Here is a 46,335-nt window from a genome sequence, read left to right as displayed (position 1 = left end):
CAACCCCCTCGGTCGTCGAGACCACCTCGTACCAGGCCCCCACCACCACCGCACCGGTGATCGTCGAGCCCACCAAGGACGTCTGCCCCAACGGTGACTGGACCGGTGACCGTTACGACCGGCGGTGCGGCACACCGCCGCAGACCACTACACCAAAGCCGACGACCGTCGTCACGACGCAAACGCCCACCACCACGGCTCCTTCGCCGCCGACCTCGCCGCCTACACCGGACTACTGCCCCGGCGAGGGTGGTGACAAGTCAGGTGATCCCTATGACGGCACCTGCCATCGACGCGTCCCGGGTCTGCCCACCACACCTCCCGTGTCGCTGAGTCCCACGAGCACCGCCGGCTGAGTCCTTCGCTGGGTTGGCCGTGAGCCCTCGTGCGCGTCAGACGAGCAGCGTTTGCGCCACCGCGATCACAGCGCCGAGCACCAGACTGGGCCCGAACGGCACCTCTGCCCCGCGACCGGACCGTCGCAGGGCCAGCAGCAGCCCGATCAGCAGCCCGTTCAGGACGAAGGCCGCCAGCAGGCCCACCGCCAGGGTGCCCCAGCCCAGCCATCCCAGCACCAGACCCAGCGGCGCCACGAAGGCGACATCGCCCAGACCCAGCCCTGCAGGGTTGATGAAAGCCAGCACGAACAGCACTGCGGTCGCGACCAACGCCCCCAGCAGCGCCCGCCCCCAGGTTCCCAGCCCGGCACCGAGCAGCGCCTCCACGCCCAACAGCACCACGGCGGCGACGAGGGTCGGCAGGACGATCCGGTGGGGCAACGTGTGCGTCGCGATGTCGATAGCGACCAACATCGCGCTGGCCCCCGCGACGACCGCAAAGGCCAGCGAGCCGACGAGGCCGAGGCCGGCGGCCACACCGGCCGCGATGCCCAGCGCCGCTCCCCCGATGGCCAGCAACCAGTGCCACCACCGCAGCACCGATCCCGTCGGTTTGCCGGTGTCGGTCACCACGAGGTCGGTCATCAGCCGAATGTCCCCATCACGTTGATGATCGCCGGGCCCAGCAGGACGATGAACAGCACCGGCAGGATGCACAGCATCAGCGGGAAGATCACCTTCACCGGAATCTGCATCGCCTTCTCCTCGGCACGCATCTTGCGCTTCTGGCGTTGCTCGTCGGCCTGGGCCCGCAGCACGTCGGCGACCGAGATGCCGTGCTTCTCACCTTGGGTAATGGAACGCACGAAGCGCCCAACGTCGGGAACATTGGTGCGGGTGGCCAGGCCCTCGTAGGCGTAGGCGCGGGGTGCGCCGACCTGCAGGTCCTGCAGGGTGCGGCGCAACTCCTCGGCGAAGGGACCCTTGCCGTTCTGGGCAGTCCGCGCCATGGCCGCCTCGAAACCCAGCCCTGCCTCGACCGCGATGACCATCTGGTCCAGCGTGTCCGGCAACTCCAGGGTGATCTTCTCTGCCCGCTCGATGCCGCGGCTGTAGAGCAGCAGTTCGGGCAGGAACCAGCCCACGACGGTGACCGCGATGGCCAGCAGGATCATGGTGAGCACGGGCTTGTTGAACACGATCAACAAGCCGACCGCCGCACCGAGTGCAGCAGCAACGAACTTGGCCGCTACCGCGCGGTCCACCGGCCACGCCGCCGGTCGTCCGATCCGGTTGAGCTGGCGTTCCAGCAGCCTGACCGACCCGACCGGGGTCAGGGCGTAGGCCACCCGTACCAGCGGCCCGCGGGTGTGGGCGGCTGCCTGGGAGTCGTCCGGGTCGTACAGGGAGCGCTGCAAGTTGCTGAGCACCTGGGCTCGGTGGCGTCCGCCGCTGGTCAGCGCGTACGCGATCAGCAGCACCGACACCATGCAGGCGCCGACGGCGATGAGCACGACGATCGAGGCCATTGAGTCACTCACTGTCCATCACCATCAGAACTTGATCCGGGTGACGGCCCGCATCCAGAAGCCGCCGATCACGAACAGGATGACCGAGGCCACGATGAAGACCCAACCGAGAAAGGTGGTCACGAGCACCGCCAGGTAGCTGGGGTTGATCACCGACAGCAGCACGATCACCACGACGGGCAGACCCATCAGGATGAGCGCCGACATCTTGCCCTCGGAGCTGAGCGCCTGCACCTGGCGGCGCAGGCCGTCGCGCTGGCGGATGGTCTTGCTGACGGCGTCCAGCACCTCGGCCAGGTTGCCGCCGACCTCCCTGTTGATGGCGATGGCCTGGACGACCCAGCCGAAGTCCTCGTTGTCCATCCGCACGTGGGTCTCGGACAGCGCTGCGGTGAGGTCGCGACCCATCCGGGACTGGTTGATCACCCTGCCCAGCTCGGCCGCCATCGGTTCGGGTGCCTCCGCGGCCACGAACGCCAGGCCGGCCGCCATGCTGTGCCCTGCGCGCATGCTGCCGGCGAGCATTTGCAGCGTGTCGTCGAGTTGTTCACCGAACTGCTTGCGCCGGGCGTCGCGCCGTGACAGCAGCCACACCCAGACGAACAGCGGTGTCACCAGGGCAAGCAGCAACCCGAGCCATGGTGCGACCAGGACGAAACCGAGGGCGAAAACGATGAAGGCCGCCATGATGCTGCGCACCACCAGATCTTGAGGGCTCAGCTTTACCGCGGCCAGTTCCAGGAGCGGGAACTTGGTGCCGCGGCGATTCAATACCTTGGCCACGGCATCGCCCGCGCCGGTGAACAGCCCCTGCTCCAACGGTTGGTCGGGTCGCCGTCGATGGGTGGCCAGACGCGGCTTGCCGGGCATCAGGATGGCCAGCGCGGCGCACCCGATCGCGGTGGCGAACAGCAGCCCGGCCAGGATCGGTACCGGGATCATCGGTCCAGCCCCGGCACCGGAACTCCGAAGAGGGCGGGGGGCAGCATGATGCCCTGGTCGGCGAGGCGCTCGATGAAGCGCGGACGGATGCCGGTCGGGCGGGGGCGGCCCAGGAATCGTCCGGTGTGGTCGACGCCGGCGGAGTAGTCAAAGGCGAACACGTCCTGCAGGGTGACCGTCTGCCCCTCGAGCCCGTGGACCTCGGTGACGGCGGTGATGCGTCGCGACCCGTCCCGAAGGCGGGTGATCTGGACGACCAGGTCGACGGCCGCGACGATCTGCTCGCGGATCGCGCGCAGGGGCAGGTCGACGCCGGCCATCAGCACCAGGGTCTCCAGTCGGGCGATGGCGTCGCGAGGGGTGTTGGCGTGCACGGTGGACAGCGAGCCGTCGTGACCGGTGTTCATCGCCTGCAGCATGTCCAGGCTCTCGCCGCCGCGGACCTCGCCGACGACGATGCGGTCAGGTCGCATGCGCAGCGAGTTGCGGACCAGGTCGCGGATGGTCACCTCGCCGCGTCCCTCGACGTTCGCGGGTCGACTCTCCAGGCGCACCACGTGGTCCTGCTGGAGTTGCAGTTCGACGGCGTCCTCGATGGTGATGATGCGCTCCCCGTGCGGGATGAACGACGAGAGCACGTTGAGCAGGGTGGTCTTGCCGGTGCCAGTGCCGCCGGACACGATGATGTTCAGCCGTCCCTGAACGCAGCCGCTCAGCAGGTGCGCCATCTCGGGGGTGAGTGTGCCGAACTTGATCAGGTCGGCGACCCCGAACGGATCCTTGCTGAACTTGCGGATGGTCAGGGTGGGACCGCTGAACGCGAGCGGCGGGATGACCGCGTTCACGCGCGAGCCGTCAGGCAGTCGGGCGTCGACCAGCGGCGAGGACTCGTCGATGCGGCGGCCGACCCGGGTGACGATCCGTTCGATCACCCGACGCAGTTGCGCCTCGGAGGTGAATCGGGTGGGTGCCCGGTTCAGTCGGCCGTGCTGCTCGATGAAGATCATCTCCGGGCCGTTGACCATGATCTCGGTGACCGACGGATCGTCGAGGTAGCGCTGCAACGGTCCGTGGCCGAGCACGTCGTCGGAGATTTCCTTGATGAGGCGCTGGCGCTGCTCAGGGGTCAGCGGCACCCGCTCGGCGTCGATGACATTGCTCAACTCTGCGCGTGCCAGCGCCTGCATCTTGTCCTCACCCATGCTGGCATCAGCAATCCGGGATCCGATGCGGGTGAACAACTCCTGGGCGGCACGCTCCTTCAGCCGGTCCAGAGCGCCATTGCCCTCGGGGGACGCGGGCCGCGGGGCGACAGGTTGCGGCGCGGGGTTCGTGAAGCCGTCCATGGGCGGAACGGCGCCCGGGGTGCCGTCGGGTTCATTCGGTGGGACGATCGGGGCGGCCATCGCCTCCCGCGACCACGGGTTGGGGGCCGCGGCTGGTGGGCCCCCCGTGGTCGGCACCGATGGGCGCGGTGGCGCGCCGGAGGGAGGCGGGGCGCTCGGGACACCGGGAGCCGCGGGCGGCGGGCCGGACTGGCCCTGCCGCTGGGCCAGACGTTCGCTGAGGTTCATGCCGCCCCACCCTCGAGCCGGCGCTGCTTGGTCGGGCGCGACCCCATCGCGCGACGCGGTGCCGAGACGGCCTCAGGCGCGGAGTCGCGAGACCCCAGCCGAACGCGTGGCCGCTTCACGACGGGCAGGTCGGGGGCGACGCGTCGGACGAGTTGTTCCATCCGCGAGGCGAACGGGCTGGAGGTTCCGGACTCCAGCAGTGGCACTCCCCTGTTCACCGAGGGCAGCACCGACTTGCAGCGGGGCAAGGTCACATCGATCGGTGAACTGATGGTGGCCGCGGCGTCGACGACGGTGAGCCCACCGTGCTTGTCGACCATGTTCAGCACCACCGAGCGGGGCACCTCGATGCCGAGGGCGCTGAGGATGTCGATGTAGCGGCGTAACCCCCGCACCCCGGGCACGTCCAGGGCCGTCAGCAGCACCATGTCGGTGCTGACGTCCAGCGCCGCCAGACTGTGGTCGGTGAGCCCGGGGGCCGTGTCGACGACGACGTAGGCGAACTCGGCGGCCAGTCGGCGCAGCAGGTCGGCCGCATCAGCGGGCGTGACCTGGTCGGCGGCCTCGGGGCTGGCGGGTGCGGCCACCACGAACAGGCCCGAGCGGTGCTGGGTCAGGTAGGTCTTCAGCACCATGGCGTCCTCGCGGGCCGAGCCGCGGACCCCATCGAGGATGGAGTACTCGGGGTCCAGGTCCAGGGCCGAGGCCACGTCCCCAAACTGGAGGTCGAGGTCCACCAGGACGACCTGCTGCGGCAGCGCCTGGGCCAGCCCCACCGCCAGGTTGGTGGCCACCGTGGTCTTGCCAACTCCCCCCTTCGGGGACAGCACCGTCAACACCCGACCCGGTTCCTGTCCAGCCGTCGGCTCACGGGAGTACGCGGCGGATGCTGCCCGATCGGCGGCGTTCCAGTACTGCTCGGCGGTCGCGTCCGCACCCAGAACATCCCGGACGCCGGCGCGCAGCGCCGGCAGGGCCACCTCAGCGGGTTGTTGGGCGCGCATGAGCACCGGCACGAGTGCGGTGATCACCTCGGCGAGCAGGAGCGACTGTTGCGCGTCCTGCGGGACGTCCAACAGCACCACCGAGGGCACGTGACCCATGATGTGGGCCACCGCGTTCGCGTCGTTGAGCACCGCGGTGCGCGGCAGCACCACCACGTCACCGCGGTGTTCTGCGGCCAGTGCCTGGGCCAATTCCGGGGAGTCGGTCACCACGCAGAGCCTGGTCATGGTTTGACCTCGGCCTGGGTCACGATGCGTCGACCTTCGTGCTTGGTGTCCTCGGTCTGCAGGGTGAGCCAAACCTCGCCGTGCTCCAAGCCGTAGACCAACTTCTCGACATCAGGGGCGTTGAGGGCGAGGGTGACGAGGTAGCCCGCGATCGTGACCACCTCGCCATCAGCGGTCGGCGCCGGGGTCTGCTGGATGACCCCCTCCTTGTCCAAGGCTTCCATCTTGGTCACCAGGACATTGGTGAGCGCCATGGTCGAGATCTTAGGTTGGTCCGATTCAGGCGCACCGAGGGAGATGACCACGCCGATCTTGGAGCCAGCCTTGACCCGACCACCCACGGCCCGCTCGATTTGGACGGTCAGCGAGACCTCCTGCAATCCGGGGGGCACCGAGACGGTATTCACCTGCTCGAGCGCCGTGAAGCGGTTCGCGATGACCTGCTCACCGGCCACCAGGTCGGTGGCCGTCACCTGGTCACCAAAGGCCAGCACATTCTCGATCGTGGACATGGCGCCGGGCGCGACGCCCACGGCCGGAATGATGATCACCTCCAGCAGGTCCTTAAGGTCCTTGGCGGCGGTGCCGGCCGGGATGTCCGCGGTGGTGACGACGACGTAGGTCGGTTCCTGTCCGCGCATGGCCCGCACATCGGCCGTGCCGGCGTAGCTGAGGACCAGGAAGCCCGAGATCAGGGCCAGGATGACCGCAACAATGGCGGCGACGGTCCGCTTGCTCATAACTGCTCAATTCGTGGTGGGGGGCCCGGAGATGCACGCGGGGTTTGAACTACCGTCATCACATGGTCAGTCGCACGACATGTGCTCCATAATCATTCCCCGTTGTGCCCAACTCCCAATCCCTGCCGGCCACGAAACCGAGGAAGTAACCTTGGATGCACGAATCGCTGGGGTTGCACTCAATCTTCCCACCCCACTGGGATCCGTTGAACCAATACCCCGTCATGCTAAAGGCCGCGAAACCGGAGATGAGATATGCCTTCACAGGGCTACCTTGGTACTCCTTAAAGATGGGTATCAGCACCGGTTGGTTCAGATATTTAGAGAACTTCTCAGGGCAGCTTGAAGGCTTGCCGCCTCGGGAAGGAATCCAAACACCGATCTCGGTGGCGACGCTGCAGTCACCTTCCTCCGGCAACCAACCGAAGCCGCCAGGCATGTAGCCCGACCCAGAGGCGGTCTCTGTTGGGCAGCGGTTATCCTTTTGTGCAGGCACATGAACAGTGATCTTGGTTATGTCCGTTTTCGAAATCGTTCCGCCATGCGTGGCCACATTCCATTCGCACTCGCCGATGGCAAGTGGCAGGATGGCGCGGCCAGCAACCGGAAGCCCCCACTCGGCGCTGGCCTTGGTCGTCACGAGTTTGGAGTTGAAACCGAGCGCCGGCGCAAACCAGTGTTCGGTGGTCGCACTTGCCTCTACCTCAACCCGGTTCGAAAAGAGTTGAATCACACGCCCAGAAGATGACGGATCGCTGTTCGCGCGCGCGTAATGGTCCGCGGTCGCCCGCCGGCTCGCGTCGGTACCACAATCACCTGCCGCGCAATCCTTTGCGATGGCAAGGGCGGCCGCGTCAGCACCGACCTGCAACTTTTGTCGCGCAGAGTATAGGGCGGCAACGTCGATGGAGATCGCACAGAAGCCGAGCAACAGCACCATCACCAGGGCAACCATCACCGCCGTGGCACCGCGCTCGTCCTGCGCGGCTCGCCCGCGGTTCAACCTCCACATCGCATTACTCCGGTTCCCGTGATCGTGATTGAATTACCGAAAAGTCCCGTGAGCATCGGTGTGGTACGCGTAATGGTGACTACGACGTCGGTATCGCCCGTTGGTGGACAACTCGTCGGGGAAATCTTGATTTCAGCGTTGGTGAGGGTCAAGCGGGGCGCAGCATCCTTCGCCGCAGTTTGGGCCTTATCCGGTACATTAAATAGCGCCATGGACCGCGCAGCCGCCCTAGCTGCCTCAGTGATCATCATCTGTTTGCTGTACAACGAGCCGAACTCCATGATGCCAAGCAAGAGCAATAGGAGAACCGGCAGCACCAGAGCGAACTCCACAGCTTGGGCGCCGCGTTCGTCGCGAGAGGAGCGTGCTCTGTCATCTAACCGCGCGCCTCCGAGGGCAGTGGTGTCATGCATGCCGCGCTCCTGGGATTTACTAGTCAGTCACCGCCCATGCCCCGGGACACAACTCGTCCCGGGGCATGTTACAGGTAGACGCTCAGATTCCGTCGACGACGGACTGGAAAACACCCCGCAACTCCGTACCGAGGGTGGTAACCACGGTGATGATAACAACGGCGATGAGGGCAGCAAGCAAGCCGTACTCAACGGCGGTCGCACCGCGTTCCTTCTGGCCGGCGAAACGGTTGGCGAAGAACAGGTAGACGGAAACCAAGGGATTCATGATGAATTCTCCTGAGAAGTGGAGTGAAAAAAGTAGGAGTGCCGTCAGCGTCACTCCACTTTCGACGGCGAGCCAGACGTTATCAGTCCCCTACGAGTTTAAGAACACCGGTACGTCCCGTTGTAATAAACATCACGTTATTAAACCTTCAACGTCACGACGATGAACCGTTGAGTACGCTAACGACCCCCGGAAACCAAGCGGGGCTGGGCCTCCCGGCCCAGCCCCGCTACATCTGCTGATTCTCAGCTTACTCGTCCGTCGACGCTGTCGAAGCACCTTCCGGCCGGGTGGCCCGGCGGCTGGCACGGCGACGCCGAGGCTGCGACTGCTCGTCGTTGCTTGAACCTGTGCTCGCTCCCGCGCTGGCACTCGCGCTGGCATCGCTGCTCGACACGTCCTTCGAAGCCGCCTTGCTGGTGGAGCCGCTGCCGCCGGAGTTGCTGTTGCCTCCCCCACCGGACGAGTGGCCCGAGGAGTGTCCGGAGTTGCGACCGCGACGGTCACCGCCGTCGGCCTGGGACTGGGACTCCACCGGGTCGACCGAGCGGTGGTAACCGCGGCCACCACAGTGGGTGCACTCCTCGGTGAAGGCCTCGGCCAGACCGGTGCCGATCTTCTTGCGGGTCATCTGCACCAGGCCCAGGCTGCTGACCTCGGCCACCTGGTGGCGGGTGCGGTCACGGGCCAGGCACTCGGTCAGTCGGCGGATCAGCAGCTCGCGGTTGGCCGGCAGCACCATGTCGATGAAGTCGATCACGATGATGCCGCCAATGTCGCGCAGCCGCAGCTGCCGGACGACCTCTTCGGCTGCCTCCAGGTTGTTGCTGGTGACGGTGGCCTCGAGGTTGCCGGCGGTGCCGGTGAAGCGTCCGGTGTTGACGTCGATGACCGTCATGGCCTCGGTGCGGTCGATCACCAGCGACCCGCCCGAGGGCAGGAAGACCTTGCGCTCCAGCGCCTTGGAGATCTGCTCGTCGACGCGGTACTTGGTGAACACGTCACCGCTCTCGGCGTCCCAACGCTGCACCCGGTCGGCCAGGTGCGGGGCGACGTGCTCGACGTAGTCGACGATGGCGTCGCCGACGTCTTCGGTGCCGCCGCGGCCCTGGATGACCAGTTCGGCGAAGTCCTCGGTGAACAGGTCACGCACGATGCGCACGGTCTGGGCGGGCTCGCTGTACAGCAGCTGCGGCGCCGAGCCCTGCTTGACCTTCTTCTCGATGGACTCCCACTGGGCCTTGAGCCGGGTGACGTCGCGGATCAGTTCGTCCTCGGAGGCACCCTCGGCGGCGGTCCGCACGATCACCGAGGCGTCCTCGTCAATCAGGCTGCCAAGAATCTCCTTGAGGCGGTGACGCTCGGCGTCGGCCAGCTTGCGGCTGATGCCCGACAGCTGCCCACCCGGGGAGTAGACGACGTAGCGTCCGGGAATGGAGATGTGGCTGGTCAACCGGGCACCCTTGGCACCGACCGGGTCCTTGGAGACCTGGACGAGCACCGTCTGGCCCGACTTGAAGACCTGCTCGATCTTGCGCTGGCTGCCCTGGGCGCCGAAACCGTCCCAGTCGACCTCGCCGGCGTAGAGGACGGCGTTGCGTCCGCGGCCGATGTCGATGAAGGCGGCCTCCATGCTGGGCAGCACGTTCTGGATGCGGCCCAGGTAGACGTTGCCGATCAGCGAGGTGGCCGAGGCGCGGTCGACGTAGTGCTCGACCAGGATGTCGTCCTCGAGCACCGCGATCTGGTTGTAGTCGTCGCGCTGGCGCACCAGCATGGTGCGCTTGACCGACTCGCGGCGGGCCAGGAACTCGGCCTCGCTCAGGATCGGGGCGCGACGGCGGCCGGCGGCGCGACCGTCACGGCGACGCTGGCGCTTGGCCTCGAGGCGGGTCGAACCCTCGATGCCGGTGATCTCGTCATTGCTGGAGCGGGGGGCCCGGGGTTCGCGGACGCGCACCACGACATCGGTGGGGTCGTCATCGGCGCTGCCGGTGTCCTCACCGCGGCGACGACGACGGCGACGGCGGCGACGTCCCGAGGAGTCGCCGGAGTCATCATCGGACCCGTCGCTGGAGTCGCTGGCCCCGGTGCTCGCGGCGGAGGCGCCATCGGAGTCGTCGGTGCTGGACTCCTCGCTGGACTCGGCGTCATCGGATTCGGCGCTCTCACCGGCGTCCTCGTCGCTGTCAGCGTCACTGGAGTCGGTGCCACGACGGCGACGGCGGCCACCGCGGCGACGGCGGCGACGCCGCGGGCTGTCGTCGTCCGAGTCGTCGGAGTCGTCCTCGGAGTCGTCGCTGTCGGACTCGTCGGCGGCGGTGTCGTCCGTGGTCTCATCGGCGGTCGAGTCGTCGGTCGCGACCTGGTCGACGGCATCCGCAACCTCGACGTCGGTCTCCGAGGTCTCGGTGTCCTGCTCGGTGGTCACCTCGGCGGCAGGAGCCTCGTCCTCGACGACGGCGTCCTGCGCCACGACCTCGTCCTCGTCGGGCTTCTGCTGGACGGGGGCGGAGTGGGTGGTGCCGGCGATGGACGCAGCCAACGACTGCAGCACGGCCTGGGGGTCGTCGTTCTCGGCGGCGGCACCGAACGGGTTGGCGACCACGCCGCTGACGCGTCGTCCGCGCCTGGGTGCCTGCTGGACCCGTCCGGCGGCGGCTTCGGCGGCGGCACGAAGGCGTGCGCCCAGCTCGTCGACCTCGGCGGGAGCGGTGGAGGCAGCGGGTGCGGCCGGCGCGGTGGTCGGGGTTTCGACCGGGACGTCGTCCTCCTCCGCGGGGATGGTGTTGCTGCGACGGCGGGTGTGGGGGGCACCGGCCTCGCGCACGACGCGCTTGCGGGCGGTGGTCTTGCGCACGCGCTTGACGGGGGCAGGCACCTCCTCGACGGTGGTGTCCTGCTCGGCGGCGGCCTCGGGCACATCCTCGATGACAGGCTGCTCGGCAACCTCAGTCGCCTCAGGCGTCACGGGGGCGGCCGCGGCGGGCTCCTCCACCGGCTCGGTCGGGGTTTCGACGGTCGCGGCGGGTGCTTCGGGGGTGGGTGCGTCGGCCACGGTCTCCGGCTCGGCCACGAGTTCCGGCTGCGCCTCGATCTCGGGCTGCGCCTCGACCTCGGGTTCGGCAGGCGTCTCGTCCACCGCGGGTGCCACGGCGACCGGCTCGGGGGCGGCTACCGGTGCCGGCGGTCCGGACGGGCGGGAGGCTGCGCGGCGGCGCCGGCGAGGGGCGGGTGCTGCGACCTCGGTGCTGGCCTCGGGGGCCACGTCGTCGCTGGTGATGTTGTCTTGTTCATCGAGCATGTAAGGCTCCTGGCACCACGAGGGTGCGATCGTGACCACGGGCGAGCCGTGACCAAAGCAGGCGGGATGACAGGCTGCCGAATGCCCCCGCGGTCGACGTGTCGTCGCGGTATGACTACCGGTACTGCTGTCGGTGCGAGCACATTGGATGCCCGGTCCCTAGGGGCAAGTATGGCACAACACGCCGAATCACCCGGGAGTGTCACGCCGATTCAGCCGATGACGACGGGCTCACCGGTGAACGGGTCGAGCAGTGTTCCGGGCGTCGGCTGCTCGGGAAGACGCCCCTGGCCGAGGCGGGTCAACAGTGCCGGACGGCCCTGGGCCAGGGTCGGCTCGAGCTGCCTGAGGGCGGTGACCACGTCGTCGGGACGCACCAGTGGTGCCTCGTGGCGGCCGATGAAGAACAGGGTGCCGACGCCCTGGATGCGCAGCTCGACCATGGCCTGGCGCACGTCGAACTCCCGCATGCCGGTCTTGGTCATCCGCCGCACCAGCACCGAGTCCGACCCGATCAGTTGGTTGACGGCACTGGCCAGGGTGACGGGGTCGACCTCGCCCAGGTCGATCAGCCATGCCGAGGCCGCCAGCAGGTCCTGCAGGGACTCCTTGGTGGCTTCCGCGACCGCGATCACGTCCAGACCGGGGCCGAGCACCTCGTTGAGCGCCACGGCCACCTTGTCGGGGTCGCAGACCTGGCTGAGGCCCAACTCCAGGTACTCGGCCTCGGTGGCTGCCGAGGTCGGCGAGGCATTGGCGTAACTGATCCGCGGGTGCGGGTTGAATCCCGAGGAGTAGGCCATCGGGATCTCGGCGCGGCGAAGCGCCCGCTCCAGCGCCCGTCCGACGTCGCGGTGGCTGGTGAACCGGGCGGGGCCGCGCTTGGCGTAGCGCACGCGTAGCTTCTGCACCGGCGGCGCCTGCTGCTCGGGTGGCTGACGGCTCTTCTTCTTCGCGGCAGCGTTGCCCGTGGGGCTGAGGGAATCTGGGCTGGTGTCGCTCGCGGAACTCACCCGGTCATCGTAGCGAGCCGTAGGCTGTGGCCACCGGAGACATTCGAGCGGGAAGGACCACCATGGCAGACCTGCGAGCGCTGGCCGAGTCCCAATTGGCCAATGCGCGGGCCAGCGACAACGGGCGCAGTGCCGAACTCGTCGCCCACGACCAAGAGCTGCGCCAGACCGTCATCGCGCTGACCGAGGGCACCCGGCTGCCGACCCACAACTCTCCCCCGGCCGCCACCCTGCAGGTCTTGCGCGGACGGATTCGCGTCGAGATGGACGAGGGTGAACGTCTTCAGGGCGAGTTCGGCGAGGACGAGTTGTGGGTGCTCACCCATGAGCCCCACTCGATACTCGCCGTGCAGGACAGCGTCTTCCTGTTGACCACGGTCACCAGCGTGAACCGCGACTCCTTCGGCTGACCGCTTCGCCGTCCTCCGCGGCGCAGCGTAGGCTCTCGACCTTGTGAGCCAGATTCCCGCCCCTGCCGGCAGCACCGGGCCCCGTCACCCACGACCGTGGTGGGTCGCCGGTGGCCCCATGTTGGTGGCGATCCTGTTGCTGGCCTACAACCTGCGCCCCGCCGCCACCCAGATCGGGCCGGTGATGTCCGACCTGCAACGCGACCTGGGCATCACACCGATCGCGGCCGGACTGTTGACCTCACTGCCGACCATCTGCTTCGCCATCTTCGGTCTGGTGGCACCAGCGGTCGCCACCAAACTGGGACTGCACCGCACCATCCTGCTGGCCCTGGTCGCGCTGGTGGTGGGCAGCCTGGCCCGCTCCTTCGTCAGTCACGACTGGGCCTTCATCGGACTCTCCGCGGTGGCCCTGGGTGGGCTGGCCATGGGCAACGTGCTGGCGCCCAGCGTCATCCGCCACCACTTTCCCCAGCACATCTCAATGGTCACCGCGCTGTACTCGCTGGTCCTCTCGATCGGCGTCAGCATCAGCAGCGCCCTGATCGTCCCGATGGCCCAAGCCATGGGCGGCTGGCGTCCGGCCTTCATCGCGCTCACCGCTACCGGCGTGGTCGCCATCTTCCCGTGGCTCTTTGCCCTGCGCCACGACCGCGGCCACCACGCCGCCGCCCGCCGCGCCAGCGCCATCTCGATGCGGACCGTGGCTCGCTCGAAGCTGGGCTGGGCGATGGCGGTGTTCTTCGGCATGCAGTCGGGCCAGGCCTACGCCCTGTTCGGGTGGATGCCGTCGATCTACATGGGGGCTGGCCTCTCCCAGGCCGACGCCGGCTGGATGCTGGCCCTGATGACAGCCGTCGGGGTGCCCCTGGCGTTCCTGTGGCCGGCCTACACCAGCAGCAACCCGCGCCCCCTGGGACTGCAGCTCATCATCTCGGCCTCGGGCATCCTCGGCTACCTCGGTCTGCTGGTGGCCCCGGCGACCATGCCGTGGCTGTGGGCCATCCTGATCGCGCTCGGCACGTCCAGCTTCCCGCTGATCCTGGCCATGTTCGGCCTGAAGGCCCGCACCGGTGCCGGCACCGTGGCCCTGAGTGGCTTCGCCCAGGGCGTCGGCTATGCGCTGGCCCTGTTCGGGCCGCTGCTGATGGGCGTGTTCTACGACCTCACCGGCACCTGGACCGCTCCGGTGGTGCTGTTCCTGGTGCTGTCGGTGATCATGACGGTGGCTGGCGTCATCACCATCACCCGTCCCCCACTCGAGGACGAACTCGGCCTTCCCCAGGGCGGTTCGGCACCGGTCACGACGTGACTCCACACTGCTGCCGTGATGGCAGCAGTGTGGAGGCGGATCGACCGACCCCTCAGCTGAGGTCGCGGCCGACCACCGTCAACGGCAGCAGCGTCTGGCCGGTGGGGCCGATCTGGATCTCGGTCGACATCTGCGGGCACACGCCGCAGTCGTAGCACGGGGTCCAGCGGCAGTCGTCGACCTCGGTCTCGTCGATGGCGTCCTGCCAGTCCTCCCACAGCCAGTCCCGGTCAAGGCCGGCGTCCAGGTGATCCCAGGGCAGCACCTCGTCGTAGTCACGCTCGCGGGTGGTGTACCAGTCCAGGTCGACCGGCTCACCGGCCAGCGCCACCTCGCTGGCGGCGACCCACCGGTCGTAGCTGAAGTGCTCGCTCCAGCCGTCGAACTTGCCGCCCTGGCGCCACGCCTCCTCGATGACCCGCCCCACCCGGCGGTCGCCGCGCGAGAGCAGTCCCTCGATGATGCCGGGGCGCCCGTCGTGGTAGCGCATGCCGATGGCCTTGCCGAACTGCCGGTTGGCCTTGATCTTGTCGCGCAGTTTGTGCAGCCGGTCGTCGACGATGTCGGCCGAGGTCTGACCGGCCCACTGGAACGGGGTGTGCGGCTTGGGGACGAACCCGCCGATCGAGACGGTGCAGCGAATGTCGCGGGTGCCCGAGACCTGTCGTCCGGTCTCGATGACGCGGGCCGCCATGTCGGCGATGGCCAGCACGTCCTCGTCGGTCTCGGTCGGCAGGCCGCACATGAAGTACAGCTTGACCTGGCGCCAGCCGTTGCCGAAGGCGGTCGCCACGGTCTGGATCAGGTCGTCCTCGCTGACCATCTTGTTGATGACCTTGCGCATCCGCTCCGAGCCCCCCTCGGGGGCAAAGGTCAGCCCCGAGCGTCGTCCGTTGCGGCTCAACTCGTTGGCCAGGTCAATGTTGAAGGCATCCACCCGGGTCGACGGCAGCGACAGCGACACGTTGCTGCCCTCGTAGCGGTCGGCCAGTTGCTTGGTGATGTCACCGATCTCGGAGTGGTCGGCCGAGCTGAGGCTGAGCAGTCCCACCTCTTCCAGTCCGGTCGACTTCAGTCCCTCGGCGACCATGGTGCCGATGGTCTCAATGCTGCGCTCGCGCACCGGGCGGGTGATCATGCCGGCCTGGCAGAACCGGCAGCCGCGGGTGCAACCGCGGAAGATCTCCACCGAGTAGCGCTCGTGCACGGTCTCGGCCAGCGGCACGATCGGCTTCTTCGGGTAGGGCCACTCGTCCAGGTTCATCAGGGTGTGCTTGCGCACCTGGAACGGCGCCTCGGGCACCGTCGGCGCCACCCGCTGGATGCGTCCGTCGGGCAGGTAGGTCACCTCGTAGAACTTGGGCACGTAGACCGAACCGGTCGAGGCCAGCCGCAGCAGGAGCCCGTCGCGGCCACCGGGACGACCTTCGGCCTTCCACTCCTGGATGATCTCGCTGACCAGAAGCGAGGCCTCCTCGCCGTCACCAATGACCGCCGCATCGATGAAGTCGGCGATTGGTTCGGGGTTGAACGCGGCGTGGCCACCGGCGAGCACGATCGGGTCGTGCTCGCGGCGATCGACGGCGTGCAGCGGCAGGTTGGCCAGGTCGATGGCGGCCAGCATGTTGGTGTAGCCCAGTTCGGTGGCGAAGCTCAGTCCCAGCACGTCGAACTGGCCCACGGCCCGGTGGCTGTCCAGGGTGAACTGGGGAATGCCGTGGCTGCGCATCTGCTCGGCCATGTCGGGCCACACCGAGTAGGTGCGCTCGGCCAGGATCCAGTCACGCTCGTTGAGGATCTCGTAGAGGATGGCCACGCCCTGGTTGGGCTGGCCCACCTCGTAGGCGTCGGGGTACATCAGGCACCAGCGGACGGTCTGGTGGCCCTGGGCGGCACCACAGTTCCAGTCCTTGCGCACGGAGTTGTGCTCGCCGCCGACGTACTGGATCGGCTTGCTGACCTGCGCCAGCAGCGGCTCCAGCCTCGGGAACAGGATTTCGGGCTCAGTCACGGTGCTCATCACGGCTCAGGATACGTGACCGAGCCCACTGGAAACGATTCAGAGGTTCGGGAACCAGATGCCGATCTCACGGGCGGCGGTCTCGGGGGAATCCGAGGCGTGCACGATGTTGCGCTGGTAGTAGATCGAGTAGTCACCGCGGATGGTGCCTGGTGCGGCGGTGGCCGAGTCGGTGGCGCCGTTGAGCAGCCGGACGATGTCGATGGCGCGCTCCCCCTGCAGCACCATGGCAATGACCGGGCCGGAGGTGATGAAGGTGATCAGGGTCGGGTAGTAGTCGCGGCCCATGTGCTCGGCGTAGTGCGCCGCGGCCAGCGCCTGGTTGACCTGGCGCAGTTCCAGCGCGGCCAGGCTCAGCCCCTTGGTCAGGTAGCGATCAAGGATCTGTCCGGTCAGGCCACGCTCGACGGCGTCGGGCTTGAGCAGGACGAGGGTCTGGGAACCGTTCTGGGGGCTGAAGCTGTCAGTCATGACCGGCAGCCTACTGTTTCGCGACCCCCGGTGAATTCTCGATCTTGCGGCCCAGCACGATGCACATCACCCAGATGAACATGAAGATGACGCCGACGGCATACATCATCGAGGTCATCACCCCCATGGCGATGGCCAGGACCTGCACCAGCCAGCCCAGCCACTGGCCCCACCCGGCCCGGCAGCGGGCGGCGGCGACGACGGCCAACAGCGAGGCGCCCACCACCACGGCAATGCTCAGCGCGGTGTCGCGGTGGTCGACCAGCAGCATGCCGGGCAGCGCCAGCAGGAAGACGATGACCTCGAAGGTGAGAAGCATCGTCAACGCCCGCATCATCGGGTTGTCAGCACGCAGGATCACCAGTTCTCCTCGGCGTCGTCGAGTCCCATGTCGGCCCGAGTCGGGCCGATGCGCAGCAGGGCGTCATTGTCGGCCTCGGCCTGCTCATCCCTCTTGCCGGGCAGCAGGATGGCGCGGGCCTCACCGGCGGCGATGACCGAACCGATCACCAGCACCCCGGCGCTGGGGCCGGCCTGGTCGGCCAACGCAGCGGCCCGCTCGATGGCGGCAGCCATGGTGGGTGCCTGCTCGACGCGCTCGGACCCGAACGCACCCTGGGCCTGGTCGTAGAGGTCGTCGATCGGCACGCCGCGGTCGGTGGCTGCCACCGTGGTGACCACGACCTGGTCCAGCACCTCGGCCAGCAACCCCAGCACCTCGTCGACGGCCTTGTCGCGCATCATGGCGACCACGCCGATCATCGGCTGGAAGCCGAACGCCTCCGCCGCACCGGCCAGGGTGGCGCGCACCCCGTGCGGGTTGTGGGCGGTGTCCAGCACGATGGCCGGCGAGGTGCGGATCAGTTCCAGTCGGGCCGGTGCCTCGACCGCGCCCAGCCCCTCGACGACCACGTCGGGGTTCATTGCCTTGCCACCCATCAGCGCCTCGACGGCAGCGACGGCCAGGGCGGCGTTGTCGGCCATGTGCTCGCCGTGCAGCGGCAGGTGCACGTCGGGCAGGGGGCCTTCGGCGGTCTGCAGCCGCAGCAGTTGGCCGCCGACGGCCCGCTGGCGATCCAGCACACCGAAGGCTGGGCCCTCGAGCACGGGCAGGGCGCCGACCTCGGCGCAACGGGCCATCAGCACCTGCGCGGCCTCGGGCTGTTGGGCAGCGATGACGGCGGTGGCGCCGGGCTTGATGATGCCGGCCTTCTCAGCTGCGATCTCGGCGACGGTGTGGCCAAGCAGGTGGGTGTGGTCCAGGTCGATGGGGGTGACCACCGCGACCTGCGCGTCGGCCACGTTGGTGGCGTCCCAGGTGCCGCCCATGCCGACCTCCAGGATCATCACGTCGACCGGTGCATCGGCGAACACGGCGAACGACAGGCCGATGATCACCTCGAAGAAGGTCATCGGCACCCCGTCGATCAGTTGCTCGTCGACGATCCGGACCATTGGCTCGATCTGCTCGTACATGTCGTCGAAGACCTCGGCGCTGATCGGTTCACCGTCGAGGCAGATGCGTTCGGTGATGTCGATCAGGTGCGGGCTGGCGACGCGTCCGGGGCGCAGCCCCTGGGAGCGCAGCAGCGCGTCGATCATCGAGGCGGTGCTGCCCTTGCCGTTGGTGCCGGTGAGCTGGATGACGGGTGCGGAACGTTCGGGGTTGCCGAGCAGGTCGCACAGTGCCTGGATGCGTCCGAGGCTGGGGGCGACCCGGTGCTCGGGCCAGCGCGACACGAGGCGCGCGGTGATCTCGTCGTGGGATGCCATGGTGGGCCCCAGACTACTTCGTTTCGGCTGTGGCACGCCGCGCCACCGCGGTGCCGGGCCCCCCTCCGACGGGGATCTGGGCGTGGGTATGCTCACAGCGTGACCACAGCTGACCCCCGGGAACAGGCCCGCTCCGCAGCTGGAGCGGCGGCTGGCGACGGCTCGTCCACCGACAGGACCCCGTCCACCCGCAGGACCTGGCGGGGACGCGACGTGGGTGACTGGGTCGGCCTGCTGGCCCGGCTCGTCCTGGGCGGATCGCTGTTCATCGCCGGACTCACCAAGATCGGCAACCTCGAGATGAGCGTGCTGTCGGTGCGGGCCTACCAGTTGTTGCCCTTCGAGGTGGCCAAGTGGGTCGGGTACGCATTGCCACCGTTCGAGATCCTGCTCGGGCTGATGATCATGCTCGGCTTCCTGACCCGCTGGACCAGCCTGGTCGGCTCGCTGGTCATGGTCGCCTTCATCATCGGCATCTCGTCGGTCTGGGCCCGGGGCATCAGCATCGACTGCGGTTGCTTCGGCACCGGCGGTCTGGTCGACCCCGACAAGACGCAGTACCCGTTCGACCTCGCCCGGGACGCCCTCTTCCTGGCCGCCGGGCTGTGGTTGGTGATCCGTCCACGCAGCGCCTTCGCCGTCGACAACGTCCTGCTGCCCCCGCTGCCCCCGCTCGACGACGAGCCGGACGACGCACCGCGCCTGACCGATTCCGCCCCCACCGATCGACGAGGAACTTGAGGATGAGCACCAAGAAGGCCAAGCCGACCAGCGCGTCGAGCCGCACCCAGTCCAGCAGCCGCCGTGAGCAATTGCAGGCGCGCCGTGAGGCCGAGATCCAGCGCCAGAAGCGGACGGGCCTGATCACCGCGCTGGTGGCCGGGGTACTGGCCCTGGCGGTGATCGCCGTCGTCACGGTGGTGGTCATCCAGAACCAACGAACCAAGCGTGAGGCCGCCGCCAACGAGGCCGCCTCGCAGATCACGCCCCCCAACGCGGTCGGCAAGGACGCCATCCTCGCCAACCCCGACACCGCCGCGACGGCGCAGTACACCCTCAACATCTACATGGACTACCAGTGCCCCATCTGCAAGCAGTCCGAGGACCGCTACGCCGGGGTGTGGAAGTCGCTGGCCGACGAGGGCTTCATCAAGCTGCAACTGCACACCATGACGTTCATGGACCAGAACCTGCGCAATGACTCCTCGACCAGGGTGGCCATTGGCGCCGCCTGCTCCGACCTGACCGGCACGTACCTGGAGTTCCACACTGCTGCCTTCAAGAACCAGCCCGCTCAGGAGGGCGACGACTACACCGAGCAGGTGGTCACGCAGACGATCCCGCAGCAGGCCGGCATCACGGGCGCCGACTACGACACGTGGAAGAAGTGCTACGACTCCAAGGCGACCGCCGAGTTCGTCCGGATGACCAACGAGAACGCCTTCAAGGCAGGCGTCACCGGCACCCCGACGATCTACGTCAACGGCAACAAGAACCCGCAGGTGCAGACCCAGGGCGGGACCGCTGACTGGTGGAAGGTCCTCGACCCCACCCCCGAGGCGTGGAAGAAGGCCATCACCGAGGCCGCCGCCAGCTGAGTCTGCGCTCGACACCGGGCCAGCGACCAGTTGCAGCAGTTCGGGCCTGTTGCACGGATTGAATTCGTGCAACAGGCCCGAACTGTTGCAGCTGTCGGTTCGTGAGCCGCTGACGATTCGAAAGACCCCCACGTGACTCACTAGTCTTGGGCGCATGACTGACCTCGCCCAGAACGCTGCGACCCCGTCCGCCCCCCGCGTGCCCGAGAAGCCGGTACTCGAGGGGCTGGAGTCGGTCTGGGCCGAGAACTGGAAGCAGCGCGGCACCTACGCCTTCCAGCGCCCCGGCGCCCGCGAGCAGGTGTTCTCGATCGACACCCCGCCACCGACCGTGTCGGGTTCGTTGCACGTCGGTCACGTCTTCAGCTACACCCACACCGACGTCATTGCCCGCTACCAGCGGATGAGGGGCAAGCACGTCTTCTACCCCATCGGCTGGGACGACAACGGGCTGCCGACCGAGCGCCGGGTGCAGAACTTCTACGGTGTGCGCTGCGACCCGTCGCTGCCCTACGACGCCGACTTCACCCCGCCCGCCAAGCCGGACCCGAAGCGACAGGTGCCGATCAGTCGCCGCAACTTCGTCGAGTTGTGCCACGAACTGACCCAGGTCGACGAGCAGGTCTTCGAGGACCTGTGGCGCCGGGTCGGGCTGTCGGTGGACTGGAAGACGGTCTACACGACCATCTCGCCCGAGGCGCAGCGGGTGGCCCAGCTGGCGTTCACCCGCAACCACGCCCGCGGCGAGGCCTACCTGTCCGAGGCCCCCACCATGTGGGACGTGACCTTCCAGACCGCGGTCGCCCAGGCCGAGCTCGAGGCCCGCGAGTACCCCGGCGCCTACCACCGGGTGAGCTTCCGCACCCCCGACGGCACCCCGGTGTGGATCGAGACCACCCGTCCCGAACTGCTGCCCAGCGTGTGCGCCCTGATCGCCCACCCCGACGACGAGCGCTACCAGCACCTGTTCGGCAGCACCGTCACCTCACCCATCTACGGCGTGGAGATCCCGGTGTTGGCGCACCCGGCCGCCGAACCCGACAAGGGTGCCGGCATCGCCATGTGCTGCACCTTTGGTGACCTGACCGACGTCACCTGGTGGCGCGAGCTGAATCTGCCGATGCGCACCGTCATCAACCGGGACGGGCGACTGCAGGCCGAGGTGCCCGAGTGGCTGGTCAACACCGACTTCTGGGCCGAGCTGGCCGGCAAGACCACCTTCAGCGCCCGGGAACTGACCGTGGCGAAGCTGCGCGAGACCGGCGACCTGGACGGTGAGCCCACGCCGACCCAGCGGATGGCGAACTTCTACGAGAAGGGCGACAAGCCGCTCGAGATCGTCTCGACCCGCCAGTGGTACATCAGCAACGGCGGCCGCGACGAGGAGTTGAAGGCGACGCTGCTGGAGCGCGGCAACGAGATTGCCTGGACCCCCGAGCACATGCACCACCGCTACGACAACTGGGTCGGTGGCCTCAACGGCGACTGGCTGATCAGTCGGCAGCGCTTCTTCGGGGTGCCGTTCCCGGTCTGGTACCCGTTGGACGTCGAGGGCGAACCCGACTACGCGCACCCGATCGTTGCCGACGAGGCCAGCCTGCCCGTCGACCCCCAGTCGCAGGCCCCCGAGGGCTTCGAGGAGTCGCAGCGCGGGCAGGCCCATGGCTTCATTGGTGACCCGGACGTGATGGACACCTGGGCCACCTCGTCGCTGACCCCGCAGCTGGCCACCGGCTGGGAACGCGACCCGGAACTGTTCCGGTTGACCTTCCCCATGGACATCGCCCCGCAGGCCCACGACATCATCCGCACCTGGCTGTTCAGCCGGGTGGTGCGTTCGAACTTCGAGTTCGGTCTGGCCCCGTGGAAGCGGGCCACCATCTCGGGCTTCGTGGTCGACCCCGACCGCAAGAAGATGTCCAAGTCCAAGGGCAACGTGGTGGTCCCCACCGAGATCCTCGACAAGTACGGCGCCGACGCGGTCCGCTGGCGTGCCGCGATGGCTCGTCCGGGTCTGGACTCGCCCTTCGACGAGTCGCAGATGAAGGTCGGACGCCGCCTGGCCATGAAGGTGCTCAACGCCTCCAAGTTCGTGCTGGGCGACATCACCGCCAAGGTGGGTGCCACGACGGCTGCTGACATTGCCGAGCCCGTCGACCTGGCGCTGCTGGCCTCGCTGGCCACGACCGTGACCACCGCCACCGCCGCCTTCGAGAAGTTCGACTACACCAGCGCGCTGGAGGCCGCCGAGTCGGCCTTCTGGTCCTTCTGCGACGACTACCTGGAGGTCGTCAAGGAGCGCGCCTACGGTGCCCGCGGCGAGACGGCCGCCCGCTCGGCGGTGGCGACCCTGACCGTGGCCCTGGACGTGATGCTGCGGCTGCTGGCCCCGTTCCTGCCCTTCGTGACCGAAGAGGTGTGGTCGTGGGGCCACCAGAAGTCAGTGCACCACGCGGCCTGGCCGACCACCGAGGAGTTGCCCCAGGGTGGCGACCCGGTGGTGCTCGACGACGTCGCCGCGGCCCTGATCGGTCTGCGCGGCGCCAAGTCGAATGCCAAGGTCTCGATGAAGACCGAGGTCGTCAAGGCCACCATCAGCGCCCCGGCCGCGTCGCTGGCGCGGCTGCAGTCGGTGGAGGGCGACCTGCGGGCAGTGGGCCGGATCACCGGTGAGGTGGTCTGGGTCGAGGCCGCGGGCCCGGTGGCCGTCGAGGTCGAACTGGCACCTGCCCAGTAACGGTCACCTACGCTGGGGTCATGGCCAAGAAGCTGGACAAGAACCAGATTGCCGCCGCCGGCAGCATCATCGTCGTCGGCGCGAAGGTCGTCCACGAGGTGTGGGAGGCGCTGAACAAGGACGGACGGGTCAGCGACGGGCTGAAGTCCCTGGGCGGTTCGCTGCGTGGCACCGCCACGGTGCGCTCACCGCAGGCGCGGCTGCTCAAGCAGTTGGAGCAGATCGACCAGTACGCGTTGAAGGCCGCCGAGCACCCGGCCAGCGCCGATCGGGCCACCGGGTGGCTGCAGGACGCCAGCGCGATTCGCGCCAAGCTGCCGCTGGTGGACGCCCTGCCCGGCAAGGCCGGCAAGCAGCGGCTCAAGGACCTGCAACAGCGCACCTCTGACCTGTTGACCGACATCATCACCAGCGACCTGGCGCCGGACTCCCCGGTCGACCCGCTGGCCTGAGGCCGGTCAGGTCGCGCCACGGCCTCAACGTCACAGCCTCAAACGCGACAGTGGCGAGTTACCCCCTGAAGTCGGTGGAGAACTCGCCACTGTCGTGCTGATGGGTCGTGCTGATGGGGCTGACCAGCCGTGGGCCGGACCCCTGGCTCAGCTCTTCGTGCTGTGGGCGTAGAGCTCGTTGATGACCGGCTCCATCACCTCGATGAACTTGCCCCGCTTCAGTTTCATGGTGGCGGTGACCAGGCCCGTCTCCTCACTGACGTCGGCGATCAGCGCGGCCCAGTCGTCGATGCGCTCGGCGTGGCTGCCGCCCTTGTTGGCCTCGGTGACGACGGCCTGGACGGCGGCGAGCAGCTGCGGGTCGGTGACCTTTTCGCCGGGGACGGCCGGGGCGGTGTCCCACTTGCCCTCGAGGTCGGGACGGTTGTTGGCCTTGGCCCACTCCTTGACGGCGACCAGATCGAGCACCAGCACGGCGGCCGGGTGCGGACGACGATCGCCCACGACGACGGCCTGGGCGACCAGTCCCCCGCGCTCGACGACGCCCTGCCAGCGCTGGGGCGAGATGTTCTTGCCCGAGTCGGTCAGGATCATGTCCTTGGCGCGGCCGGTGATGAACAGCCGGCCGTCGGGGTCGAGTCGTCCCAGGTCACCGGTCGGGAAGTAGCCATCCTCGGTGAAGGCAGCGCCGTCCTCGGCGTGGTGGTAGCCGGCGAACACGCCCAGACCCTTGACCTCGATCTCGCCGTCGGGTGAGATGCGGACGCTGGAGCCGGGCAGCGGGGTGCCGACGCTGCCGATGATCGACTGGTTCGGCAGGTTCAGGGTGATCGGGGCCGTGGTCTCGGTCAGGCCGTAGCCCTCGAGCACGTTGATGCCGACGCCGCGGAAGAAGTGCCCCAGGCGCTGGTCGAGCGGTGCCGCGCCGCTGATCATGAACGCCAGTCGACCGCCCAGGGTGGCCCGAATCTTGGAGTAGAACAGCTTGTCGAACAGCGCGTGCTGGGCCTTCAACGCAAAGCTGGCCTTGCTGGGTCGTCCCGATTCCTGGGCCTCCAGGTGCAGGGCCCAGTCGACGGCGACCTGTTCGGCGCGGTCGAAGACCTTGCCCATCTTCTTCTCGGAGGCCGACTTGCGGACGGCGGCGAGCACCTTGGCCATCACCCGCGGCACGACCACCATGAAGGTGGGCTCCTGGGACTTCAGAATGGCCACCACACGGCTGGCGTCGCGGACGTGGGTGATCGTCGAACCGCCCCAGAAGGCGGCGAGCTGGACGAACCGGGCCAGGATGTGGGCCAGCGGCAACATCAGCACGGTCGAGGCCTGGTCGTGCAGCACCTGGGGCACGCCTTCGACGACGTTGACCGTCAGATGGGCCAGGTTGGCATGGGTGATCGCAGCACCGCGAGGTTCGGCGATGGTGCCGGAGGTGTAGACGAGGCTGGCGATCGTGTCGGGGCCGGCCGCCTGTTCGCGTTCGGCCAACTGCTCGTCGGTGATCTCGGCCCCGAGGGCCTTGAACTGCTCGAAGGTGTTCTCCTTGCCGTCCATCAGCCGCCACAGACCGCCGGGCAGGTCCATGTTCTCGGCGGCCAGGGCGTCGGTGAGCAGCTTGATGTGGCGTCCGGTCTCGCCGAACACGAGCTTGGCGTCGGAGTCCTTGAGGATGAAGGCGGCCTGGTCCTGGGAGCTGGTCTCATAGACCGGCACCGGCACGGCTCCGGCGAACTGGGCGGCGAAGTCGCAGACGGTCCACTCGTAGCGGGTGGCCGACATGATCACCACGCGGTCCCCCACCTGGATGCCCTGGGCGATGATGGCCTTGGCGGTGGCGACGACGTCGGCCAGGAACTGCTCGGCGGTCACGTCATGGTAGGTCTGGTCCTTCTGCACCCGGAAGGCGACCTTGGTGGGCGTCAACTCCACCCGGCGGCGCACCAGCTGGGGCACGTTGCGGATGCTGTCGGTGGACACGATCGGCGGGACTGTCTTCTCCACAGGGCTTCCTCACAAATCATCGCGGTGGGGCAGATGGGCCGACGGTATGCCGGATATCCGGTCAGCCTACCGATCCGGGGTGCGCATGGGACGCTGTCCGGGCGCGAGTCCGGCCCCCAAACCTGTGGGAAACCTCCAACCCATTCAGGGCATGGGGATGGCTTCCCGTGCCCGGCCGACCTGGGTCAGGTCGAGCTCGGTGACCAGCAGGTCGTCGGCGGCGCCGAGGGCGGCCACGACCTGGCCCATGGGCCCGGCAACCAGGGAATGGCCCACCCCGAGCGGTGCCCGGCTGGTGGCATTGGGGTCGCCCGACTGGTCGGCCCCGATGACGTAGGCCTGCGCGTCCATGGCGCGGGCGCGCACCAGCAGTTCCCACTGGTCGACCTTGTCGGCGCCGGGTGCCCAAGAAGTCGGCAGGCACACCACTTCGGCCCCGGCGCGACGCAGGCCGATGAACTGGTCGGCGAAACGCACGTCGTAGCAGGTGGCCAGTCCGACGGTGGTGCCGAGCGCCTCGAAGGTGACCAGGTCGACACCGGGGGCAACCGTGGCCGACTCCTTCGAGCCGAACGAGTCGTACAGGTGGATCTTGCGATAGCTGTGCAGGGCGTCCCCGTCGGTGGCGACCACGGTGTTGTGCACCCGGCCGTCGTCGCTGGGCTCGAACATCCCGACGACCAGCCACACCCCGCTGCCGGCGGCCGCCGCGCGCAGGCTGGTGACGAAGGGCCCGTCCAGGGGTTCGGCGACCGGCAGCAGCGAGGTGGTGAAGTTGGCCATCATCGCCTCGGGGAAGACGACCAGCTGGGCGCCCTCATCGACGGCGCGGGCCGTCAGCCGGGCCACCGTTCGGGCGTTGCGGACCGGGTCGGGAGTGCTGCGCACCTGCGCCGCGGCCACCGTGATCGTCATGGCAAGTCCCGTCGTGTCCTGGCCTCAGGCCGAGAGTTCCCCACGCTGGGCCAGCTTGGCCCGGGGCAGCAAGGTCGGCTTGGCGTCGCCGGTGATCGACTCGGCGGTGACCAGCACCCCGGCCACCGAGGACTCGCTGGGCACCTCGAACATCACGTCGAGCAGGGCCTCTTCCAGAATGGCTCGCAGGCCGCGGGCACCGGTGCCGCGGGCCAGGGCCCGATCGGCGACGGCCTCAATGGCGCCGGGGGTGAAGTCCAGTTGGACCCCGTCGAGCTCGAACAACTTGCGGTACTGCTTGACCAGGGCGTTGCGGGGCTCCTCCAGGATGCGGGTCAGCGACTCCTTGTCGAGGGGGCGCACGGTGCTGATGATCGGCAGCCGTCCGATGAACTCGGGGATCAGCCCGTACTGGTGCAGGTCCTCGGGGGTGACCTGCGAGAGCAGGTCGTCGTCGTTGACCTTGCGTGCCTCTTCGCCGTTGTTGAAGCCCAGCGGACGCTTGCCGACCCGCTGGCCGATGATGTGGTCCAGGCCCGAGAAGGCGCCGCCCACCACGAACAGGATGTTCGAGGTGTCGATCTGCAGGAACTCCTGGTGCGGATGCTTGCGTCCGCCCTGCGGCGGCACCGAGGCGACGGTGCCCTCGATGATCTTCAACAGCGCCTGCTGGACGCCCTCACCGGAGACGTCGCGGGTGATCGACGGGTTCTCGGCCTTGCGGGCCACCTTGTCGATCTCGTCGATGTAGATGATGCCGGTCTCGGCCTTCTTGATGTCGAAGTCGGCTGCCTGGATCAGCTTCAGCAGGATGTTCTCGACGTCCTCGCCGACGTAGCCGGCCTCGGTCAGCGCGGTGGCGTCGGCCATCGCGAACGGGACGTTGAGCTTCTTGGCCAGGGTCTGGGCCAAATAGGTCTTGCCGCAGCCGGTGGGGCCGATCAGCAGCACGTTCGACTTGCCCAGCTCGACGGCGTCCTCTTCGGCGCGGCGGGGGGTGTCGGTGCCCTGGGCCTGGACGCGCTTGTAGTGGTTGTAGACGGCCACCGCCAGCGCCCGCTTGGCGCTGTCCTGGCCGATCACGTACTCGTTGAGGAAGTCACGGATCTCCATCGGGCGCGGCAGCTCCTCGAGCAGGCCGACGTCGGAGGCCTCCGAGAACTCCTCCTCGATGATCTCGTTGCACAGGTCGATGCACTCGTCGCAGATGTAGACGCCCGGCCCAGCAATGAGCTTCTTCACCTGCTTCTGGCTCTTCCCACAGAAAGAACACTTGAACAGGTCACTGGTCTCACCAACGCGAGCCATTGGCGCCTCCTTCCAACGAATGTGTGCCGTGATCTCGTGTCCCAACCCTAGCCCGTTGGGGACTGCATCTGGGGCAGCAGCCCCCAACGAACGAGCCGGGACGGGTGATTAGCTGACGTCCTTCAGCGAGGTCAGGATGTCGTCGACGATGCCGTACTTGACGGCCTCTTCGGCGGTCAGGTACTTGTCGCGCTCGATGTCCTTGGTGACCTGCTCGACGGGCTGGCCGGTGTCGGTGGCCAGCATGTTTTCCATCAGGGAGCGGATGCGCAGGATCTCCTTGGCCTGGATCTCCAGGTCGGAGGACTGGCCGTAGCCGCCCTCGGTCGCCGGCTGGTGGATCAGGATGCGGGAGTTCGGCAGCGCCAGCCGCTTGCCCTTGGTGCCGGCAGCCAGCAGCACGGCGGCCGCCGAGGCAGCCTGGCCGAGGCAGACGGTCTGCACGTCGGGCTTGATGTAGCGCATGGTGTCGTAGATCGCGGTCAGCGCGGTGAACGAGCCACCGGGCGAGTTGATGTAGATCGAGATCTGGCGCTCGGCGTCCATCGACTGCAGACACAGCAGCTGCGCCATCACGGCGTTGGCGATGTCGTCGGTGATGGGGGTGCCGAGGAAGATGATCCGGTCCTCGAACAACTTGGTGTAGGGGTCGACGCGGCGCACACCGTAGCTGGTGCGCTCCTCCCACTGGGGGATGTAGTAGTCCATCGACGGGGCCTGCGGGGCCATTCCGCCGGGCAGCATGGAACCTGCGGTGATTGACATGGTCATCTGGGGGTTCCTCACTGGTTCGGGGCGTCGGTCTTGATCATGCTGGCGCGCTCGTAGACGTGGTCGATGAACCCGTACTCCAGCGCCTGCTCTGCGGTGAACCAGCGGTCACGGTCGGAGTCGGCCTCGATCTGGTCAATGGTCTGACCGGTGTGCTCGGCGATCAGCCGGGCCATCGTCCGCTTGATGTGCAGCGACTGCTCGGCCTGGATGCGGATGTCGGAGGCGGTGCCACCGAGCCCACCCGAGGGCTGGTGCATCATGATGCGGCTGTGGGGCAGGGCGAAGCGCTTGCCCGGGGTTCCGGCCGAGAGCAGGAACTGTCCCATCGAGGCGGCCAGACCCATGGCCACGGTGGCGACGTCGTTCGAGATCCACTGCATGGTGTCGAAGATCGCCATGCCGGAGTCGACCGACCCACCCGGAGAGTTGATGTAGAGGTAGATGTCCTTGTCGGAGTCCTCTGCATTGAGCAGCAGCATCTGCGCGCAGATGGCGTTGGCGTTGTCATCCTTGACCTCGGAGCCGAGGAAGATGATGCGGTTGGCCAGCAATGCCTGGTAGACGCTGTCGGTCATGCCGAAGCCTGCACCGCCGGCAGCGGCCTTGATGGTCTTGTCTGGAATGTTCACGTCTTGAAACCTACCCGGTCAGCAGGACAAAACCTGACCCATTTCGCGCTGTTCGCTGGAGGCGTGCCCAAACTCACCCCGGTGTCGGCTCGGCCGCCTGTTCGGGCATGGCGGCGTCCTGGGGACGCGACGAGATCAGCGCGTTCACCCATCGTGTCTTCGGGTCGGGGTCGATCAGCAGGGCCTTGACCAGCAGCGACATCGGCAGGGCCAGCAGGGCACCCAGCGGGCCCAACACGGCGGTCCACAGCAGCAGCGAGATGAACGACAGGGTCGGGGTCAGGCCCACCGCGTTGCCCGCGAACTTCGGCTGGATGATCGACTGCACGACGAAGTTGAGCACCGAGTAGGCGACGACCACGGCGATGGCGGTCCGCGGGCCGGAGTCGACCAGCGCCAGCAGCGCCGGCGGCACCAGACCGATCACGAACCCGATGTTGGGAATGTAGTTGGTCAGGAAGCTGAAGATGGCCCAGACCAGTGCCAGCGGCACCCCGAGCCCGATCAGCACGGCCAGGTCGAGGACGGCCACGATCAGACCGAAGACGGTGGTGACGATCCAGTACCGGCGGATGCCCTCGGCGAAGCTGCCGAGTGCCTCGATGAACGTGCCGTGGCCGGAGCGGGCGATGTCGAGGCGTTCCTGCATCTGCGGGGTGTCCATCAGCATGAAGATCAGGGCGGTGATCATCACCACCAGCAGGGCTCCGACGTTGCCGGCGCTGGCCAGTACCCCGCTGGCCACCGAGGCGATCTGCGAGGGGTCGATGCTCATCACCTGTTCACGGAGCATCTCCTCGGACAGGCCGAGACCGGCCAGGTAGGTGATGATGTCGCTGTACATGGTCGTGAACTGGGCGTTGTAGTCGGGCAGCTTCTGCACCATGGCGGCCACGGCCCAGTACAGGCCGAACAGGAACAGGCCCATGAACGCGATCACGGCCAGGCCGGTCACCAGTACCGCAATCAGCGTGGGCACCCGGAATCGGCGCAGCACCCGGAACAACGGGTAGGCGGTGATCATCATGTTCAGCGAGAAGAAGATGGGTGCCACGAAGTCGCGGTACTGGTTCATCATCCACAGCGCCAGCGCGATCGCGGCCAGGGCCACCACCGCGGGGAGGAAGTTCGACCGTCCACCACTGGTCGTGGTCGAGGCCATCCCACTGGCCGGGGTCGCTGCCGCCTCGGCGTCCACGGGCGACTCGCTGGGGGTCACCACCGTGCGGGGGCCGAGCGTCGACGGGCTCTGCGGGGACGCCACGGACTCCGCGCGCCGTGGCCCGGACGCCGCGTCCGCCTGGGTGGCGACGGTGGCGGCATCAACCGGGCGCGGCGTGGTGCTGGTGGTGGGGGGCGTGCCGCGTGTCCCGGCGAACGCGGGAGCGGTCTGCTTCGGGTTGGCATTCCCGCCGAACAGCCCCTTCACCCACTGACCGATCTGGCTCATCCCACTCCTGACTCGAGGTGATCACATCCGAACCCGTGACCGGGCTCGACCCATCCTGACAGATGCAGCGCTCACCATGGCCCATGAACGCGACTGCCGCGCCCCCAAGGTCGGGGGCGCGGCAGTCCAGTGGTGCGGGGTGGCTCAGGCCTGGTCGGTCTCGACCTCAGCGGCGTCGGCGTCGGCGTCAGCCTGATCGGCCTCGACCTCGTCGTCCTGGTTGACCAGGGTGCCGTCCTGCTGCAGCTTGGCCAGGTCGACGACGTTGCCGTCGGCATCGGTGATGGTGGCAGCGTTGACGATCTGGGTCAGCGCCTTGTTGCGGCGCACCTCCAGCATCCATTCCTGGGTGTGGTTGTGCTCCATCATGTGCTGCATCTCCTGCTCGGGAGTGCTGCCCGACTGGCTCGCCTTGGCGAAGATGAGCTGGGTCAGCTCCTCCTGTCCGACGCCAATCTCGTCCTCGTCGGCCAGCTTGTCGAGCACGACCTGGGCGCGCAGGGCGTCCAGCGAACGCTGCTTGATGGTCGCCCAGAACTCCTCAGCCGTCTCGGCCTCCTCGTCGGACTCGGCCAGGTAGCGCTCGATCGTCAGACCGGCCTGGGCCAGCTGGGTGTTGATCTGCTGCTGGCGGGCCTCGAAGTCGGCGGTGACGACACCTTCGGGCAGTTCGAAGGCGGTCTCGGCCAGGACGGCCTCGAGCACCTTGTCACGGGCGTCGGTGGCCTGGCGCAGGCGGGCCTGGCGGACGATGGCGTCGCTCAGGTCGGCCTTCATCTCCTCGACGGTGTCGAACTGGCTGACCATCTGGGCGAACTCGTCGTCCAGTTCGGGCAGTTCCTGCTCGGAGACCTTGGTGATCGTCAACTCGATCTCGGCCTCCTCGTCCTTGTGGGCCCCGCCGACCAGGGTCGAGGTGAAGGTGGCGGTCTCGCCGGCCTTGAGCCCGGTGGCGGCCTCGTCCAGTCCGTCGAGCATGCCGCCGGAACCCAGCTTGTAGGTGACGCCGGTGGCGCTGGCCTCGTCGAGGACCTCTCCGTTCTGCTTGCCGGCCAGGTCGAGGGTGACCACGTCACCCTCGGCGGCGGCGCGGTCCACCTCGGTGGTGGTGGCGAAGCGGGCGCGCAGGGTGTCCAGGCGCTCGTCCAACTCGGTGTCGGCGACCTCGAGGACGGGGACCTCGGCGGTGATCGTGGAGAAGTCCGGCAGGTCGAACTCGGGACGCACGTCGACCTCGGCGGTGAACTCGACCAGGTCGCCGTCCTCCAGCTTGGTGACGTCGACGTCAGGCTGGCCGAGCGGGACGAGCTTGTGCTCCTCGACGGCGGCGGCGTAGGCCTCGGGCAGGGCCGAGTTGATGGCCTGCTCCAGGACGGTCCCCCGGCCGACACGCTGGTCGATGACGCGCGCAGGCACCTTGCCCTTGCGGAACCCGGGCACGGTGACCTGGGTGCCGATCTCCTGGTAGGCCTTGTCGAGGGCCGGCTTGAGTTCGCTGAAGGGCAACTCGATGGTGAGCTTCACCCGGTTCGGGCTGAGCTGCTCAAGGGTGCTGGGCACGTGTTCTCCTGGATGGGTGTACTGGGGACGCCCCACCAGTACGCGAGGCACCCCAACATGGGCGTCTGCGGCAGGGCTGACCGGTCAATCCTAGCGACGCGAGCCACCCACGCCAAAGCAGGCAGCCCATTCCCTGCCGTGACACCAGTCGGGCCCCGCCGTGGCGGGGCCCAGTGGAGCGGATGACGGGAATCGAACCCGCGTAGCTAGTTTGGAAGACTAGGGCTCTACCATTGAGCTACATCCGCAGGCCGCGACCCTGACGGGCGCGGCGCGCCCCAAGTATGCCATGAGGCAGCCGCGCCCGCCATTCGACCAACGCGCGGGGTGCGGGCCAGGTGATGGGCCGCACCCCGCGCGCTGAACATGGTCGGAGTCAGAGCCGCTTGGCGATCAGCGTCCCGTTGCCGAATACATGGGTGGTGACGTACAGGGTCGAACCGCGCACCTCGACGGCGGCGGCTTCCTCGGCTGCCAGGAAGAGCGTCGCGTGGTGGGAACCTGGGCGAACCTTGTACACGCCAGCCCCGAACAACGAGGCGATGTAGAGGTTCCCATGGTCGTCCAGCGCGATGCCGGTGGGAGACAGCAGGCCGTCGACGTAGACGTGCGCCTTCCCCGTCCAGGGATTGACGCGGAAGACCGCACCGCGAGCGCCGAGGCTGTCGTCCTCAGGGCCGCCGGGCAGGGACGCGACATAGAGCCAGCCGTCGGGCCCGACCTCCACGTCAGTGGGAACGGACTCGAAGTTGTAGGTCAGTCCCCCGCATGCCGGAATGCCCAACCCGGCAGCCTGGTCGGCCGTGATCTTCACGGGTCGAGCGGGAAGGACGGCGAGCGTCCGGATGGCACCGGTCCGCAGGTTCACGGTGAGCACTGCGTTGGCGCCGGCATCAGCGACGTAGGCCGTGTTGCCGTCCACAGCCAGACCGTACGGGTGGGAGTCGACCTCGCCGGTGTAGCTGGTCGGGACCTGGGCGGCCTCCAGCTGGGCGACGCAGTCCGGATGGGCCGCAGCGTCAGCGGCGGACAGTCCGTACCGGGTGTTCTGGTCGGGATTGGTCATCGTCTCATGGACCCCCAGTTGACTGGTGATGGTGGTCACTCGGCCCCTGGCGTCGATGGCCTTCAGGGAGCCTGCGAGCGGGCGTGGGTCCATCGGCCCGGCCCCTGCGCTCTGGAGGAAGTACAGGGTGCTGCCGCGGTACTCCGAGCCGGCGACGTCCCAGTCCGGCGCGGCGTAGATGGTCTTGGTCACGCCGGAACGGCTGACGTTGCTGAGCCTTGAGGCGAACGATTCAGAAACGGTGACGACCTTCCCCGGGCCGACCGAGAGGTGCAGGGGCCAGACCAGTCCATCGGCCAGGGTCGTGGGTCCAGAACGGGATGGGGTTGCCTGAGCTGTTCCGACAGGACTCAGGACAACAGCGAGTGCAGCGGTCACGGCAGCGATGGCGCGCAACTTCATGAGCTTCTCCTCACCACACAGGGGTGCCGTGGAGCCTCGGGATTGGGGACACCATTGCCACCCTCCATGGGCGAAAACACTACGCTCGCCAAGGGCTTGGGTAAATGCCCCAATTGGGGGCCCACCGGACCCGCACGACCCGTCACGCCTGGTAGGTGAAGGGGTACCCGTCGCGCCAGACCACCTCGAGCACCAGCAGCTGGCCCGACGTCTTGGGGTAGGCCAGCTTGAAGGTGCGCTGCTGCCCCGGCGCCAGGTCACCGGACGGCATCCCGACGCCCTGGGCGCGGTCGGTGACCGGTTCGACGGGCTGACCGTCGACCTGCGCCGAGATGTACCAGAAGTCGATGGGTGCCGCGGCCGGCGAATTGTTGACCACCGTGATGGTCAGCACCACATGCTTGCCGGCAGCGCCGCCGGTCGGGGTGAACGGCTGGGGCGCCTCGACGCGGATCGCTGACTTGTCGGCGTAGGTGGTGACACCGCCGAACTGCTTGGTGCGGGGCCCCGAGGTCGGGTCGGGCGGGTTCCCCGTCAGCCCGGTGGTCTGGGTGGTGGTCACCGTCGTGGGCAGGTCGGTCGCGGTGGCCGCTGGCTCGCTGGTGGCGGCCGGACCGGTGGACACAGGTGCGCTGGTCGAGGGGGCATCCGGCGCACTGGTGGCGCTCGGGACGGCCACCGACGGCTGGACGCTGGACGACTCCGACGTCGTCTGCTGGGCGGTGTGGGGGACGCCGGTGGTGCCCTCGTCAGGCGTGCAGGCGACCAGGGCAAGCATGGCGACCACGCCGGCGGCGGCACCGGTCATGGCAGCGCGTGACGATTTCGGGGACATGGACCAAGGGTACAAGCGGCCCTGCTGCCGACTGGCTGGCCGCGACGAAGAATCCGGCGGTGGCCGAAGCCACCGCCGGATCATCCTGGGTCAGACGACGTCGCGATGGCTACGGTGCGGGAGCCACCGTGGTCGTTGACCAGGTCGAGGAGCCGAGCGCATTGTTCGCCCGAATCCGTACGTACCACGTCTGCCGGGCGATGGTCCCGGTGGTGAAGGACGTGGCATTGGCGGCGGCGGTGCCCGACCCGCTCACCGAGGTGAAGGCCGCGGTCGTGCTCCACTGGATCGTGTAGCTCGACTCGTTGCCCAGGTCAGCCCAGGTCAGGGTGAGGCGCTCGTTGGAGCCCTGCCGGACGGCCGTGCCCGTGGAGATCACCGGGGCCGTGGGTACCGCGACCATCAGGGTGGCAGTGTTCGAGTCCGTCGAGGCACCCGCCACGTTCACCGCCCTGACCCGGTAGGCGTAGCTGTTGCCCAGCAGGACCGCCGAGTCGACCAGGGTGACGGTTCCAGTGCCACCGCGCGCGGCCGGGGAGGCAATCACCGAGAACGCACCACCGTTGGTGGCCCGTTCGACGACGAAGCCGGTCTCGTTGGTGGCATTGTCCCGCCAACTCAGGCTCACCCGCGGCCCGGCCTGCAGGGTTGCGGTCAGCGCGGTGGGCGCCGCCGGAGCGTTGACACCCAGCGCCGGGGACACCGACCGGACGGTCAGCGCCGGATGGGCACCGCCGTAACCGACCGCATTGAGCGCCACCACCCGGTACTGGCGTGGCGTGGTGGCATTCATCGTGGTGTCGGTGAACGTCCTGGTCTGGTGGGTGTTCGGTTGGTCGAGCGGGGAGGCCACGGTTCCCACGTCGACCCAGGTGGTGCCGTCAGTGGTCCGCTGCACCAGGAACGACGTCTCGGTGATCGAGTTGTCGCGCCAGGTCAGTCTGATCCTGGCATTGCCGCCATTGCCGACCACCGCCGAGGTCAGTCCGTCGGGTCGCTGCGGCGGCACCGCCACCGAAACCGGTCGCATCATGTCCATCTCCTCATGGCTGAGGATGTGGCAGTGGATGACGTACTCCCAGCCGAAGTTGACCAGTTTGTTGACGATGGGGGTCGCCGGATTGCCCTGCGGGTCGACATTGTTGAACATTGCCCTGGACCCGGTCGGCATCATCGGGTTCAGGTTCCTGATCGCATTGGGCACCTCGAAGGGAACCTTCGGAATGATCGGCCGCAGGGCCACGATGGTGTCCTCCAGGGGACTCATCCGCACCGTGTCCTTCCAGCCCAGTTCGGAGGGCTCGGTGGGCAGAATGATGTTGTCCCAGGTGACCCTGTTGAGCACTTGGACGTCATAGAGGTGGAAGTGGATTGGGTGGGTGTCCACCCCGTTGTGGGTGAACCGCCAGATCTGGGTGCCGTCGGAGGCCGAACTGATGGGGGTGACCTTGACGTCGCCATCGGGCAGGCCACCCGCGGACAGTTTCACCCCAGCCGTCGGCAGGTTGGTGGCATCGATCAATTCGGTGGCCGGGTTCACGTAGGGATACAGAGTGACGTTCTGCAGCCCTGGCGTGGGTGGTTGCGCCTCCAGACCCATCGTCGCCTGCATGCGTCCGAACTCGTCGAAGGTCGTGGAGTTCATCTCGTCATGCAGTGCCTTGGGGCCGAGCGGCATCGTCATCTTGGCGGCGGGTGCCTTCAAGGTGTTGAAACCGAAGGTGGTGGTGTCACTCACCCGCACCAGCCCGTCGCACCTGGTCGAGGTGCTGTTGGGGGCGTTGCAGTTGCCGCCGGCGGCGAACGTCGTCCCGTAGGCCGAGTTGTACGCCGACTGGCCGACGATGATCGGGTTCTGTCCCGACTCGAAGACACCGGTGCCTGCGGCGTTGTGCTTGAACGCGTTCTACAGCGTGGTCAGGTTGAACGCGGCCGCCGGGGTGGTGTTGGCGATGGTGACCTGCATGACCGTGCGGGTGTTGGGCCCGAAGCCGGGCAGGATCGTCGGGGCGCCATTCGGGCTCAGGTCAGGGGCGCCGGTGTAGTAGTCATAGGACGGGACGCGCGCCGGGAAGGCAGCGGGGGCGTCGTTGTAGAGGATCAGCGTCTTGCCCGCGAACTTGGAGAAGTCGACGATGGCGTCGCCACGTTCGGCCGGCGCCAGCAGCATCGAGTGCTTGTCGACATTGCCGACGTCGAACCGGGTCGGGTCGGTGATCCACGTGGTGGGTTGTTGCCCGTCGACGACCGCCGGGGCCGGCAGGAAGCCGCCCTCGGAGGCAATCTGGATCCAGTCAGGGCCGTAGGCGTTGTTGTTGGTGCCCACCGGGGTGGGAGACACGTTCGGGTCGGTCTGGGCGGCCGCCAGTTCGAGCGGGTTCAGCGCGACCTCGGTGGTGCCGTTCCCCTGGGTGGGGTCGGCCAGGTACCACTGCAGGTTGAAGAACCGGTCGTTGGCGGCGTTCAGCATCCGCAGCCGGTACGACTTGGGCTCCAACGTCAGCTTCGGGTAGGCCACGCCGTTGACGATGGGGGTGTCATTGAACTGCTCCATGCCGGCCGAGATGTTCGGCGTCCCGGGAATTTGTTCGGGTTCGCAGAACGGGTCGGTCTGGTACTGCCAGGTCGACGGGACGTCCAGCTTGCAGGAGGCCTCGTAGTACGGGTTGGGAATGGGGCCGTACTTGGTGTCGGCGGCCGGCGGCCAGAACCAGGGTCCGTACATCCAGCGTCCGTAGGCGCTCATGCCCGACGGATCGCCGGGGTTCTGGGCGGGCATGTAGACGTGGTGGTACCAGAAGCTGCCCTTGGTACCCCATCGCGTGGAGTCCCAGGTGGGGTCCTGCAGTTTGAGCTGGGCCTCGTCGGGGACGAAGGTCTTGTCCTGGATGACGAGCGGGATCGTGTCCGCCGCGGGCGGGATCACGCCGCTGGCCACGAGCCTCTTCTCGGTGTCGTCGGTGATGGTGTACCCGGCTGCCTCACCGGCGTACACGTTGAGGCGGGTGATGCCCCACGAATGGTCGTGGTAGAACATCATCCGCGCGCTCTGCTGGTTGGTGTAGAAGAAGGTCTGGCAACCGTCGTCGGCAGCCTGGCAGGTCACGCTGGTGGGGTCGGCGGGGTTGTCGAGCATGTCGGGGACGTTGGAGACGCTGACGCCCTGGGGCCACGAGGTGGACTCGTTGGCCGGGGTGATCCACTGGTGCGGAGTCCCGTCACTGATCCACGGGGTGATGCCGCCGTGCAGGTGCAGGGTGGCGCGGTTGTCGGGGAAGCAGGAGTCCGGCTTGGGGTCCTGGCTGCACACCGGGTTGCGTACCTCGTCGAGGACCGACTTGTTGTCGACCGGGTCGGCCATGGTCATCGGAACCATGCCGGAGCCCATCATCGAACTGTCGGTGGGCAGGAACAGGTCGCCGTCGACACCGGTGGGCAGCAGGTTGCGGAAGACGATGCGGACCGGCTTGTCCTTGGTGGCGTTGATGAACGGGCCGAGGTACTGCGGGCTGGTCACACCGAGGTACCCGCCCTCGACGAGGACCTTTCTTCCGTCCAGTAGCTCATTGGCCAGTGGAACGTGCTGGCTGATGTCGATGTTGTCGGGGGTCTCCAGTTGGACGTAGCCGCGCACCAGGGTGCCCTCGGGAAGGTCGGAGGAGAACCGGGTGCGGTACTGGACCAGGCCGATGACGATCTCGTCGGCGACCACCCCGTTGTAGGTCTTCTGGGCGGGGACCGCGGTGGGGATGAACTTGCCGCTGGTCGGGCAGGCGGGCGGGGTGCAGGTGCCGGGCAGGTCGTCGACGAACTTGCGCATGCCCTGGGTCAGGTAGCCGGCGCCCGGCTCGGTGACGGTGATGCCGGTGATGGCACCGGTGTCGGTGATTGCCCGGGCGGTGGCACCCTCGCCGGCGCCGTTGGGGTCGGTGATGGTGACCGTGGGCGCCGAGGTGTAGCCGGCGCCGAAGTCCACGACGTTCACGGCGGAGATCGCCAGTGTGGTGGTGGCCGTGGCCGGGCGGCCGCCGTCGGCCAGGGTGATCGGGTCAAAGTGGGTGCCATTGAGGATGGAGACTGCCGGGGCCGTCAGGTAGCCGGTGCCGGGCTCGTCAACCACCACCGCAGTGATGGTCCCGTTGGCGTCCATGCCGTCGATGGCGTCACCGTTGGCCACCATCGGCACGTGCGCCTTGGCCTGGACCCCGTTGGGGTCGTCGGGCAGGTCGAAGTCGATGGTGGGCATGGTGTAGCCCAGCCCACCGTCGGAGATGGTGACGATGTCCACCCCACCGGAGGCCAGTGCGGTGGCCCCCGCTCCCCCGCCGCCGGACAGGCTCACCGAGGGCGCGGTGTAGCGCGAACCTCCCACGACGTCGGTGAAGCCGATCACCACCCCGGACGTGCTGACGGTGGCCGTCGCGGTGGCATTGGGGTCGCCGCCGGTGATCGTCACGGTGGCCCCGGCAGAGTAGTCGCGGCCGGGTGAGGTGACGGTGATGCCCGAGATGCCGCCGGTGGTCGGGTCAACCTGGGCGATGGCCGTGGCGTCAGCCCCCGAACCGGTGATCGTCACGGCGGCCTTGGACAAGGTCAGCGGGCTGAGCGCCCAGTTCGGGTAGGGGCCAAAGTAATGGGGGACTTGCGTCTCATCAGTTGCGGTGGCCGGAGCAGCGAGGCTCGGCGTGACGTGACCCGCCAACGGTGCAACGAGGACGAGCGCCCCCGAGACGATCAGTGCACCGATGCGGGAACGGAACATCATGGTGGTTCCTCCCACTTGATCGTGGCACGGCGATGTGCCACCAGGTCAAAACTAATGAGAGGCATACCTGAGAGCAATAGAATCAACAGAGTTAAATAACCGAATTATGATTGATCTCGCAATCATGAAATGCATTGTTCAAGCACCTCCGCAAAACGTGAGAAATGTCACACCATGACGTGTGAGGGGCATTTGTAGGGCCGTGGTGGGCGCGCTCGGCCGGACCGCCCGCGCGCCCGGCTCTGGCTTTCGTGGCGAGCATGGGTGATGCTGTGTCCACCGCAGGTACCCCCGGGACATCCACCGCTCGCCGAAGAGACGCCATGACCACGCAACCGCCGCTGTACCCCACCGGTCCCCCACCGACGGACAACCCGCACGCCTGGGAACTGGTCACCAGCCCCGGCAATGTGTTCACCGTGGTCGTGCCGCGCGGCTGGTTCCGTGACCTGCAGCAGCGCCAGACCGGCCCGGCCAGCGTCGTACGCTGGGCGGTCACCGGCAGCCCCGACGGTGCCACCACGATCATCACGGCCGATCCCGACATTCCCGACTTCGTGGTGCCCGGGGCCCCGGCGCGGCCCGGCGCGGCGGTGATGGCCGCCGCCCCCGCAGAGCAGTGGGCCCAGAACTATCTCACGTTCAACCTGGGCCAGAAACCGGACTTCCGGATCACCCACCAGGCGGCGTCGGAGTCAATGCAGACCCACATGCGTGCCCTCCGCGAGGACGGGGCCATCAATTTCACCTGGGACAGCGCCGCGGAGGTGTCGGCGACCTATACCGAGGGCGACGTGACGAGGTCGGTGGTGGTCATTGCCTGGACCGGCGGCGGTGACTTCGGTGAGTGGACGGCACGCGCCATCCGGGTGCTGTCGTCGGGGGACGCCCGCGCCTTTGTCCCCGCCGCCCTGAAGATCACCGATTCGCTGGAACTGACCCCCGGGGAACGTCTGCGCCAGGGCTTCGGTGGCGAGAACACGGCCTGGCTCGGTGCCTGGGGCAAGAAGGCGGCGCGGGGGCTGAACAAGGCCGTCGAGGACATCGGCGGGAACAGGCAGCAACCGCCCCGTCCGCTGCAGCCCCCGGGGGATCAACCGCGCACGTAGCCCTCGAGCTGGTCGCGCTCGGTCTGCAACTCGTCGAGGCGGTGCTTGACCACGTCGCCGATGGACACGATCGCCACCATCCGTCCGTCCTGGACCACCGGAAGGTGCCGGACGCGTCGATCGGTCATGGTGCGGGCGATGTCCTCGAGTTGTTCGTGCGGACCACAGGTGTAGACCTCGCGGGTCATCACCTCCGAGACCAGGCGGGCACCAGCACCGTCCTGGCGGACCAGCGGGACCAGGTCGCGTTCGGAGACGATGCCGTCGATCTGCCCGTCGGTATCGGAGACCACCACCGCCCCGATCCGACGCTCCTCGAGCAGGTCGAGGAGTTCGGCGATCGTTGCGTCAGAGCGGATCGTGACAACCTCATGTCCCTTGCGGCGGACCACCTCGTCGATGCGCATGTCTGATCGTAGACCCGAGATGTGTTGCCGGTCAGCGGTCGGAGTCAGGTTTTCACGTTCTTCTCGGCTGGTCACCGGTCATTTCAGGACCACGGGGTCGATGGTCGCGGCTGGAGCACCCCGTCAAGGGTGAGGTCGAGGCGTTCGGTGAAGAAGGCAATGAGGTCACGAACCGGGGCTGCATCGTGGAGCGGGTCCGGATAGGTCCACGCGATGTCGTCCAGCACCGTGTCACCGACGTGGGCCGACCAGTAGGACGCCCGTCCCTTGTAGGCGCACACCGTCTGCGTCTCGCTGCGCTCGAGCAGGTCGAGGGCGACGTCCTCGCGGGGCAGGTAGAACCGGGTGGGCAGCGGCGTCTCGAAGAGCAGGGTCGGCCGGGTGCTGTCGGCCAGGATGACGCCCTGGCTGCCGATCTGGACGCGTCGGCTGGAGCGCAGGCAGTCAATCCGGTCGAACGGGTCGTGCGGGTGACCCATCACCGGTTCGTCCTCCTCGTACCACTGGCTGAAGGCGGCCCAGTCAAGGATCACGTAGCCGGCCAGGTCAGGGTCATCAGGTCGGAAGGCGGCCACCGGCAGGTCGCCGTCCGGTGTGCGGATGCTCAGCGTCGTGCCCGCGGCCGTGTGGGCGGCGAACGGAGTGCTCGGATCGAGGACCGGCGGCCCCTCCTCCAACGACACCGGCCGCTCGGTTGCCGGCGTCCCCGGCGCCGACGCCGGTGCGAGTGTCCCGGCGAGATCGTCCTCGGGGACAGCGTAGGACGCGACCACGCGGCGAGGTTCCCAGACCAGCCTGGCCCGGCGAGTGTCGACGACGGTGCGGCTGCCCACGGTGGCGCGGATCCACTTGCGGACCGGGTGGACCCGCAGGTCCCCGATCGCGCTGAAGAACAGCGTGCTCATCTCAGTCGCCATGCCCCAGTGTCACCCCCGACCAGGCGCGGTGTCGAGACGGCAGACTGTCCCCATGGGGACCCACTTCTACCGCCCGTCCGAAGGCCACCGCCTGGCCCACGACCCCTTCAACGCACTCGTGGCGCCGAGGCCGATTGGCTGGATCGCGACGCTGAGCGCGGACGGGCGGCGCAATCTCGCCCCCTACAGCTTTTTCAACGCCTTCAACTACACCCCGCCGCTGGTGGGCTTCTCCAGCACCGAACCCAAGCACACCGTGGCGAACATCGAGGCGACCGGCGAGTTCACCTGGAACCTCGTCACCCGCCCACTCGCAGCCCAGATGAACGCGACCTCGACCACCGACGACGTCGACGAGTTCGACCGGGCCGGGCTGCAGTCCGCCGACTCCGTCGAGATCGACACCCCGCGGGTGGCCGCCTCGCCGGTGTCATTCGAGTGCCGACTCAGCGAGCTGATCAACCTGCGTGACGCGTCAGGCCACTCGACGACGGCATGGCTGACCATCGGCGAGGTGGTCGCCGTGCACATCGACGACCGGTACCTGATCGAGGGGGTGTACGACACCGCCAGCGCCGAGCCCGTCCTTCGCGGTGGCGGGCCGACGGCCTACTTCGGGATCAGCGCGGACCAGCGTTTCGACCTGCGACGCCCAAAATAGCGGAGCAGCGACGCACGGGAGGAGCGACCCTGCTCGGGCAACTCGCGGGTGCGCAGCATCCCTTGTAGCCCGGCGGCGGCCGGAGGATACTGGTGTCCGGTGGTACGGCGTGGACTGGGGCGCCGCCGGACCGCTGCCGTTGATCGCACCAGGCCGTGGCCTGTGGCCGCCCCGCATGATGTCCGCCGAATCCTGCCCAGCGGTGTGGTCCTGCCCAGCGTGCAGCGGTTTCGCCGATACCCCGGCTCTGTGACCTCCAGTTCGTAATCGAGGTCGGGCCATGCCTCAGCCCATCGCGGTGGGCTCGATGCTCATTGGGAGGTGTCATGAACGCACTGACAATCCAGGCCCTTCGGGACTCTGTGACCGGCCCGGTATCCACTCCGGGCGACCCCGGCTATGACGAAGCCCGGCAGGTCTACAACTTCATGATCGACCGGCGGCCCGCTGCCGTCGTGTCCTGCCGGACCCCTGACGACGTGGCTGCCGTGGTCAGGCACGCCCACGAGACCGGCACCGAGCTCGCCGTGCGCGGTGGCTCGCACAGCGTGCCGGGTTTCGGGACGGCCGACGATGCCCTGGTCGTCGACCTCGCGGGACTGTCGGTGGTGACCGTCGACCAGAATGGTGACAGCGCCCGCGTGGGCGGCGGGGCGACCTGGGGACAGTTCAACGAGGCGACCGGCGCGGTGGGTCGAGCCACCACGGGAGGCATCATCTCCACCACCGGAGTGGGTGGACTCACCCTGGGCGGAGGTATCGGCTACCTCGCCCGCGCCCACGGTTTGTCCTGTGACAATCTGCTCTCGGCCCAGGTCGTCACTGCGGACGGGACCACCCTGACCGCCAGCGCGGACGAGCATCCCAACCTGTTCTGGGCCCTGAGGGGCGGGGGCGGCAACTTCGGGGTCGTCACCGAGTTCACCTTTCGCCTGCATCCCGTGGACCAGATCTACGGCGGGCCGATGTTCTTCGAACTGTCCGACGGGCCCGCCCTGCTCGCCTACTTCAACGAGTTCATCGAGAACGCGCCACGCGAGTACGGGGGCTTCCCTGCCTTCCAGATCGCCCCTCCCCTTCCCTTCGTGCCCGAGAACCGGGTGGGCGAACCCTTCTTGGCGCTCATCTCCTGCTGGACGGGCTCGGCCGCCGACGGCGAGGCGGTACTGCAGCGCTTCCGCGAGGTGGCGGCACCCGTGGCCGAGCACGTGGGGTCGATGCCCTATCCGGCCCTCAACAGTGCCTTTGACGGCCTGGTGCCCCGTGGGCTGCAGCACTACTGGAAGGCGACGTATGCCTCTGATCTGTCGACCGACATGATCGGCGCCCACATGGAGCACGGACCGAGGGTTCCGGTGGTCAATTCCACCGTCCACCTGTACCCGATCAACGGAGCCTGCCATGACGTGGCCGCCGACGCGACTGCTTTCGGACACCGGGGCGCCAAGTACGCGATGGTGATCGCCGGCATGTGGCCGGATGCCGCGGACAACGACGCCAACACGCAGTGGGTGCGCGACTACTACGCCGCGATTGCACCACACTCCGAACCTGGCGGGTACGTCAACTTCGCCTCGGCCGATGACCAGTCAAAGGTTGCCGCGAACTACGGCACCAACTACGACCGTCTGCGTGAGGTCAAGCGTCTGTACGACCCCGACAACCTGTTCCACCTCAACCAGAACATCCAGCCCTGACAAGCGTCCGACAAGGCACCAGGGCCGTCGGCCACGCTCAACTCGTGGATGAGCTTCGCGTGGTGTCACCGGCTCGGGTCGTCCGACGCCTGAACCTCCGGTGAGACGATCATGTGGACGTCGTCGAGGACGTTGACCAAGCGGTCGGGGTGATGGGAAGAGCAATTCACGGCTGTGGCGCAGCTTCAGCCCTCTGCTTGATGCCCACCATCGCACGCCTCATCATGGCGAAGTCGAAGAACTCCACCAGGAGGCTGAACAGAATGCTGGGTGAGAGCCAGCGATACTTCATCCGAACCCGGCTCACGAGCCGGGAGGACCCGTCCCCGGCCGCATGGATGTCCCAGACCCAGGTGCTGTCGCCCTTGTTGTCCCACCAGAGCAGCCACCGGTCCTTCTCGAACCCGAGCACCCGCATGCCCTGCGTGCCGTCAGGACTCATCGGCACCACGTCACCGATCTGGATGGACTGGTACTCAGGATGGATGACCTCGGCGCTCGGTCGACCGAGGTTGTCCAGCAGGTCGTAGCTGTACCAACCCGCGCGGGACACACCCATCTGGACCAGCCACGGATAGATGTCCTCGGGCCGCGCCCCGATGGAAATGGCGCGGGTGGCATTGAATGACGGCACCACCACCACCTCGTCGCCAGGCATCGATCGGGCAACTTCCTCATCGGAAGCCCCCCACCGCAACTACCACGGACGCCACCATCGGCGATAGCTCTCGGCCGCTGCCACGGCGAGGGCAGGCAACACCAATGTCCTGGATCGCACTGCGATCTCCCCTCTTGGCCTTGGTCCGCTGCAGGGTCACTCACACCCCTACCTGCAGTGTCCACCCATTCCCGGCTGGGCGCACGTGCTGGGTGAGTACCGATCCTCCACGGTGGAGGTTCCACGGTGATGGTCAGATCGGGCAGCGGAGGTCGTCGGTGGTGCCGCGGTGGTCGGCTACGCGAGTCGGCGTGGTGCCGACCACGGGTCAACGTCCAGTAGGGTGGGCGATGTCGTCAGGTCAATGGCCCGGCGGCATCGGGGCGTAGCGTAGTGGCTAGCGCGCCTGCTTTGGGAGCAGGAGACCGCAGGTTCGAGTCCTGTCGCCCCGACCGCAAGATCCCTTGTCACCACGCCGCTGACATCAGCGGTGGTGGCCGTCCATCGCTCCCCGAGTTGCACCCTCACACGTCAGGTCCCAGTTTCTGTCCCCCAGTTGGGTGCAGCCCCTCATGTGAGGGGGGTCGGACCCAACTGGGGGACGGAAACTGGCAGCAATGACACGGATCCCGCCAGCCTCGGCCATGATTTTTCAGTCGCTGGGCAACGGTTCACTCGGGCACGCGACCAGGACGCGCTCCCCCGCAGCCTGTTCGGCCTCAGTCACCCACAGCGAGTACTTCACCTTGACGGCCACCTGGCGCGCCACGTAGGCGCACCGGTAGCCCTTGTTCCTGGGCAGCCATGTCGCGGCGTCGCCGTCACCCTTCGACGCATTCGAGGATCCGTCCACAGCGAGCAAGTTCAACGGGTCGTTCGCAAATGCCTGACGCCGCTCGGGCGCCAGTTGCTGCGCACCCTTCTGCCACGCATCACTCAGCGACACGACGTGGTCGATCTGGACGGCGCTTGAGGTGGCATTGCCACGGACGAACGGAATCTGCGTCCCGGTGTAGGGGTCCTGCAACATTCCCGACAGGACGACGCAGTCACGGGTTCCGGGCTTCAGCTCGACGTCCTGCAGATCTCGACGCAGGATGTCATTGCGGGTGTCACAGCCATTGCGGTCCAGGTCGTACCAGCGCTGCCCGAACTGTGCCCGGTCATATCCAGTCTTCGGTGCGCGCCCCTTCACGGGCAGGGAACGCAGCCCAGCCAGGGCGCTGCCTCCATCAACCGGGCGTGGCTGCGTCTGGGTCGCTGGGACCAGCACCGTGGGCGCCACGGTGGTCGATGCCGCCGTGCGCTTCTGCGTCGAAGTGACCTCACCAGAGACCGTCTCGAGCACCTGCGGTGCGGGTACGGCGGCGGGGCCCGCGATCGCTGCCGCGCCCACCCCCAGACCAATGACGCCAGCTGCGATCCCGAGCAGCCACCGACCCTGCCACCACGCCTGGCCGTTCCTCTCAGCCATCAGTTCTCACACGCCACCCCGTCGCCATCTCTGTCCAACTTGCTGCTGTACCCGGGCTCGCCACGGCGGATCGGTGCCGCACCGGCGGCCCTCACCGCGGTGCAGTTGGCGTAATAGACGTCGGCAGCTTTGGTCGTCGGGTCCGGTTTCGGCGCGGCCGTGGTCCTCGGCGCGGTTGTCGTCCTCGGCGCTGCAGTCGTCCTCGGCGCGGTTGTCGTCCTCGGCGCGGTTGTCGTCGGCACGCTGGCGATCTGCTTGGGTGCCACCGTTGTTGCTGGCGCCGAGGTGGAAGCAATGGCAGACACCGTCAAGGTCGCCATCTGGGTCGTGGTGGCGGTCGCCGTCTCGGTCGCCGTCTCGGTGGCCGTCGAGGTGGAGTAGGCGGTGGCGGTCAGCGTGACGGTGGGGCCTGCGGCAGGGACGGCCACTGTGCCGCCGCCGCTCCCGGCCAGCCCCATCACCAAGCCGACCAGGCCAGCGCCGACCCCGACGGCAGGCTTGGACGTGTACCACTTGCCCGGCTTCTTGATCGGTGGCGGCTGAGGGGGAACGGGTCGCCGCTGGTTCGG

Annotated in this window: 41 protein-coding genes and 2 tRNA genes; 11 read left to right on the top strand and 32 right to left on the bottom strand. The window is 67.8% G+C overall.

The genetic code is table 11. The annotated features are described in order from the left end of the window. A partial coding sequence (locus IPV09_RS10330; RefSeq protein ID WP_207475161.1) for a hypothetical protein occupies positions 1-356 on the top strand: 356 nt, incomplete at its 5' end. A 36-nt stretch (positions 357-392) separates the two neighbouring features. On the opposite strand, the gene IPV09_RS10325 is transcribed toward IPV09_RS10330, so the two are convergent. The 11 genes from IPV09_RS10325 to IPV09_RS10275 form a co-directional block, all read right to left on the bottom strand. Further along, a complete protein-coding gene (locus tag IPV09_RS10325) occupies positions 393-983 on the bottom strand; it encodes an A24 family peptidase (RefSeq protein WP_207475160.1) in 591 nt (196 codons plus the stop codon). After that, positions 983-1,879, bottom strand: coding sequence for a type II secretion system F family protein (locus IPV09_RS14675; protein WP_207475159.1), 897 nt, complete (start codon positions 1,877-1,879; stop codon positions 983-985). The genes IPV09_RS10325 and IPV09_RS14675 overlap by 1 nt, the downstream gene beginning before the upstream one ends. Positions 1,880-1,891: 12 nt before the next feature. Beyond that, positions 1,892-2,809, bottom strand: coding sequence for a type II secretion system F family protein (locus tag IPV09_RS10315; RefSeq protein WP_207475158.1), 918 nt, complete (start codon positions 2,807-2,809; stop codon positions 1,892-1,894). After that, entirely contained in the window at positions 2,806-4,383 is a 1,578-nt protein-coding gene (locus IPV09_RS10310; protein WP_242681488.1) for a CpaF family protein, read from the bottom strand. The genes IPV09_RS10315 and IPV09_RS10310 overlap by 4 nt, the downstream gene beginning before the upstream one ends. After that, positions 4,380-5,615 (bottom strand): AAA family ATPase, encoded by a 1,236-nt coding sequence (locus IPV09_RS10305; RefSeq protein ID WP_207475157.1) that lies wholly within the window; start codon positions 5,613-5,615, stop codon positions 4,380-4,382. The genes IPV09_RS10310 and IPV09_RS10305 overlap by 4 nt, the downstream gene beginning before the upstream one ends. After that, the gene (locus IPV09_RS10300; protein ID WP_207475156.1) at positions 5,612-6,355 is read right to left on the bottom strand and encodes a Flp pilus assembly protein CpaB; all 744 of its coding nucleotides are present in this window, start codon (positions 6,353-6,355) and stop codon (positions 5,612-5,614) included. The genes IPV09_RS10305 and IPV09_RS10300 overlap by 4 nt, the downstream gene beginning before the upstream one ends. A gap of 58 nt (positions 6,356-6,413) precedes the next feature. Beyond that, positions 6,414-7,367, bottom strand: a complete 954-nt coding sequence (locus IPV09_RS10295) for a pilus assembly protein TadG-related protein (RefSeq protein WP_207475155.1) — start codon at positions 7,365-7,367, stop codon at positions 6,414-6,416. Then, positions 7,355-7,780, bottom strand: a complete 426-nt coding sequence (locus IPV09_RS10290; RefSeq protein WP_207475154.1) for a TadE/TadG family type IV pilus assembly protein — start codon at positions 7,778-7,780, stop codon at positions 7,355-7,357. The genes IPV09_RS10295 and IPV09_RS10290 overlap by 13 nt, the downstream gene beginning before the upstream one ends. 82 nt (positions 7,781-7,862) lie before the next feature. Next, on the bottom strand, positions 7,863-8,048 hold the full coding sequence (locus IPV09_RS10285; RefSeq protein ID WP_207475153.1) for a Flp family type IVb pilin: 186 nt from the start codon (positions 8,046-8,048) through the stop codon (positions 7,863-7,865). 250 nt (positions 8,049-8,298) lie between these two features. After that, the gene (locus IPV09_RS10280; protein ID WP_207475152.1) at positions 8,299-11,352 is read right to left on the bottom strand and encodes an Rne/Rng family ribonuclease; all 3,054 of its coding nucleotides are present in this window, start codon (positions 11,350-11,352) and stop codon (positions 8,299-8,301) included. A gap of 212 nt (positions 11,353-11,564) precedes the next feature. Beyond that, positions 11,565-12,263, bottom strand: a complete 699-nt coding sequence (locus tag IPV09_RS10275) for a TIGR03936 family radical SAM-associated protein (RefSeq protein ID WP_370590282.1) — start codon at positions 12,261-12,263, stop codon at positions 11,565-11,567. A gap of 164 nt (positions 12,264-12,427) precedes the next feature. Between IPV09_RS10275 and IPV09_RS10270 the strand changes: the two genes are divergently transcribed. Both IPV09_RS10270 and IPV09_RS10265 read left to right on the top strand, forming a co-directional pair. Continuing rightward, positions 12,428-12,775: a cupin gene (locus IPV09_RS10270; RefSeq protein ID WP_207475150.1), complete on the top strand. Its 348-nt coding sequence runs from the start codon at positions 12,428-12,430 to the stop codon at positions 12,773-12,775. A gap of 43 nt (positions 12,776-12,818) precedes the next feature. Continuing rightward, positions 12,819-14,087, top strand: coding sequence for an MFS transporter (locus IPV09_RS10265; RefSeq protein ID WP_207475149.1), 1,269 nt, complete (start codon positions 12,819-12,821; stop codon positions 14,085-14,087). A 52-nt stretch (positions 14,088-14,139) separates the two neighbouring features. Here IPV09_RS10265 and IPV09_RS10260 read toward each other — a convergent pair whose 3' ends face one another. The 4 genes from IPV09_RS10260 to IPV09_RS10245 are packed head-to-tail and all read right to left on the bottom strand — an operon-like array spanning position 14,140 to position 18,351. Then, positions 14,140-16,107: a TIGR03960 family B12-binding radical SAM protein gene (locus IPV09_RS10260; protein WP_207475148.1), complete on the bottom strand. Its 1,968-nt coding sequence runs from the start codon at positions 16,105-16,107 to the stop codon at positions 14,140-14,142. Positions 16,108-16,146: 39 nt separating this feature from the next. Next, complete coding sequence (gene ndk / locus IPV09_RS10255) at positions 16,147-16,578, bottom strand: nucleoside-diphosphate kinase (RefSeq protein ID WP_207475147.1); 432 nt, start codon at positions 16,576-16,578, stop codon at positions 16,147-16,149. Between the two features lie 10 nt (positions 16,579-16,588). Further along, positions 16,589-16,939, bottom strand: coding sequence for a DUF4233 domain-containing protein (locus tag IPV09_RS10250; protein ID WP_207475146.1), 351 nt, complete (start codon positions 16,937-16,939; stop codon positions 16,589-16,591). Continuing rightward, complete coding sequence (locus IPV09_RS10245) at positions 16,936-18,351, bottom strand: folylpolyglutamate synthase/dihydrofolate synthase family protein (protein WP_207475145.1); 1,416 nt, start codon at positions 18,349-18,351, stop codon at positions 16,936-16,938. The genes IPV09_RS10250 and IPV09_RS10245 overlap by 4 nt, the downstream gene beginning before the upstream one ends. Before the next feature lie 213 nt (positions 18,352-18,564). On the opposite strand from IPV09_RS10245, the gene IPV09_RS10240 reads away from it, so the two are divergent. From IPV09_RS10240 to IPV09_RS10225, 4 genes are all read left to right on the top strand, one after another. Continuing rightward, a complete protein-coding gene (locus tag IPV09_RS10240) occupies positions 18,565-19,092 on the top strand; it encodes a DoxX family protein (RefSeq protein WP_207475164.1) in 528 nt (175 codons plus the stop codon). Positions 19,093-19,094: 2 nt separating this feature from the next. Next, positions 19,095-19,949 carry a thioredoxin domain-containing protein gene (locus tag IPV09_RS10235; protein WP_207475144.1) on the top strand — a complete coding sequence of 285 codons (855 nt, stop codon included), beginning with the start codon at positions 19,095-19,097 and terminating at the stop codon, positions 19,947-19,949. A 154-nt stretch (positions 19,950-20,103) separates the two neighbouring features. Beyond that, entirely contained in the window at positions 20,104-22,686 is a 2,583-nt protein-coding gene (gene valS, locus IPV09_RS10230) for a valine--tRNA ligase (protein ID WP_207475143.1), read from the top strand. Between the two features lie 20 nt (positions 22,687-22,706). Beyond that, on the top strand, positions 22,707-23,138 hold the full coding sequence (locus tag IPV09_RS10225; RefSeq protein WP_207475142.1) for a hypothetical protein: 432 nt from the start codon (positions 22,707-22,709) through the stop codon (positions 23,136-23,138). Between the two features lie 147 nt (positions 23,139-23,285). On the opposite strand, the gene IPV09_RS10220 is transcribed toward IPV09_RS10225, so the two are convergent. The 12 genes from IPV09_RS10220 to IPV09_RS10165 form a co-directional block, all read right to left on the bottom strand. Beyond that, entirely contained in the window at positions 23,286-25,139 is a 1,854-nt protein-coding gene (locus IPV09_RS10220; RefSeq protein WP_207475141.1) for an AMP-dependent synthetase/ligase, read from the bottom strand. A gap of 144 nt (positions 25,140-25,283) precedes the next feature. Further along, positions 25,284-26,054 (bottom strand): carbon-nitrogen hydrolase family protein, encoded by a 771-nt coding sequence (locus IPV09_RS10215; RefSeq protein WP_207475140.1) that lies wholly within the window; start codon positions 26,052-26,054, stop codon positions 25,284-25,286. A gap of 24 nt (positions 26,055-26,078) precedes the next feature. Further along, entirely contained in the window at positions 26,079-27,362 is a 1,284-nt protein-coding gene (gene clpX, locus IPV09_RS10210; RefSeq protein WP_207475139.1) for an ATP-dependent Clp protease ATP-binding subunit ClpX, read from the bottom strand. Between the two features lie 108 nt (positions 27,363-27,470). Beyond that, positions 27,471-28,127 carry an ATP-dependent Clp protease proteolytic subunit gene (locus tag IPV09_RS10205; protein ID WP_370590281.1) on the bottom strand — a complete coding sequence of 219 codons (657 nt, stop codon included), beginning with the start codon at positions 28,125-28,127 and terminating at the stop codon, positions 27,471-27,473. 17 nt (positions 28,128-28,144) lie between these two features. Beyond that, positions 28,145-28,711 (bottom strand): ATP-dependent Clp protease proteolytic subunit, encoded by a 567-nt coding sequence (locus IPV09_RS10200; RefSeq protein ID WP_207475162.1) that lies wholly within the window; start codon positions 28,709-28,711, stop codon positions 28,145-28,147. A gap of 127 nt (positions 28,712-28,838) precedes the next feature. Continuing rightward, positions 28,839-30,215 (bottom strand): AI-2E family transporter, encoded by a 1,377-nt coding sequence (locus IPV09_RS10195; RefSeq protein ID WP_207475138.1) that lies wholly within the window; start codon positions 30,213-30,215, stop codon positions 28,839-28,841. A 144-nt stretch (positions 30,216-30,359) separates the two neighbouring features. Beyond that, the gene (tig, locus tag IPV09_RS10190; RefSeq protein ID WP_207475137.1) at positions 30,360-31,775 is read right to left on the bottom strand and encodes a trigger factor; all 1,416 of its coding nucleotides are present in this window, start codon (positions 31,773-31,775) and stop codon (positions 30,360-30,362) included. Between the two features lie 174 nt (positions 31,776-31,949). Then, a tRNA-Gly gene (locus tag IPV09_RS10185) sits at positions 31,950-32,023 on the bottom strand. 128 nt (positions 32,024-32,151) lie between these two features. Continuing rightward, complete coding sequence (locus tag IPV09_RS10180) at positions 32,152-33,243, bottom strand: ScyD/ScyE family protein (protein WP_207475136.1); 1,092 nt, start codon at positions 33,241-33,243, stop codon at positions 32,152-32,154. A 142-nt stretch (positions 33,244-33,385) separates the two neighbouring features. Beyond that, positions 33,386-34,078: a hypothetical protein gene (locus IPV09_RS10175; RefSeq protein ID WP_207475135.1), complete on the bottom strand. Its 693-nt coding sequence runs from the start codon at positions 34,076-34,078 to the stop codon at positions 33,386-33,388. Between the two features lie 109 nt (positions 34,079-34,187). Further along, positions 34,188-35,816: a multicopper oxidase domain-containing protein gene (locus IPV09_RS10170; RefSeq protein ID WP_207475134.1), complete on the bottom strand. Its 1,629-nt coding sequence runs from the start codon at positions 35,814-35,816 to the stop codon at positions 34,188-34,190. Positions 35,817-35,984: 168 nt separating this feature from the next. Beyond that, the gene (locus IPV09_RS10165; RefSeq protein ID WP_207475133.1) at positions 35,985-38,843 is read right to left on the bottom strand and encodes a hypothetical protein; all 2,859 of its coding nucleotides are present in this window, start codon (positions 38,841-38,843) and stop codon (positions 35,985-35,987) included. A gap of 323 nt (positions 38,844-39,166) precedes the next feature. On the opposite strand from IPV09_RS10165, the gene IPV09_RS10160 reads away from it, so the two are divergent. Then, positions 39,167-39,952: a hypothetical protein gene (locus IPV09_RS10160; protein ID WP_207475132.1), complete on the top strand. Its 786-nt coding sequence runs from the start codon at positions 39,167-39,169 to the stop codon at positions 39,950-39,952. Here IPV09_RS10160 and IPV09_RS10155 read toward each other — a convergent pair. Next, positions 39,937-40,359: a CBS domain-containing protein gene (locus tag IPV09_RS10155; protein WP_207475131.1), complete on the bottom strand. Its 423-nt coding sequence runs from the start codon at positions 40,357-40,359 to the stop codon at positions 39,937-39,939. The genes IPV09_RS10160 and IPV09_RS10155 overlap by 16 nt on opposite strands. A gap of 83 nt (positions 40,360-40,442) precedes the next feature. Then, positions 40,443-41,264: a DUF427 domain-containing protein gene (locus IPV09_RS10150; RefSeq protein WP_207475130.1), complete on the bottom strand. Its 822-nt coding sequence runs from the start codon at positions 41,262-41,264 to the stop codon at positions 40,443-40,445. A gap of 64 nt (positions 41,265-41,328) precedes the next feature. On the opposite strand from IPV09_RS10150, the gene IPV09_RS10145 reads away from it, so the two are divergent. Beyond that, positions 41,329-41,937, top strand: coding sequence for a flavin reductase family protein (locus tag IPV09_RS10145; RefSeq protein WP_207475129.1), 609 nt, complete (start codon positions 41,329-41,331; stop codon positions 41,935-41,937). Between the two features lie 326 nt (positions 41,938-42,263). Next, positions 42,264-43,634, top strand: coding sequence for an FAD-binding oxidoreductase (locus tag IPV09_RS10140; protein WP_207475128.1), 1,371 nt, complete (start codon positions 42,264-42,266; stop codon positions 43,632-43,634). Positions 43,635-43,800: 166 nt separating this feature from the next. On the opposite strand, the gene IPV09_RS10135 is transcribed toward IPV09_RS10140, so the two are convergent. Beyond that, positions 43,801-44,292 (bottom strand): hypothetical protein, encoded by a 492-nt coding sequence (locus IPV09_RS10135; protein ID WP_207475127.1) that lies wholly within the window; start codon positions 44,290-44,292, stop codon positions 43,801-43,803. Positions 44,293-44,671: 379 nt separating this feature from the next. Here IPV09_RS10135 and IPV09_RS10130 point away from each other — a divergent pair. After that, a tRNA-Pro gene (locus IPV09_RS10130) sits at positions 44,672-44,744 on the top strand. Positions 44,745-44,944: 200 nt separating this feature from the next. On the opposite strand, the gene IPV09_RS10125 is transcribed toward IPV09_RS10130, so the two are convergent. Both IPV09_RS10125 and IPV09_RS10120 read right to left on the bottom strand, forming a co-directional pair. Next, positions 44,945-45,766, bottom strand: coding sequence for an HNH endonuclease family protein (locus IPV09_RS10125; RefSeq protein WP_207475126.1), 822 nt, complete (start codon positions 45,764-45,766; stop codon positions 44,945-44,947). After that, positions 45,766-46,335: excalibur calcium-binding domain-containing protein (locus tag IPV09_RS10120; RefSeq protein ID WP_207475125.1), on the bottom strand; the 570-nt coding region annotated here is incomplete at its 5' end. The genes IPV09_RS10125 and IPV09_RS10120, both read right to left, overlap by 1 nt.

The organism is Tessaracoccus sp. SD287 (genome assembly GCF_017355265.1).
GTDB lineage: Bacteria > Actinomycetota > Actinomycetes > Propionibacteriales > Propionibacteriaceae > Aestuariimicrobium.
This window is presented reverse-complemented; position numbering and strand designations above follow the sequence as displayed.

Bases quoted from the DNA above. Each gene is read 5' to 3' on its own strand.
- IPV09_RS10155 (WP_207475131.1), bottom strand. From the start codon at position 40,359: ATGCGCATCGACGAGGTGGTCCGCCGCAAGGGACATGAGGTTGTCACG.
- IPV09_RS10315 (WP_207475158.1), bottom strand. From the start codon at position 2,809: ATGATCCCGGTACCGATCCTGGCCGGGCTGCTGTTCGCCACCGCGATC.
- IPV09_RS10325 (WP_207475160.1), bottom strand. From the start codon at position 983: ATGACCGACCTCGTGGTGACCGACACCGGCAAACCGACGGGATCGGTG.
- IPV09_RS10260 (WP_207475148.1), bottom strand. From the start codon at position 16,107: ATGAGCACCGTGACTGAGCCCGAAATCCTGTTCCCGAGGCTGGAGCCG.
- IPV09_RS10205 (WP_370590281.1), bottom strand. From the start codon at position 28,127: ATGTCAATCACCGCAGGTTCCATGCTGCCCGGCGGAATGGCCCCGCAG.
- IPV09_RS10200 (WP_207475162.1), bottom strand. From the start codon at position 28,711: ATGACCGACAGCGTCTACCAGGCATTGCTGGCCAACCGCATCATCTTC.
- IPV09_RS10125 (WP_207475126.1), bottom strand. From the start codon at position 45,766: ATGGCTGAGAGGAACGGCCAGGCGTGGTGGCAGGGTCGGTGGCTGCTC.
- ndk (WP_207475147.1), bottom strand. From the start codon at position 16,578: ATGACTGACAGCTTCAGCCCCCAGAACGGTTCCCAGACCCTCGTCCTG.
- IPV09_RS10235 (WP_207475144.1), top strand. From the start codon at position 19,095: ATGAGCACCAAGAAGGCCAAGCCGACCAGCGCGTCGAGCCGCACCCAG.
- IPV09_RS10305 (WP_207475157.1), bottom strand. From the start codon at position 5,615: ATGACCAGGCTCTGCGTGGTGACCGACTCCCCGGAATTGGCCCAGGCA.
- IPV09_RS10180 (WP_207475136.1), bottom strand. From the start codon at position 33,243: ATGAAGTTGCGCGCCATCGCTGCCGTGACCGCTGCACTCGCTGTTGTC.
- IPV09_RS10160 (WP_207475132.1), top strand. From the start codon at position 39,167: ATGACCACGCAACCGCCGCTGTACCCCACCGGTCCCCCACCGACGGAC.
- IPV09_RS10165 (WP_207475133.1), bottom strand. From the start codon at position 38,843: ATGATGTTCCGTTCCCGCATCGGTGCACTGATCGTCTCGGGGGCGCTC.
- IPV09_RS10145 (WP_207475129.1), top strand. From the start codon at position 41,329: ATGGGGACCCACTTCTACCGCCCGTCCGAAGGCCACCGCCTGGCCCAC.
- IPV09_RS10280 (WP_207475152.1), bottom strand. From the start codon at position 11,352: ATGCTCGATGAACAAGACAACATCACCAGCGACGACGTGGCCCCCGAG.
- IPV09_RS10135 (WP_207475127.1), bottom strand. From the start codon at position 44,292: ATGCCTGGCGACGAGGTGGTGGTGGTGCCGTCATTCAATGCCACCCGC.
- IPV09_RS10270 (WP_207475150.1), top strand. From the start codon at position 12,428: ATGGCAGACCTGCGAGCGCTGGCCGAGTCCCAATTGGCCAATGCGCGG.
- IPV09_RS10310 (WP_242681488.1), bottom strand. From the start codon at position 4,383: ATGAACCTCAGCGAACGTCTGGCCCAGCGGCAGGGCCAGTCCGGCCCG.
- IPV09_RS10295 (WP_207475155.1), bottom strand. From the start codon at position 7,367: ATGTGGAGGTTGAACCGCGGGCGAGCCGCGCAGGACGAGCGCGGTGCC.
- clpX (WP_207475139.1), bottom strand. From the start codon at position 27,362: ATGGCTCGCGTTGGTGAGACCAGTGACCTGTTCAAGTGTTCTTTCTGT.
- IPV09_RS10195 (WP_207475138.1), bottom strand. From the start codon at position 30,215: ATGAGCCAGATCGGTCAGTGGGTGAAGGGGCTGTTCGGCGGGAATGCC.
- IPV09_RS10245 (WP_207475145.1), bottom strand. From the start codon at position 18,351: ATGGCATCCCACGACGAGATCACCGCGCGCCTCGTGTCGCGCTGGCCC.
- IPV09_RS10290 (WP_207475154.1), bottom strand. From the start codon at position 7,780: ATGCATGACACCACTGCCCTCGGAGGCGCGCGGTTAGATGACAGAGCA.
- IPV09_RS10150 (WP_207475130.1), bottom strand. From the start codon at position 41,264: ATGAGCACGCTGTTCTTCAGCGCGATCGGGGACCTGCGGGTCCACCCG.
- IPV09_RS10140 (WP_207475128.1), top strand. From the start codon at position 42,264: ATGAACGCACTGACAATCCAGGCCCTTCGGGACTCTGTGACCGGCCCG.
- IPV09_RS10300 (WP_207475156.1), bottom strand. From the start codon at position 6,355: ATGAGCAAGCGGACCGTCGCCGCCATTGTTGCGGTCATCCTGGCCCTG.
- IPV09_RS10285 (WP_207475153.1), bottom strand. From the start codon at position 8,048: ATGAATCCCTTGGTTTCCGTCTACCTGTTCTTCGCCAACCGTTTCGCC.
- IPV09_RS10175 (WP_207475135.1), bottom strand. From the start codon at position 34,078: ATGTCCCCGAAATCGTCACGCGCTGCCATGACCGGTGCCGCCGCCGGC.
- IPV09_RS10215 (WP_207475140.1), bottom strand. From the start codon at position 26,054: ATGACGATCACGGTGGCCGCGGCGCAGGTGCGCAGCACTCCCGACCCG.
- valS (WP_207475143.1), top strand. From the start codon at position 20,104: ATGACTGACCTCGCCCAGAACGCTGCGACCCCGTCCGCCCCCCGCGTG.
- IPV09_RS10225 (WP_207475142.1), top strand. From the start codon at position 22,707: ATGGCCAAGAAGCTGGACAAGAACCAGATTGCCGCCGCCGGCAGCATC.